Genomic DNA, 56055 nt, shown 5'->3' with positions numbered 1-56055 from the left:
CAATGGCGGCGAGCCGGTGGACTGTGAGGCGACGAGCCGGTTCGGCACCGAACTGGCCCGCTTCGGCTTCAACCCCGGGGCCCTGTCCCCGTCCTACGGCATGGCCGAATCATCCTGTGCCGTCACGGTTCCGGTTCCCGGGCGCGGAGTGGTGATCGACGAGATCACCGTCACCACCGATGCGGGTTCCAACCGGCAGCAGCTGGCGGTCCTCGGTGAGGCGATTGCCGGGATGGAGGTGCGTCTGCGCCCCAGTGACGACAACGCCGGCATCGTCGACCGCGAGGTGGGCGAGGTCGAGATCCGCGGCACCTCGATGATGTCGGGCTACCTCGGCCAGGAACCCCTGAATTCCGGCGACTGGTTCGCCACCGGCGATCTGGGCTACTTCGTCGACGGTGGGCTGGTGGTGTGCGGCCGCACCAAGGAACTGATCACCGTGGCCGGACGCAACATCTTCCCCACCGAGATCGAGCGGGTTGCCGCCCAGGTCAAAGGTGTCCGCGAGGGCGCGGTGGTAGCGGTGGGCGCCGGCGAAAAGGCAGTCCGGTCCGGCCTGGTGATCGCGGCGGAGTTCCGTGGCGCCGACGAGGCCGGAGCCCGCAGCCAGGTCATCCAACAGGTGGCCTCCGAATGCGGCATCGTGCCCGCTGACGTGGTGTTCCTGACACCGGGCTCACTCCCCCGCACTTCCTCGGGCAAGCTGCGCCGCCTGGAGGTCAAACGACAACTGGAGGAAGCGAAGTCATGACCGCTACTGTGCCCACGCCGGCGCCGGCCACCACCTCCCTCGACGAGTACCGCGATCTGCTGGATCGGGTGTTCGACGATCAGGTCAAGGCATGGACCGCCGAAGCCGAAGAAACCGAACGCTTTCCGCGCGCGCTCATCGAACACCTCGGTCGCAACGGGGTGTTCACCGAGAAGTGGGGTGACGGTCAGCAGCCCGACGTGGCCAAGCTGATCGAGTTGGCCTTCGCGCTGGGCCGCAACGGTTCCTCGGGCATCGGCGTGGGCGTCAGCCTGCACGATTCGGCCATCGCGTTGCTACGCCGGTTCGGCAAGTCCGATCACCTCCGCACCATCTGCGAACAAGCCGTCCGCGGCGAGGCCGTGCTGTGCATCGCCGCCTCGGAAGAATCCGGCGGTTCGGATCTGCAGATCGTGGAGACCGAAGTCCGCACGGCCCGAGACGGTTTCGAGATCAAGGGCATCAAGAAGTTCGTCTCGCTGTCCCCGGTCGCCGATCACATCATGGTGGTGGCCCGCAACGTCGACCACGACCCGACGAGCAGGCACGGCAACGTCGTCGTCATCGCCGTCCCGACTTCACAGGTCGAGGTGCAGACCCCCTACCGCAAGGTCGGCAACGGTCCCCTGGACACCGCCGCGGTGCACATCGACACCTGGGTGCCGGCCGACCATCTGGTGGCCCGCGCTGGGACCGGGCTCGCCGCGATCTCCTGGGGCCTGGCCCATGAACGGATGTCGATTTCCGGGCAGGTGGCCTCCGGGGCACAACGGATCCTCGGAATCACGTTGGCACGCATGATGAAACGTCGTCAGTTCGGTCACACGCTCTTTGAGCACCAGGCGCTGCGGATGCGGATGGCCGATCTGCAGGCGCGGGTCGACATGCTTCGGTACGCCCTGGCCGGGGTGGCCCTCCAGGGCAAGCTCGACCTCCGCGCCGCCGCGGCCTTCAAGGTGACCGCGGCACGACTGGGCGAGGAGGTCGCGTCGGAGTGCATGCACATCTTCGGCGGCTCCGGCTATCTCGTCGACGAGACCCCGCTGGGCAAGTGGTGGCGCGACATGAAGCTGGCCCGGGTCGGCGGCGGCACCGATGAGGTGCTGTGGGAGCTGGTGGCCGCGGCCATGAAGCCCGACTACGATGGCTACGCCGAATTCGCCGGAGCGTGAACGAATCCCGCTACCCGGCGGCGCCGAAGGCGTCGTCGGGTGTACGCGGCAGCGCATAGAGGGCCATGCGACGGTTCGACATCTCGTGCTCGCCCAGGAATTCACACCCCGCCCACTCACACAGCCGGCGAGCGCCGGTGTTGCGATGGTCCGGGTCGAACATGACCCGCCGGCAGTCCGGGTCCAGTTCGAACACACTGGCCACGATGCGCGGCAACAGGATCGGGCCCATGCCGCGGTTGACGAATCTGAGATCAGCGATCGCAGCGTGCATGCCGATGTCGTGCGGGTCGGCGGCATAGCGGGGCGCGATGGAATCCTTGGCCGCCCGATACAACTCGACGTAGCCGGCAGGCTTTCCGCGGAAGCTCGCGATCAACGGCCGCGAGTACTGCCCGTCCAGCTGGGCCTGCAGGTAGCGCCGCCACCGCTCGGGGGCCCAGTCGTACTCCCAGGCTTCGACCAGATGCGGACGGTTCATCCACTCCGAGATCAACTCGGCGTCAGCGTCGGCGTCGGCCGGCCGGATGTCATACGGCTCGGCCAGAACCGGGATGGGCGCCGCGTCGACGGCGCGTACCTCGTCGGTGATGTCGGTCAGCTCGCGTTTGAGCACGGGGGCCCCTGGCAAGTCGGCCACGTCGGTATCGATATCGCTCATTTGAGCGCCGAGCCTACCGTAGCGAGTGAGGGTAGGTTTACCTTCCTCCCGAGCGCCGGGTGGTCCGCCGGATCGGTGGGCCTGCTCAGGCGAGGAGCTTGGCCAGCACCGTCAGATGGCTGAGTTCGACCTCGCGGGTGGCGGTCACCAAGGTGACCGGGCCCTGGCCCACCAGCGTGCGCAGCTCGTGGAAGGCCGCGGACTCCTCACCGGACTGCAGCTCCTCGGTATAGCGGGCGGCGAAGTCGTCGTAACGCTCGGGCTTGTGGTCGTACCAGTGCCGCAGTTCTGTGGACGGGGCCACCGCGGGCAGCCAATGACCCACCCGCGGATCGGTTTTCTTCATGCCCCGGGGCCACAGCCGGTCGACCAGAACCCGCTTCCCCTCATCGGGTTCGGGCTCCTCATACACGCGGGCCAACCGCACACGGTTCTTCGCGGCCATGCCGTGCCATGGTAGTTGGCATGAGCCTCGATCGGGTCGAAGATCTACAGCGCTGGCAGGATTCCGGCGCCCACTGGCGCGTACTGACCCGCACTGCGGACAGCCTCACGATCTCCTTGCTGCGCTGTGACGGAGGTGAGGAAGTGGACCGGTTCACCTCATCCGACCCGCGACTCCTCGCATTCGTCGGCGCCCGCACCGCGAGCGACGACGAAACCTGAGACCGGCAGCGTCACACCGCCGGGCCGAAGCGCGCCAACCGGGCCAGATGATCGCGGTCCTCGACGCCGAGCTTGGCGAACATGCGGTACAGATGACCATCGACGGTGCGCACGGACAGGCACAGCCGGCCCGCGATCTGCCGGTTGCTCAGCCCCACCCCGACCAGGTCGGCGATCTCCCACTCCCGATGCGTGAGCGGCAGCGGGTCGCCGGCACAGCGCAGCGCCGGGGTGCGCGCCCCGGTCTGGCCCGCCAGCCACAGCGCCCTGGCCGCGGATTCCAGTTCACTGCCGCGGCAGCCTGCCTCGGCGTACATCCTGGCTGCGTCGGCGGCGGCGTCGGCGGTGAGCACCAACGCACCCAGCGCCTCGAACCGATCCGCCGCCGCGATGAGCAACGCGGGATCATGCCGTGTCAGACCGAGACTGTGCGCCCCGACGGCTTCCGCCACCCGGGTACCGCGCCGCCGCGCCAACTGCTGAATCCGCTCGTGCCCTGACGAGTCCCCGAATCTCAGTGCGGTGTGCAGGGCCGTCAGCTCGATGGCGTCCATCCCGCTCGCCGCGGCGATGTCTGCCGCCGCTACTGCGTGAGCGATGGCCGGGCCCGTCTCGCCCGTCGCGGCCGCAGCCCACGCGCGGCCCAGCTCCAACTCAGGCCGGAACACATCGCGTGGCCCGGCTGCGGCGGCCTCGGCACGCACCAGGGCTGCAGCCGCCGCAACACCGTCGCCACGCATTCCCTCAGCTTGGGCCAGGCAGGCGACGACAACCATCAGCCACCCCGGCGGCAGGCCCTGCGGGGTGGCCCACACCGCCGTCTGCAACGCATCACAGGCTGAAGCCAGGCGGCCGCGGGCCAGCTCCACCCGCCCCTGCAGTGCGGTGCCGATGGCCTCGGCCTGCGGCGAGCCGGCCGCCTTCTCGACGTAGGCATCGCAAACGCCGTGCGCCTTGTCCAGCTCGACATCGCCCAGGGCCGCCGACACCCGAGCGAAGACGAACCAGTAGCGCGGCGAGCCCGACACACAATGTTCGGCCGCGAGCTCACCCGCATGCGCCACCGCGACGGCCTCGTCCGACCGCCCGGACAAGGCCAACGCGCTCGACGTGGCCAGCGCGGCCCATACCGTCGCCGTCGGCGGCACCTTCTGGTCCAGTACTGCGGTGCCCAGCGCGATCGCCTTCTCCAGCTCACCGGTGTGGAAGGCGAAAACCGCCTCCATCGCGGCCACCAGGGTCACCGTCTGCGGGCAGTGCAGCTGTTCGCGGAGCGTCGAGAGCACCTCATGCGCCGCGTCCGGGCGGGCGCATCCGAAGAACAGATTCGATGCCCGCAGACAACCCCACCGGGCCAGCATCGCTTCGTCGTCGGGATCCGGCACCGACCGGGCCAACAGTTGCTCGGCCTGCTCGCCCCGGCCCTGCCAACTCATCGCGTCGGCCAGGACGATCACCGCGGGCATCCCGGCACCGTGATCTACCGCGTACCGCGCAAGCTCTTCTCCGAGAGTCAGATTGGACATGGTGACCGCGCTGGCCGCGGCATCGGCGATAACGTCCGGATCCGCCGGGACATCGCCTCCCACCATTAATCGAGCCAGCTGGATACGACCGCGCACGTCCGGCACCGCTCCGTTACCCGGTGATTGAAGGTGTGCCGCCAGCAGCGACGCCAACTGTGTGTTGATCTGCCGGGTTCGGGTTTTCGAGCATCGTTCGCGCGCAACCTCACCGATGAGCGGATGGCCGGGTTGCACCAGGGTGCAGGCGGCATCGTTGAGCACCTGGATCGCTCCGCGCCGTTCCACGCTGGCGATCGCGTCGAGGTCGCAGACTGCTGCCAGCACATCGAAGTCGAGGACCTCGGCGGTGGACACCATCTCGACCACATCCCGCTCGTTCGGTGTGAGCGTGTCGAATCGTGAATTGATCAGGGCGTGCAGGTCTGCGCTGGCCCGCAGCGGCCCGCACAGCCGCCACCGGCCCTCATCGCGTACGAACGCCTCGTCGCCGAGAGCCGCGTTGACGACGCCCCGCAGGTAGAGCGGGCTGCCGGAGGAGAACCGGTGTAGTTCACCGACCGCGCGCGGGTCGACATCACCGTGCAGCACCGCTGCCATCAACTCGGCGGTCTGCGCCCGGGTGAAGGGCTCCAGGTCCAACCGCAGCAGCAACTGTTCCTTCCACAACGCGGTCACCGCATCGGATGTGGGCACCCGGTTCTGGATGGTGACGATGAGTTTCGCCGCGCCGTGCACCGCCAGCTGCTGGACCAGCAGTGCCGACAGCTGATCGAGGTGCTGAGCATCGTCGACCACGATGACCAGGTCGGGTTGGGCGGCCAGCGCCTCGTGCGCCGCGGCGAGCATCACCGTTGGGTCATGCGCGTCCGTCAAGGTGAGTGCGTGCAGAAACGCCCCGAGCGGTACCGCCTGCCCGGTTTCGGTGCCCAGGACAAACCGCACCGGACGCCCGTCGGCCTCCATTTGCTCGGCAAGTACCCGGGCCAACGCCGACTTCCCCACGCCTGCCCCGCCCGCCAGCACCACACCACGGAAGTCGCCACGCAACGCCTGCGCGGCTTCACGCAGTTCAGCATCCCGTGCGACGAATGGCCAGTCGGACAAAAACGACCCCTAGGTACTCGCGCCGTACCCGGCTGACGGTACGCCGGTACCGGAATATGTAACGGTTATTCGCAGCGGGCGCAACACGAATCTTTGCCTCAGGAAACAGTTCTCGGGTTTCCCGGCAGCTCGGCCCGGTAAATTGCTACCCCGCCGGTTCAAGCTCCCATACACCCCGCCGCAAGACCCCGGTGATCGACAGATCCGGATCCAGCACCACGAGATCGGCTGCAGCCCCGGGAATCAGATCGCCGGCGGGCAGTCGCAGCGCCCGAGCCGGGTTCAGCGAGGCCTGACGGGCGACGAGCAACAACGCATCGTCGCGGTCCAAACCGCAATGGGCCATGGCGAATCGGACCACCCGATCCATGGTCGCGGTGCTGCCGGCGACCGTATCCGTCCCTCCGACACGGGCGACCCCGTCCGCCACGTCGACCGGCACGGGCCCCAGCTGGTAGCGACCGTCGGGCATGCCGGTGGCCGCCATCGCATCGGTGATCAACGAGGCGCGATCCGGCCCGACGGTGCGCGTGACGTGTCGGTAGATGGCCGGATCGAGATGGACGCCGTCGGTGATGAGTTCGACGGTGACAGCCGGATCCTCGATCAGCGCGATCACCGGGCCCGGCTCTCGCCGGTCGACCGGACGCATCGCGTTGAAAAGATGGGTGCCCACCGTGGCGCCGGCCGCAATCGCTGCGCGGGTCTGTTCGTAGGTGGCCTCGGTATGGCCGACAGCCACCACCACGCCGGCGTCGACGAACTGCCGGATCGCGGCCGGCGCACCGGGACGCTCTGGAGCGATGGTCACCATCCTGATCGTTCCCGCCGCGGCGGCCAGCAACCGGTCGATCTCGGCCGGGTCCGGGTCCCGCATGAGCGCGGGTTGATGAGCACCGCACCGCACGGTCGACAGCCACGGACCTTCGAGGTGTATGCCGTCGATCAGTCCGGCGCGGACATCCGCCGCCAGTGCGCCGACCTCGTGCAGCAGGTCGTCGGGGCTCGCGGTGACCAGCGAGGCGATCATGGTGGTGGTGCCGTGGCGACGGTGCAGCGCCACGGCGGCCGACGTATCGGCCGTCGAGGCGGCCGAGAAACTGCCCCCGCCACCGCCGTGGGAATGGGTGTCGACGAAACCCGGCATCACAGTCACCGCACCCAGTTCGCGATCGGCACTTCGGGGCGGGCGACCCGCTCCCACCGCCGTCACCTTCCCGCCCGACAGGTCGATCCACCCCGGCCGTAACAGTTCTGCGCCCGCAATGAGCGTGTCGGCAGTCAGCAGCACTCAGATGCCCTGCCAATCCGGTTTCGCGAGGTAGGTCTCGCGGTAGTAGTCGAAGAGCTGAAGCCGCTGCGCCGCCGCGTCGTCCAGCAGAACCGTGACGTGCGGATGGTGCTGCAGGATGGTGGCCGGCCACATGGCGGTCACGGCGCCCTCGACGAGGTGGTGCACCGCCTCGGCCTTCCTGCGACCGAGGGCCACCAGGATGACGTGCCGGGCCGCCATGATGGTGGCCAACCCCTGGGTGAGGCAGTGTGTCGGCACCGCATCGAGGTCGTCCCCGAAGAACCGGGCATTGTCGACGCGGGTCTGGCGGGTCAGCGTCTTGATCCGGGTGCGCGAGGCCAGCGAGGACCCGGGTTCGTTGAAGGCGATGTGCCCGTCGGTGCCGATACCGACGACCTGCAAATCGACGCCGCCGGCAGTGCGGATGGCCGCCTCGTATGCCGCGCACGCCGCCGGGATGTCGTCGGCCAGGCCGTCAGGGCCCTGCACCGCCCCGGGGGCGAAGTCGACGCGCGAGACGAACACGGTGTCGATGACATTGCGGTAGCGCTCAGGATGATCGACGGGCAGGCCCACGTATTCGTCGAGGGTGAATCCCCTGGCGTGCCGGAACGAGATCTGTCCCGCAGCGCACCGGGCGGCGAGTTCGTCGTAGACCGCCAGCGGCGACGACCCGGTGGCAAGGCCCAGGACGGCGTTCGGTTTACGGTCGAGCAGCCCGCCGAACGCGTCGGCGGCCACCCTGCCGATCTCGTCGGCATCGGCCAGGATGATGACTTCCATCTACTCGACCATCTACTTGGCCGCAGTAAAAAGTTCTGCGCCCGACGGGATATCGGCTCCGGCCGCGACCGGCCCGGCCACTGTCACATTGCCGGGTTCACGTTCGTCCATGACCACTACGGGGACAATGGGATTGAGACCCTTCGCCTCGACTGCGGGCACGTCGTAGGTGATCACCACCTGACCGGCGGCAACATCCTCTCCCTGGCTGACGTGGGCGGTGAAGCCCTCGCCGTTCAGAGCGACGGTATCCAGCCCGAGGTGCACCAGCACACCGACGCCCTCGGCCGTCATGATGACGTAGGCATGCGGCATCAGTTTCAGCAACTTGCCGCTGACCGGCGCGATTGCGTCGATCACGCCGCGCGGCGGATCGACCGCGGCACCGTAGCCGACCATGCCCGCCGAGAACACGGGATCCGGAACATCCTGGAGTGCTACCGCGCGCCCGGCGACGGGGGCGAGTACTCGCGTCAAGCTCACTGTGGTGACTCCTTCTGTGGTGTCCCAACAATACGAGGGCGGCCGGAAGACGGCCGCGAGTTCACGGGTTCTCGTCTAAGCTTCCGCACAGCTTTACGGCGGTTCGCGCCGGGTGGCCAGGAGGACGGTGGTGCGATGAGCGGTACGACGAAACCTGAAGGTGCACAGGAGAAGTCCGGTCTGCGCATACCTGCTTTCGCGCAACTGCAACGGCTCGGCAAGAGCCTCATGCTGCCGATCGCCGTGTTGCCCGCCGCGGGCATCCTGCTACGGCTCGGCCAACCCGATCTGCTGGGCCGGATCGACTCCCCCGTCATCGGCGCGTTCTTCAAGGCGATGAGCGCGGCCGGCGACGCCCTGTTCACCAATCTGCCCCTGCTCTTCGCCGTCGGTGTCGCGATCGGCTTCGCCCGAAAGGCCGACGGCTCGACGGCGCTGGCCGCGGTGGTCGGATACCTGGTGATGGCCGCGGTCTTCAAGACCATGTCCCCCATCGTGCTGGCCGGCGAGGTGGACAAGGCCGGTGACCAGGCTCAGATCAACTACAGCGTGTTCGCCGGGATCGTGGTGGGTCTGGTGACGGCCTGGCTGTTCGACCGGTACCACACCATCCAATTACCTTCCTATCTCGGCTTTTTCGGAGGGCGGCGGTTCGTACCGATCGTGGTGTCCCTGGCCAGTTTGTTCATCGCCTTCCTGATGAGCTACTTCTATCCGATCTTCGATGCGGGGCTGACCGGCCTCGGCCGGTTCATCGGCGGGAGCGGCGCGTTGGGCGCGTTCGTCTACGGATTCGCAAACCGCATGCTGATTCCCCTGGGTCTGCACCATATTCCGAACTCATACGTGTGGTTCCTCTACGGCGACTACCAGACTCCGGACGGCACCGTGGTCACCGGCGAACTCACCCGGTTCGCTGCCGGCGACCCGACCGCCGGCATTCTCACGTCCGGGTTCTACCCCGTCCTGATGTTCGGCCTCCCTGCGGCGGCATTGGCGATGATCCTCGCCGCGAACAAGAAGCAACGCAAGGTCGCGGTTGGCATCCTGTCGGCGGCGGCCCTCACCGCATTTCTGACCGGGGTGACCGAACCGCTCGAGTTCGCGTTCATGTTCGTGGCGTTCCCGCTCTACGTCATCCACGCGGTCCTGACCGGACTGTCCCTGGCGATCGCCTACCTGCTCGACATCCACCTGGGCTTCTCGTTCTCGGCCGGGCTACTCGACCTGCTGCTCTACGGCGGTGCTCCGGCTGCGAAGAACATCTGGCTGCTCATCGCCATGGGGGCGGTGTTCTCGGTCATCTATTTCGTGCTGTTCTACGTCGCGATCACGAAGTGGAACATGCGCACGCCGGGCCGTGAACCAGACGCCGAGTTCGAGGCCCAGGAACAGGCGAATCTCGGTGAGGGAGCCGATGCCGCCGCCGGCGGAGCCGGCGATCCCACTACTGCGGTCGCCGCCGGCGGTTCCGGCACCCTCACCGCACCCGCGCGGGCCGACACTCAGGCCGAGCAGATCATCGCCGCCTTCGGGGGCCGGGAGAACCTCGTCAATGTCGATGCCTGCATCACCCGGCTCCGCATGGAGGTCTCCGACAAGAGCAAGGTCGACCAGGACCGGTTGAAGGCCCTCGGCGCCGCAGGCGTCATCGAGGTGGGCAACAGCGTTCAGGCGGTCTTCGGCACCAGCTCCGAGACGCTGAAGAACGCCATCGTGGACAGTCTCTAGCTCTCAGTCTGTACCCCTCCGGCACCTCACACCGACAGCAACCGGTTGAAGAAATCGCGGTAACGCGTCAACGCGAGGCGGAGATCCTCGGTGGAGGCCTCCTCGCCGCGAGACCACTGCGCCTCGAGCCGGGACCGGGTGTCGGCGAAACTTGCGGTGAGCTCCTCGACGACTTCCGCCACAAGGTTGTCCGCTTTCTGGACAGACTCTTTCGGGTCGTCGACGAATGCCGCCTGAACGTCATTCCAGCGCGAGTGCAGTCCGGACCGATGCTCGTCGGCGAACAGCAGCGTGTTGTCGTCGTGCACCGGCTCGGCCTGGCCAGTGCCTGAATCTGCCGCGGGAGCGGGCCGTGCCCTGTCGGCGGCGCGGGTCTCGGATACCTCCGCGTCCTCTCGTACCCCCGCGCCTCCCGGCACCTCCGCTTCGCGCGGCGGGGCGGTTGCCGCTTGTTCGTCGTGAGTGGTCATGCTCGCGCCCCCTTCGTCGAATCCGTGCCGGTTTGGTTCGTGCCGGTTTCACCCTCGGCTGGGGCGCCGTGCTCGCTCTGGGCCACGTCTTCGGCAGTCCGCGTATCGCGCCCGGTCCGCGTTTCGGGCCCCGCATGCGATTCCGGTGCATTGCCGACCAACTGCTCGAAAAGCGCGCGATAGTGCACGAGGGCCTCACGCTGCGCCTCGGTGCCGATCTCCCCCTGATCCTGAGCAAGGTGCAGGATGTGCGCGGCACGGTAGTGCTCGACCACCTTGGGATGGTCGACCGAGATGTCAGCAGCACGCTGCTCGAAATCGTCTATCGGATAACCACGTTCCCGCATCACCTCGGTCACCAGGCGATCTGCCTCGCCGACCGATTTGGATGGGTTGTCGACGAACCCGGCCTGGGTCACCCCCCACGCCTCGACGTACCGGGTCCGGGATTCTGGCGACAACTCGTTGATCTTCAGCTTGTTGTGTTTGCGTTCGCGCGCAAGCAGTTCCCGCTCCGCTGCACGTTGGCCGCCCGCTCTTTCGACGGCGTGCTCATACTCCGGCCCGAACTGTTCCCTGAGCCGCTCACTGCGCTTCTGACGCATCATCGACGCGCCCACGACCACCGCGAGCAGCACGATGATCACGACGACTGCGGCGATGACGATCCAACTCCATGTAGGCATTTCCTGAACCTCCTGCGGCCAGGGATACCCGCCCACGGTCTACAGAAACGTCAATAGTGGGCTGTGCGCGGTAGTCAGCGGCAATAAGAGCTGGTGGCGTGGTCCAGCGCGCGCCGATACAACGGGTCGAAATTGCGCGCCGCGGCCACGCTCTCGACTGCGCTCGCCAGGTCTGCCCGGCAGGCCGGTGAATGCAGCACCTGCCACTGGTCGGCGATCTCGTCGACCATCGTGTGGTTGAGTCCGTCGATCGTCGTCCTCGACGCGGCCAGGTCGGGTGCGGTCACCGGCGCGGTCGCCGGATCCAGTTTCCATTGCGAGAACAGGCCGTACTCCACGGCGACGGTCGCATCGATCTGATCACGGAACACGTCACGCACGTAGGCCGGGTCGAGGTGACGGCTGTCGGCCTCGGCGGTCGTGGCCACGATGACCTGTTGTTCGCGTTTCGGGTCCTCGATCGGTCCACCGGTACGGAACTTGTTGGCGGCCACCGGATCTGCCGTCTGCAGTCGCTGCGCGGCGGCATCGACGAGCGGCTGCAGCGGGCTGGGTTCCTGCGCCCGGGCCGGCGGCGCGATGGACATGACCGCAAGTATCAGCGCGCCGGCCGCCGCGATTCGGAACATCAGAGCTTCGCAAAGCAGGCGTCGTCAGAACCGCCGTTGGGAATGGACGCGTTCTGGCTGGAGAACTTGCCGACCACTCCGGTGTCGGTCACCAAGACGCTGTCGGCGTGGATCCCTAGCGGGTAGGCGTCGTTGAGCTTCGTCATCAGGGCGTCGAGCGCCGTCTGCACGGTCTCCTTCTCGAACGGACCACTGACGTCGGTGATTTGCAGGTCCAGGTTTCCGTCGTTCACCACGGGCTTGGCGGTCACCTTGGTGTCCCCCACCGCCTCCATGGTGATGGTGCCCGCAGCGGGGTCCGTGCTCACATCGGTCACCAAAGAGCCGACGCCCGGCAGGTTCTCGGCCACCGTGTCCTTGATCCCGGCCGCCGTCCAGGTCAATGTGGCGCTCAACGATCCGATGGTGCCCTTGGAGTCCGAGGTGCCCTGCAACCTGATGTCGGACAGCGCCACATCCGCGGTCATCCCCTTGGCGGCCTGCACCTGTTTGCCGCCGGTCTCCACGGAGATGTTGGTGTAGTGCCCGGTGATGTGCTGCCACAGGAACGGCGGGTTCACCCCGAAGGAAACCGAGGCGTTGTCCTCCACCACACATTCGGCGACCGAGACGAGCAGGGAGCTCGCCTTGTGGCGGGCGAACAGTTCGCCGCCGGTCAGCCCGATCACCACTAGGGACACCGCGATGACGACGATGAGGATTATCGCCTGCGGACTACGCCATTGCGACGAGCGTTTCGCCGGTTGTGGCTCCTCCGGTGTAGCAGGCGGCTTGGTCGGCGGTGGTCCCGCGGGCCGGGCCGCCGCCGGTGGGCGGGGCTTTGTGATCTTCTCGGTCGCGGCTTCAGGGGGCTGACGGCGCGCCCGGATCTGCTCGGTCGCAGCCTCGGGCGGCTGAGGACGGGCCCGGAGCTGCTCCGTCGGCGCCTCGGGCCGGCCGGGACGAGGCAGCCGCCGGGTGGCCGGGTCGGGCGGCGGCACAGGGCCCCGGCCTCGCCGGCCGGGTTCGCCGGGGCGTTGCGGCGGTGTCGGCATCACCGCAATTCTGCCTCATCACCTACTGCGTCAGACGTGTGGCACGCCTGTGGGTTCCCTCCTCATTCCTGGTTCGCTGCCACCGCCGGCGCCACCGCGTCCGGCTGTTGTTGCAGGTCAGCAGGATTTGCAGTGGCCGCTGCCGCAATCGACAGACCCGCGGTCACCAGGCAGGCCACCGTGTACCAGAGGCTCCCGGTGGGGTCGCCCGCAGCGGTGAGGCCGTCGACAGCGCCGAAGTGGGCCGGCAGGGCCGTCAGCCACAGGACGGTCATGACGGCCAGGTACACCGCCGCGTAGCGCAGGATGAGCGGATTGGAGTACCGCACGGTCGCAGGATCGCGGTCCTTGCGCAGGCTCGACCATTGACCGAACAGCACCGGGATCGCCACCAGCACGAGCACCACGAGTTCGGCGGCGTAGATGAACCCACCGACCGTGGTACTCCCCGAGATCGACGTACCCACGGTGGCCGGCAGGGGCAGCACGGCGGTTCCGATCGAAGCCAGGACACCGACGACGATGGTGCGTCCAAGGATCTGCAGCCCGGTGAAGGTCTTGCCGTCCTGGACGTGCCGGCCGACGAACAGCTGCACACAGAACGCCAGCGACATCGGCCACAGCGCAGCGAACACCACGACGCTGGGCAGCGGTACCGAATCGAAGAACGGCTGGTTCATCGGATGATCCAGCGTCCACTCCCACCACCGGAGCTGCGGCCCGATGTGGTCGAAGATCTCGTAGAACGCGTGGTGGACGAACCCGACGCAGATCGCACCGATGAGCACACCGCGGCGGCGGAAGACCCCGAGGATCCGGACGATCTCGTAGGCGACCGTCGCCATCATCGGATAGATCGCGACGATGTAGAGCGGCAGCCGGCCCCACAGGAAGTCGACGGTGAACACGTTGTGCGCGAACATCGTGTCGACGTGCTCGGCGATCCCGAATGCGCCGGGGAAATACAGCGGCGGTTCGATGATCAGCAGGTACGCGATGGCGCCGAACCAGAGCACCAGGTTGGTCGGATCGTTGTGCCGGCGCAGCCGCACGATCGCGTACACCAGGGCCAGCACCGCCCCGACGATCACGGTGAGCTCGAGCACCGGCAGCGTCCAGTTCTCCAGCCCGAACGGGTTGCGCAACTCGACCAGACCGCCTGCGGTGTCACATGAAAAGCCCAGGCGCTGCGCCAAACCCGAGAAGGTCGGAGTACACAGATCAGACATCGGCGGTGCTCGCTTTCTGCGCCGTGGCATCACCTGCGGTGTACCACTGGGTGACCTCGTAGCCGTCCTCGTAGCGCTGGAACCACTCGTCGGCCAATGCCGGCAGTTTCTCGTGGGCCGGATTGTGGCCCGGCACCTGGCTGCGCACGACGCCGGTCAGGGCGGTCAGCATCTCGCGCACCGGCAGATGCGCGAACGCGTTCGCGACCGGCCCGTCATACGGGGTCTTGGTGAACGGAAGCTTTTGCAGCAGAGCCTTTCTCCGCGCCTGCATACCGAACATCGACACCGCGTCGATCTGACGCTCCTCCAGCGGAACGTGCTTGTTGAAGCCTTCGGTGGCGATCTTGAGCACCGCCCAGACGTGTTTGAAGATCGACGGCGCGACCCGCATCCGGTACCACGGATCGTCGGCCACCGCGTCATAGATGATCAACGCCGAGCTGCGGTGCTCGACCTCTTCGACGAAGTGCCACAGGAACAGTGAGGCCACCCGGTCGTCCCCCGGAGCGAACAGCGTGTCGTCATGGTCGAGCATCAGCTTGAACACCGGGGTGAACGTCGCCTCCAGGTCGGCGGTGTAGGCCAGCCGGTATTTCAGCGGCGTCTCGGCAGTCAGGTCGTCGAATGCCTTGACCACGTCGTCGAGGGTCTCCTTGAGACCTGGGTAGGTCTTGATCAGGCCCTTGGCGTGCTGGCGGTGGGCCATCGCGTGCTGGCCCTCCTGCCGGACGAAGGCCTGAGCCTCCTCGGCCACCTCCGGGTCGGTGATGAACGGCATGGCCTCGGTGATCATGTGGCCGATCATCTTCTCGAAGGCAATGGCGAGGAACGACACCGCATTGGCCATCGACGAGAACGCCGGGTTGGTCTCGTTCCACAGGAAGGGGACGCGGTGGTCCGCGAACGCGAACCTCATCTTCCGCACGATCAGATCCGTCATGGGTGCCACCTCAGCTCGTCCAAAGCAATCATACAAACAACGCCGTCTTTGTATGATTACTACACGCGGCTGCGGCCCGTCAACGGCGGGTGGCGATATCCTGCAGGAATGTGGCTGGCCAGGAATCCGGACCGTGGCGCGTAGGCGCGGGTGGGACGGGCGACCGCCCGGCAGCGACGAGGAAGCCTCCGAACGCATCGTGGCCGCCGCTGTGCAGCTGATCGCCGAGACGGGGACCGGGATCAGCATCGCCGACGTCGCGGCATCACTCGGCGTCATCCGCCAGACCGTGTACCGCTACTTCCCCACCGCCGAAGCACTGATGCACGCGGCCGCGATCGCCTCGGTGGAAGGCTTTCTCGACCGGCTCGCCGAAAGCGTGCGAGGGATTACCGATCCCGCCGAGGCGATGACCGAGGGCGTCATGTTCACCCTGGAGGAAGTCACCCGGATACCGCACCTGCGGATCATGCTGTCCGGACCGCAGGCCGCCGCCAGTTCGGTCAACGTCGCCTCCGGCGAAGGTCAGGCCTTCGGCATGCGGATGATCACCCGGTTCGACGTCGACTGGGCGAAGTACGGATACGACGAATCCGCGCTGCGCGAGCTCGTGGAATTCACCCTGCGCACGATGCTGTCGTTCTTCATCGCCCCCAACGAACCCGGCCGCAGCCGAGACGAACTGCGACGCTTCCTCAGACGCTGGCTGGGCGGCGCAATTCTGGCTCAGCCGACCGATGGCGCGCAATGACGTCGCCGAACACCGCCGGGATCAACCGGTTGAAGATATCGGCGCGCTCCCACTGCAGGAAGTGGCCGGCACCCGGAACCACCAGCGGCCCAATGCGATTGAGAAACGCCCGCTCGGTGCGGGGCACGAAATCCTCGCCGACCACGTGATCTTCGGGTCCGTACAGCACCAGGGTGGGCACCTCGACCGCAGCCATCAGCGGGATCTCGGCCATGGCGCGGCCGTAGGCGAGTTGATACGACGCCCACCCCGCCCGTAGCCGCGCTTCGTCGGCGAACGGCTCGGTCATGAAGTCCACCTCGGACTGGGTGAACGCGTAGGCCGAGCCCCACAGCCGGTTGGTATACATCGCCGCCACCCACTGCCTGCGAGCTTCCGGAGTGGGCAGCATCGCGGCGAGCTGGTCGGGGAAGGCGCCCTGCATCCAGCGGTAGTCACCGGTGGGATCGGCTGCGCCGCCGACGAACCCCGGATGTTGGGTGCCGATTCCCGAGTAGTCGACTCCCATGGGCGGCACGGTGTTGAAAACACAGAAGCGCGTGACGAATCCGGGATATCGGTGGATCAGGTCGGTGCTGACGACGGCACCGACATCGCTGGCCGCGATCAGGCAGGACTCGTGGCCCAGTTGGTCGTGGACCAACGCATACAGGTCGCGGGAGTACGTGACGATGTCGTGCTGATCGTCGGGCGGGATCGCACTGTCGCCCATGCCGCGCAGGTCCGGGACGATGACCTCGAAGCCGGCTGCGGCCAAGGCCTCGATGTTGCGCCACCAGATCCGCTTGGTCTCGGGGTACCCGTGCACCAGCAGCAGGGGCACACCGCCGATGCCCTCGCGGACGTACGCCAGCGAAACTTCTTCGGCGACAGCGGCAGTGTGGATTCTGAACGCGTCAGCGGCCGGCGCCGCAGGCTGGGCCGGACGCTGACGCGGGTCGTAACGGAAATCCGCCATGACGAAAGACCCTACTGATCAGCGGGTCCCACGCACCAGACGACCCGGACGGGCCCCGGTGTCCACCCCGTGCCTGCGGGTGACCGTCCCGCTGACGATTGTGGCGTCGTAACCGCTTGCCCCCTGCACCAACCGTTTTCCGCCGGCAGGCAGGTCATAGGCCATTCTCGGCGCATGCAAGGTCAGGCCATCCAGGTCGATCACGTTGACGTCGGCCTTCTTGCCCACACTGATCACGCCGCGGTCCGACATACCGTAGAGCTGCGCGGTGTCGTGCGACTGCTTGCGGATCACGTACTCCAGCGGCAGCTTCTCGCCACGATGACGGTCACGGGCCCAGTGCGTCAGCAGGAACGTCGGGTACGAGGCGTCGCAGATCATGCTGCAGTGCGCGCCGCCGTCGGACAGACCCAGCACGCCGGCAGGATGCGTCAGCATCTCGCGGATCGCATCGTGATTGCCGTCGGAGTAGTTGAACATGGGGTACATCAACATGGCACCGGCATCGGCCTCGAGCATCAGGTCGTACATCGCGGCCAGCGGGTCCATGCCGCGCTGCTTGGCGATCGCCGCGACGGTGCGCTCGTCGGTCGGCTCGTAATCCGGCGGTTCACCGATGTGGTACAGGCGGTTTGCCGCATTCTGCGCCAGCATGAACATGCCGTCGAAGAGCTTGTTGGGATCGATCGGCAGGTCTTCCTCGGCCAGGATCGCCGCGCGTACCTTGGGGTCGGCGAGCCGCTCGGCGAGTTCCTCGCGCGTGCATTCGGCCTGCAGTCGCCGGTAGGTCGGGCGGTGGGTGAAGGCATGGTGACCGGGGAAGCCCAGCAGCATGCCGAATGGCCGCGCCGCCACCTGAGGGAACAACCGGCTACCCGCTTTGTGCGCGGCCGCCGACAGGTCGAGCTGCTCGCGCCACAGGTTGGGGTCGGCGTCGACCTGGATCAGGGCGAAGCTCAGCGCACAGTCGATCTCCTCGCCGAGCCGACGCATCCAGTCGAGTTCCTTCTTGGGTGCGACGATGTCCTCACCGGCGGCACCTTGGGGAGCCAGCTCGAAGACCGCCGCGCCACCGGCCGCGGTGGCCCGGCCCAGCGCGAACAACTCGTCCTCAGCGGCGAAGGTTCCGGGCACCGGCTCGCCGTCCATGGCGGTGTGCGCGATGGTGCGCGACGATGAAAAGCCAAGCGCTCCAGCTTCGATGGCCTCCTGCACCAGTTTGGCCATGGCCTTGATGTCATCAGGTGTCGCCGCTTCGTTGCGGGCGCCGCGCTCCCCCATCGCGTACGCCCGGATGGCGCCGTGGGCGATCTGGGTGCCCATGTCGACGGCCAGCTCACGCTTGCCGATCACGTCCAGGTATTCGCCGAACGTCTCCCAACCCCAGGTGATGCCCTCGGTGAGCGCCGTGCCGGGGATGTCCTCGACGCCCTCCATCAGGGAGATCAGCCATTCCTCCTGGCCGGGACGCACCGGCGCGAAGCCGACACCGCAGTTGCCGGCCACCACGGTCGTGACGCCATGGTTGCTGGACGGTTCGAGCACGGCGTCCCAGGAGACCTGACCGTCATAGTGGGTGTGAATGTCGACGAAGCCGGGGGCGACGATCTTGCCTGTGGCGTCGATGGTTTCGGCGGCGTCGCCGGCCAGTGCCGGGTCTTCGGCGCCGCGCCGATGCACCTCGACGATCTTTCCGTCCTTGATCGCGACGTCGGCGGTGAACCGGTCCGCACCGGTCCCGTCGACGACCGTACCGCCCGTGATTTTGAGATCGAACACGTTTTTGCTCCCTTGAGGCGTGGAGGCCGCTACGGTCGCAATGTAACACCGTTACATTGCGACGTCCCGAGATTCTCCTTCTCAGTGGGAGGTGCCCCATGACCCACAGCTCAACTGACACACACCCGCGGGCTGATGCGATCGGCGAACCGCCGGCACGCCCCACCCGGGTGCCGGCCGAACGCTATACCTCGCCCGCGTTCGCGCGCCTCGAAGTGGAACAGATGTGGCCGCGGGTGTGGCAGCAGGCCTGCACGGTCGATCATGTGGCCCACCCCGGCGACTACTTCGAATACCGTTGCGGCCCCTACTCGGTGCTGATCGTCCGCGGGGACGACGGGGAGTTGCGCGCCTTCCAGAACGCGTGCCGCCACCGCGGCAACACCCTGTGCACCGGTGCCGGCTCCTCACTGCGGGAACTGAAATGTGGCTACCACGGCTGGACCTGGGATCTGGCCGGTGTGCTCAAACGGATTCCCAACCGCAAGGGGTTCGGGTCGGTGCACATGTCCGAGTTCCCGCTGGCGCCGGTGCAGGTCGACACCTGGGAACGGTTGGTCTTCGTCAACCTCGACCCTGCGGCGATGCCGCTGGCCGACTACCTGGAAGCGGTCCCGGGAGACATCGCGTGGTGCGGGCTCGGCGACTTCCGTTGCTACGCAACGATGACCATCGATGTCGAGGCCAACTGGAAGACCATCGCCGACGGGTACAGCGAGACCTACCACGTTCAGACCTTGCATCCCGAGCTGCACCGGTGCATGGACGACGTCTACGCACCCCAGACGATCTGGGGCCACACGGGCAAATCCGAATCGCTGTACGGAGTGCCGAGCCCACGGCTGTCCGGCGCGCTGAGCGACGAAGAGGTGTGGGACGCCTACGTGTACACCCAAGGTGCGCTGATGGGAGTCGCCGAGGGCACCCCGTTCCCGTCGGACCGGCAGTCCCCCGGCCAGTCGGTGGCCGACGTGATCGCCTCGCAGATCAGGGAATTCGCAGCCGGACGCGGCGTCGACATCAGCTGGGCCAGCACCGATCAGGTGATGTGCCTGCACCAATACAACATCTTCCCCAACCTGACCCTGCTCGCCAGTGCCGATCACCTGACGGTGATGACGTCGTTGCCGGGATCGGATCCAGACCGCGGGCAACTGGTGATGACGCTGATGGCCCGCATGCCGGCCCATGCTCCGCGGGTAAACCCGACCGACGTCCGGATGGGCGCCGAGGAGGCGCACCCCGGCGTGGTGATGAGCCAGGACATCGCCGTGCTCACCGGCCTGCAGCGCGGATTGCACCAGCCGGGCTTCACCCACCTCGTCCTGTCCGCCGAGGAGCGCAGAATCATCAACATGCACCGCAACCTTGAGCGCTACCTCGACCTGCCGGACGCCGAGCGCATCGCCGAGGCGGAAGCCGGCGAATGAGTCCGAAGCCGAAGCCGATCGACGCCGACATCATCCTCGATGCGGCGGCCGATCTCATCGAAAAAGATGGGGTGGAAGCGTTCTCGATGCGGGGGCTCGCCGAGCGCATCGGCGCGGCCGTCACGTCCATCTACTGGCACGTCGGGGGCCGCGACGCCCTGTTCGACAGCCTGGTCGACCGTCTGCTGACCGAGATGGCCGGCCTGCCCATGCACGGTGACAGCCCCGTGAATCGAATTGCCGCACTTGCCCGCAACCAGCGCAGCCTGCTGATCCGGCACCAGCATCTACTGGCGATCGCCCACGAGCGGGACCGCACCCCGACGTTGTTCCTGCCCGTACAACAACGGCTCGCCGCCGAACTGGCAGAGCTGGATGTCACCGGAACACGGGCCGCACTGGTGCTGCGCGCCGTGCAGGTGCACGTGATCTCGTCCGCGGTGATGCAGTTCTCAGCGGTCCGCGGCCCCCGGCATCAGGAGGAGGATCCGTCCCTGTGGACCGCCGACTGGCCCGATCAGGCGCTCGTCGCCGCCCTGCAGTCCCCCACCGACTACGACGCGGTGTTCGAGTACGGCCTCGACGCCCTGCTGGCACCGCTGAGGCCGGTCAACGGGCGGGTCAGGGCAACACGGTCTTCATCAGCATGACGTTGTAGGCCGACCACAGCGACAGGTTGTAGTACAACTCCTTGCCCGTCGACCACGGATGCAGATACGGCGCGTAGATGCCGCCAGGGATCTGCGACGACGGCGCGATCAACTGCTCAGGCCCCCACGGGCCCTGCGGCGCCGGCGCGGTCCGCATCACCACATCGTTCATCCCGTTGCCGTACAGCACCAGGTACTGCTTGAGATACGTGTTGTACTGGGCCGACATCTCGCTCACGGGACCCGGGATCACCGGCGTCGCCGCGGCTGGATTGCCCGGTACCCAGGCGTTGTTGTCCGCGTTCCAGTACTCGTACTTGGTGAGGTCCGGGATGAGTCCCGGAGCCACCCGCGCGATATAGGCCGAGCCGCCGCGTCCGTTCGGCGTGCCGAACGTGTAGATGTACGGATCACCGGGACCCGGTTTGAGGAACGCACCCATCTGGAAGTTCTCGTTACCCCCGCCGGGCGGCCGGATCGTCCCGGGGTACACACCCCAGTTCTCACCGTTGTCCGGCGACATCGCGATCGCCGAGAAGTTGGTCGACCACGCGCCCGGACTGTCCCAGTTCCGGATCGACATGAAGTTCAGATATTGATTGCGCCCGACCGAGATTCCCGCCGTCGGGATGATGCCCGTCTCCTCTGGCGCCCGGCCGATGCTGTTGATGATCTGCTTGGAGATGCCCTGGCGCCACACCGGAGAACCGGAGTACTTGTTGGCCACCACACCATCGGGCACGGCGACGGTATTGGACAGCGATCCGTCCTGACTGCGGAACAACGCGTTGTACCGCCACTGTTTGCCGGGAATGCCGCAGTAGCCGTTGGTGTCGCCGAAGGCCATCAGCACCTGCCGGTTCACCGGATCCCCGTTGTCCCACATGATTCCGAGGTCAGTTCCGGTGATGGCGAAGCGTTTGATCGTCTGGTTGGGGCTGTCGGGACCGGTCACCCAACCCACGATCGACGTGCCAGGAGGCGCACCCGGGGCTGGTTGGGCCGCCGGCGCCGGAACCGGCTGAGGCGCCGCGGGGACCGGGGCCGGCTGAGCCGCATTCGGGACCGGCTGAGCGCCACCAGGATTGGGTGCCGGCACCACGGCCGCTTTCTGCCTGACCTGTCCGGAGTTCGGCATCAGCGCCTTCAGAAGGGCCAATGGCAACTGCCCGAGCTTGGGCAGCGGAGCCCGGTCGTTGGCCCCGGCGGGCATATGCCCGATCGGGCGGTTGAGCGGGGCGAGCCGGGACGGCTTGGGAATCTGGAAGGCCTGGTTCGGGAGAGGTTGCGCGGCCGCAGCGGCGCCTTCGCAGGGTTCGGCCGATGCCGATGGCGCCACCCCGACGGCGACGACGAGTCCTATTGCGGCCGCCGCTGCCATCGTCGAAGCACCTCGAGGACGTCGCGACATGTCACACCTTCCCAATGCAGGGACGTCGACATGACGTCACAGTTGGCTGATGTGACGTTAGTGATCAATGGTGTCGATGTGACCAGTGATGCACCGATAGGTATCGTCCCGTGACCGTGTCGCAACCGACGCGGCGTGTTGCTTTCGACCGGGAAATTCGATGTCAACCGCGCGGTACCGCCCGGCGCACCCACGAACACTCCCCACGGGCGAGCGTTCCGCACTACGGTGGGAAGTGGTGGAACTATCGAAACGAGCGAGAGGGATCACCATGGCAGGAACATTCGATCCGAAAAAGGGCGGCAAGTTCGAGCCCACCACGAAGGCCAAGCCGCCGCCACCTCCACGGCCCGGCGGCAACAAGAAGTAATTAGGCGAAACTGCCCACGTGCGAGCGCTTTCAGCTCACACGTGGGCAGTTCCGTTTGCAGGTCAGCTACAGACTTGAACCAACCGGAAAGGCCCGGTGGCACATACCGACGGCGGACCGTATCCGCCATAACCCCAACCAACCCCGTAGGCGGGAGGCGGGGGCGGCGGCGGAAGTGTTCGGTTTCGACTTCCACCAATTACGTTAGATCCGCTTATTAAGTCTGGGCTGTGTAGGCGCTTTGTGTGTTTCCGTCCTGCTGCAGAGACGCCAGGCGTCGCTTCGACGCTGCCGACTGGATGACCTGAGGCCACCAGAACCAACGGCCCAGCAGCGCGGCGATGGCAGGGGTCATGAACGACCGCACGATCAGCGTGTCGAACAGCAGGCCGAGCGCGATCGTGGTGCCCACCTGCGCCATGACCTTGAGATCACTGAACGCGAATGACGCCATGGTGAAAGCGAACACCAGACCCGCCGAGGTCACCACCGAACCGGTGCCCGCCATCGCCCGGATGATGCCGGTCTTCAGGCCACCGGACAGCTCTTCCTTGAAGCGGGACACCAGCAACAGGTTGTAGTCGGACCCGACTGCCAGCAGCAGGATGACCGACATCGCCAACACCATCCAGTGCAATTCCAGGCCGAGGAGGTGTTGCCAGACGAGAACGGACAGCCCGAATGAAGCGCCGAGCGACAGCAGCACCGTGCCGACGATCACCGCTGCCGCCACCACGCTGCGCGTGATCAGCAGCATGATGATGAAAATCAGTGACACCGCGGCGATTCCGGCGATCATCAGATCGTAGAACGACCCGTCCTTCATGTCCTTGTAGGTGGCCGCGGTACCCGCCAGATAGATCTTGGAACCCTCCAGCGGCGTGCCCTTGAGTGCTTCCTTGGCCGCCAGCTTGATCGGCTCCACATGGCTGACGCCCTCCGGCGTCGCGGGATCGCCCTCGTGACTGATGATGAACCGCACCGACTTTCCGTCGGGTGAGATGAAGTTCTTCATGCCGCGCTTGAAGTCCTTGTTGTCGAAGGCTTCCGGCGGAAGATAAAACGTATCGTCGTTGCGCGCCTCGTCGAAGGCCTTCCCCATCGCCGTCGAATTCTCTTGCATGGCAGCCATCTGATCCTGCTGGCCGGCCTGGGTGGCCCGCTGCGTCAGCATCATGGTCTTCATGGACTTCATCGACTCGATCTGCTCGGGCATCAACGCGGCCAGCTGCGGCATCAACGTGTCGAGGTGCTCGAGGTCGGGCACCAGTTCCTGCACGTCGTCGGTCAGGGGGTCGATCCCGTCGAGGGTGTCGAACATCGCTCGGACCGACCAGCACAGCGGAACGCTGGAGCAGTGCGGTTCCCAGTAGAGGTAGTTCCGCAGCGGACGCAGGAAATCGTCGAAATCGCCTAGGTGATCCCGCAATTCGGCAATGTCGAGAGTCATCGTCTTGGTCTTGGCGACCATCGAATGCGTGATGTCGGCCATCTGCAGGGTCAGCTGCGACATCCGTTCCATCGTATCGATGGTCTTCTGCATCTCGTCGGCCTGAACCAGCATGTCAGCCATCCGGTCCTGGTTGTACTTCCGGTTCATCGTGTTGGTAGTGCCCTGCCGGCTGAGCAGGAACGGGATGGACGTGTGTTCGATCGGGCGGCCGTTGGGCCGGGTGATCGCCTGCACCCGGGAGACTCCGGGGACCCGGACGATCCCCTTGGCGATCTTGTCGATGACGAGGAAGTCTGCGGGGTTTCGCAGGTCGCGGTCGGTCTCGATCATCAGCAGTTCCGGATTCATCCGCGCTGCGCTGAAATGCCGTTCGGCAGCCTGATATCCGACATTGGCGGCCAGATCTGACGGCAGGTACTTGCGGGCGTCGTAATTGGTCTTGTAACCCGGCAGCGTGAGCAGGCCGATGAGGGCCAGGCCCAGCGTCGCGGCCAGAATCGGGCCGGGCCACCGGACCACCGCGATGCCGACCCGGCGCCAGCCGCGCGACCGGATACTGCGTTTGGGTTCGAAACGCCCGAACCGGCTGCCGATCACGATGACTGCCGGGCCCATCGTCAGCGCGGCGATCACCGCGACGAATGTGCCCACCGCACATGGCACTCCCATGGTCTGGAAGTACGGCAGGCGGGTGAAGCTCAGACACAGCATCGCGCCGGCGATCGTCATGCCGGACCCGAGCACCACATGGGAGGTACCGCGGAACATCGTGTAGTACGCGGTTTCCCGGTCTTCACCGGCGCCACGCGCCTCTTGATAGCGACCGATCGCGAAGATCGCATAGTCGGTTCCCGCCGCGATAACCATCAACGTCAGGAGATTGACCGCGAAAGTGGACAAACCGATGATGTCGGTGTGCGCCAGGAACGCCACGATGCCGCGGGCCGCACCGAGCTCCATGAAGACCATCAGCAGCACCAGGATCATGGTGGCGATAGAGCGGTAGACGATCAGCAACATCACCGCGATCACCACGAGCGTGATGGCGGTGACCCGCGCGACGCTCTTGTCGCCCGCGTGGTGCTGATCGGAAACCAGCGGCGCTCCGCCGGTCACGTACACCTTGATCCCGGCCGGCGGTGACGACTGGTTGACGATGTCGCGCACCGCGGCCACCGAATCGTTGGCCAGCGTCTCGCCCTGGTTGCCGCGAAGATAGACCTGGACGTAGGCGGACTTGCCGTCGTTGCTCTGTGCACCCGAGGCCGTCAGCGGATCGCCCCAAAAGTCGGCCACATGCTGCACGTGGGCGGTGTCGGCCTCGAGCTTGTCGACGATGCCGTCGTAGTAGTGGTGTGCGTCGTCGCCCAGGGGTTGCTCGCCTTCCAGCACCACCATGGCGTTGCTGTCGGAATCGAACTCCTGGAAGTCACTGCCGATCTTGCGCATGGCGATCATCGCCGGAGCGTCTTTGGCACTCAGACCGACGGTGTGCTCCTCGCCGACCTTCTCCAGCGGCGGGACGAGAGCATTCGTCAGGACCGTCAGGGCCACCCAGCCGAGCAGGATCGGCACGGCCAGCACGCGGATGAAGCGGGCGATGCCCGACCTGTCCGGTCCCGTGCTCGTTTCCGTTGCCTTGGTCTGCACAACCCGCCCCTTCGATCAGGCCACTGTCGCCCGGTGGGACAGGTCGCAAGCGATACACATTCGCAGTCGCGCGTAATATACCTAGCCTGTCAAAGTGTCAGTGTCAATAATCACTTCGCGGGTCCACTGACAGCTACCTCACAGCTACGCCGCACCCGCTCCCACGGCCACGTCATCAACGCCCACACGATCAGCACGATGACGACCTCGGCCAGCAGATACACCGGCCACGGGCCCAGCACGTCCAGCAGTGACGCGGTGGGCGGCTTCCTGTTGAGGTAGCCGTAATTCGCCCCGGTGATCGCGTTGAAGGCGAAGGTGACGGCTCCCCACGCGAGCGTCGCGATGACCGCGAAGCGGTAGTCACGCCACCGTGGTCGCATCCCTCGCCCCCAGGTGAGATAGATGGCCGCCCACACGACGAGCACGTGGAGCGCGAAGAACGTGAGGAACAGGTGATGGGGGAAGTCCGGAGCACCGTCTTTTGCCGTGCCGATGTCCGGCGTGATCAAAGCCTGTGAACTCAGGACCAGGCCCCAGAAATAGGTGAGGACGAAGGCCCAATGCCGTTGCGACCACAGGGCATACGCGGCTGCCAGTTCGGCCAGGTCGCACAACTGGAGCGGCACCGAGTTGTCGATGGTGGGGTCGGCCAGCTTGTAGGCCAACGCCACGAGAAAAGCCGCGATGAGCGCAACCGCCAGGACACGGCTAAGGATTCGGGCCTGCGCTTGCGTCTGCCGCCGGCCGATCACGACCAGCAGCACCGCGCCGAGGACGAACACCGCCAGCACCACCAGGTGCGACGGGCCGTACGCCGAGAACTCGCGTTGTGCACTGGACAATTCGATCAACTCCCCCGTTTCATCGCAGGGAACGATTACCCATGATCGCAGGTGGGGACGCGTCTCTGCGCTGAAAACGAAGAAGGGCCGCATCTCTGCGGCCCTTGCCCCGTGGACTACCTAGACCCACCCGATTCCGGCAGGCGGTGCGGACGGCGCGGGTGTCGACGAATCGGACCCGGGTGGCTGCGTTCCGTATCCGGGTGTCTCCGGGCTGTACCCCGGCGCTGGGGCGTACCCCGGTTGCGGACCGTGCAGCGACGTGTCGGGGCCGGAGCCCGGCAGTGGGCCATACACCGGCGTCGGACCGGACCCCGGCAACTGGCCGAACTCAGGCAGCTGACCGTAATCCGGCAGCGCGGGACCGTACCCGGGCAGCGACTGTCCCGAGCCGGCGAGCAGCTTCGACGCGATGAATGATGCCGCCTGGGTGGTGTACACGGGGACGTAGCCCTCGGTGTGCCCGCTCCATTCGTTGCCCTGGCCCTCGTGACAGATCGGATCCATGGGGTTGCACAGGTCGATCGCCTTGGACCCGTACAGTGCGCTCTGGGTTGCTATCGATTGCTTGGTTCGGGTGCCCACGTCACCGAAGGTGGTGATCGCCACGACGTTGTCGGCGTATTCACGCGGCAGCGAATCGCCCCACGTGATGTTGCCCAGCGGGTTGCCGGCCACGATGTTGATCACACTCGCGCCCTGCGAATAACCGCCCAGCACGATCTTGGTGTCGGGACAGGAGGACAGCGTGGACTTGATGTGGGAAATCGCGTCTTTGGCGCCGTCGCCGCCGTGCAACTGCAGCTTGCTGGCCTTGTAGTTGACCCCGTAGGAGTCGATCTTCATGCCGGCGGTCTGCTTGCGCAGCGCATCGACGAGAGCATCGCCGACCCGGCCCATACCGGCCGGCTCATCGGTGCCCCGCGCGAAGACGACTTCCGCATCGGCGCAGTCGGCGGCCGACGCTACCGGCGGCGCGGTGAGCCCCACGAGTGGGATTCCGGAAGTGAGAAGTGCAGCAGCGCCAAGCCCGACCCAGCGACCACCTGACCGCGCACTGCCCTGCTGAGGGCGACGTTTGCGGTGAGAAAACATGCCTCAATCTAACCCGTAACCAGGACGAGTGGACTCATGTGTGGGGCCGGCCGGCCCGGACTGGGTGGTGACAAGGTGATGAAAGAAAAAGAAACAGGTCAGGGATTAGATCCCTGACCTGCATCTTCTCGGTGGAGCTGCCGGGAATTGAACCCGGGTCCTACGGCATGTCCTCGAGGCTTCTCCGTGCGCAGTTCGCTGTGCCTCTACTCGGATCTCTCAGTCACGCGAACAAGCCGAGATGACGATCCCAGTCGCTGTTTGATGTCCCCACGGGTTCCGCGACCGAACCCGTGGGTGGGTCCCTCTAGCTGATGCCAGGGTCCGGGCCGAGGGCGCTCCCGGTCTGACAGACACGCAGTCGCTTAGGCAGCGAGTGCGTAGTCGCGCTGATTGGAATCGGCGCTTAATTGGTTGCAACGACGCTTACGGTGGTCTCTTGCCTGCACCGGCACGCTTCCCTTGATTCGATGCGCGAAGTCGAAACCGATCAGCCCCTCGCATCCCTGCCGGATCTCGGCAGGACAGTCAATGGTACGCCAAACCCAACGGCCAACGCCAAGTGATTATTCCGCGGCAGTTTCGTGTCGTGCGCGCCCGCCGAGCGCGCGCAAACGGCCCGCCAAATATGGCGTGTCGGGCAGCAGACACGCACGCTGGCGGTGCAACGAACTACGACATGCCCTTGGCGCGGCGGCCCAACTCGCGGGTGATCTCGCGGTCGGCGTCACGCTTGGCCAGATCGTGGCGTTTGTCGTGGGCCTGCTTGCCGCGGGCCAACGCCAGCTCGACCTTGACCTTGCCGTCGGAGAAGTACATCGACAACGGGACGAGCGTCAGGTTGCCGTCGCGGATCTTGCCGATCAGGTTGTCGATCTCCTTGCGGTGCAACAGCAGTTTGCGGTTGCGCCGCGGCGCGTGGTTGGTCCAGGTGCCGTGGTGGTACTCGGCGATGTGCACGTTGCGCAGCCAGATCTCACCGTCGTCGACGGTGGCGAACGCGTCGGCCAGTGAGGCCTGTCCTTCACGCAGACTCTTGACCTCGGTACCCATGAGCGCGATGCCCGCCTCATAGGTATCGAGGATCATGTAGTTGTGCCGCGCCTTGCGATTGCTGGCCACAATCTGCTTATTGCCGGCGGGGCTGGACTTCTTGGTCGCCACTAGTTCACGACTACCTTCGTATGTAGAGCCGCAGCGTCACGTACGCGGTAATCCCGGACATCGCCAAGCCGAGGAACAGCATCCATGGTGCGCTGAAGTAGAGCACGTCAGCGTAGTCGACCCTGGCAATCAAATTCGACTGATAAAACTGGTCGAGCGCCTTCTCGAGGAACACCGCGCGCACGACTATCAGGCCCACGATGGCGATCACCACACCGATCAAGGCCGCGATCATCGCCTCCACGAGGAACGGCAACTGGGTGTACCAGCGGGTCGCACCGACCAGGCGCATGATGCCGATCTCGGTGCGCCGCGTATACGCGGCCACCTGGACCATGTTGGCGATCAGCAGCACCGCACCGACCGCCTGCACCAGCGCCACCGCGAACGCGACGCTACTGAGCCCGTCGAGCACGGCGAACAGCCGGTCGATCAGGTCCTTCTGGTTGAGCACGTTGAGCACACCGGGCTGACCCTGCATCGCCTTGTCGAATGCCTCGTGCTGCTCAGGGTCGTTGAGCTTGACGATGAACGACGCCGGGAACGCGTCCTTGCCCGCGACATCCTTGTACTGCGGGAACTTCTTGATCGCATCGTCGTAGGCCTGCTCGCGATTGAGGAAGCTCAACGAGCGCACGTCGTCGCGGTCGTCGATCATGCGGTACAGCGCCTTGCACGCTTCTTCGTCGCAGTTCGGGTCGTTGGCCGAGATGTCGTCGGTCAGGAACACCTGGCTCTCGACGCGGTCCAGGTAGATGTCGCGGGACTGATCGGCCAACCGCACCACCAGCAGACCGCCACCGAACAGGCCGATGGAGATGGCGGTGGTCAGGATCATCGCCACCGTCATCGTGACGTTGCGACGAAGTCCGGTCAGAACTTCATTGACAAGAAAGCCGAAGCGCACTTAGCGATCCATTCCGTAGACGCCGCGCTGCTCATCACGGATCAGCCGGCCGAGTTCGAGTTCGACGACCCGTTGGCGCATGGAGTCGACGATGTGATGGTCGTGGGTGGCCATCAGCACCGTGGTGCCGGTCCGGTTGATCCGTTCCAGCAGGTCCATGATGTCCTTGCTGGTCTCCGGATCCAAGTTTCCGGTGGGCTCGTCGGCGATCAGGACCAGTGGGCGGTTGACGAAGGCCCGCGCGATGGCGACGCGCTGCTGCTCGCCACCGGACAGTTCGCTCGGCAACCGATTGGCCTTGCCGGACAGGCCGACCATCTCCAGCACATCCGGGACCACCCGGTTGATCACCTCGCCACGCTTGCCGATCACCTCGAGCGCGAACGCCACGTTCTCGAACACCGTCTTCTGCTGCAACAGGCGGAAGTCCTGGAACACGCAGCCGATGACCTGACGCAGGCTCGGCACGTGCCGGCCGGCGAGCTTGTTGACGTGAAACTTCGACACCCGGATGTCACCGGAGGTGGGCGTCTCGGCTGCCAGCAGCAGTCGCATGAACGTCGACTTGCCCGAACCCGACGGGCCGATCAGGAAGACGAACTCACCCTTGTCGATTTTCAACGAGACGTCATCGAGCGCTGGGCGCGCCGAAGACTTGTAGTGCTTCGTCACGCGGTCGAGGGTGATCATCACGGCACGCCAGTGTAGCGGGGCGGAACTATCCGGCAGGTCAGGCTATCGCGGCAATGTCGGGGCCACCGACTCCTGGCCGGGTAGCGGCTGCTCGGCAGGCGGGGCCGGCGCAGGCGCAGGCCCCAATGGCAACGTGATGGGCGGGAGCAGTCCCGGACCGTCCGGATCGAACACCGTCGTCCGCGGAGCACCCGGTGAGGGCGTGGTGGTGGTACTGGTCGACTCTCCGGGCACCGGCTCGGTCGGAGTGGTGGTCTCCGTCGTCGTCGGTGTGGTCGTCTCGGTCGTCTCCGGCGTCTCCGTCGGCGTCGTCTGCGTCGTCGAACGAGGGGTCTGCAGCTTGGTGCGCGGCACCCAGGTGTAGTCGGGATCGGGCACGAACCCGGGCGGGACCACCTGGGTATCAGGCGACTGCGGCGCGGTCTGCTTGGGCCGGTACTCCTGCTGCAGCCACGACAGCGCGATGAACGCCACGATCAGCACCACCGTCGAGGTGCGAACCCGACCCAGCCTGCTGCGCCAGAGCCTGTTGGCCGCGTCGGTCAGCTTGGTGAAGTCGGGTTTCACTTCTTCGACTCCTGAGCCGATGCCGGAGGCGCGGCGACCGTCTCGGCGACGGCTGCCGGATGGATGACGTCCCCGGCAGCGGCGACCGACGCGCCTGACGAGGCCACACCGGCCCGGCGCAGCGCGCGCACGACCCGTATTCGCAACCGCCTGCCCACCTCGAACTGTTTGCCCGGCAGGGTACGGGCGACCATCCGCAAGTTCACGGTGTCGACTCCGAGGCTCTCGATGCCCATCAATTGCGGCTTGTCGAGCAGCAGCTTGGACAGCTCGCCGTCTTCGGCGGCCTTCTCGGCGACATCGTTGAGCACGTCGTTGACCATGTTGAGATCGACCGTGGACGGTATCGGTATGTCGACGACCGACCGTGCCCAGTCCTTGGACAGGTTCAGCGCCTTGACGATCTGCCCGTTGGGCACGGTGTACATCTCGCCTTCGGAGGACCGCAGCTTGGTGACCCTCAGCGTGACGTCCTCGACCGTGCCCTCGGCCTCGTTGGCCGCGGCGATGGTGAGTCGGACCAGATCACCGAACCCGTACTGCTTCTCGGTGATGATGAAGAAGCCGGCGAGCAGATCCTGCACGATCCGTTGGGCACCGAAACCGAGGGCGGCACCGAGCACCGCGGCCGGGGCGACCAGGGAGGCGATCGGTACCGCGAGCGCATCGGTGACCTCGACGAGCACGATGATGAACAGGACCGCCACCGACACCCAGGAGATCACCGAGGCGACGGCCTGCCGGTGCTTGGCGCTCTCCGAGCGCACCAGCTGGTCGCTCTCCTGATATTCGGCGTCGATCCGGCGCACCACCCGCTGCGCGGCCCAGTTGATGAACCGCGCGGCGAGCAGGCCGCCGATCAACAACAAGGCGATGTGCAGTCCGGTGGTCAGGATCCACACGCCGATCTCGCCGACCCAGAAATCGTGCCAGCGGTCGGCGAGAGGAAGGGCGAGCACGGTATCAGTCATCGTCGATCAGTCGTCTTCATCTTTTCTGTTGCGCCATCTGATCCCTGCTTCCAGGAATCCGTCGATGTCTCCATCCAGCACGGTGGCCGGGTTTCCGACCTCGTACTCGGTGCGCAGATCTTTCACCATCTGATAGGGGTGCAGAACATAGGACCGCATCTGGTTGCCCCACGAGCTGCCGCCGTCGCCCTTGAGGGCATCCATCTCGGCGCGCTCCTCCAAACGCTTGCGTTCCAGCAGCCGGGCCTGCAGCACGCGCATCGCCGCGACCTTGTTCTGCAGCTGCGACTTCTCGTTCTGACAGGTCACCACGATGCCGGTGGGGATGTGGGTGAGCCGGACGGCGGAGTCGGTGGTGTTGACCGACTGCCCGCCGGGACCGCTGGAGCGGTACACGTCGACGCGTAGGTCGCCTTCGGGGATCTCGATGTGGTCGGTGGTTTCCACCACCGGGAGCACCTCGACGTCGGCGAACGACGTCTGGCGGCGGCTCTGGTTGTCGAAGGGGCTGATCCGCACCAGCCGGTGGGTGCCCTGCTCCACCGAGAGGGTGCCGTAGGCGAACGGGGCGTGCACGGCGAAGGTCGCGCTCTTGATCCCGGCTTCCTCCGCGTAGGACGTGTCGAACACCTCGACCGGGTAGTCGTGCTTCTCGGCCCAGCGGATGTACATCCGCATCAGCATCTCGGCCCAGTCCGCGGCGTCGACGCCACCGGCGCCGGAGCGGATGGTGACGACGGCCTCGCGCTCGTCGTATTCACCGGAGAGCAGGGTGCGGACCTCGAGGGTCTCGATCTCCTCGCGAAGCTTGGCGAGTTCGGCGTCGGCCTCGGCGACTTCTTCTTCACCGCCCTCTTCGGCGGCGAGCTCGAACAGCACCGGCAGGTCGTCGACACGCTGACGCAGGTCCTGCACGCGGCGCAATTCACTCTGCGCGTGCGAGAGCTCACTGGTGACCTTCTGGGCGCGCGACTGGTCGTCCCAGAGGTTCGGATCGGAGGCCTGCTGCTCGAGCATGTCGATCCGCTGGCGCAGGCCATCGATGTCGAGCACCCGCTCCACGGTCGTCAGGGTGGTGTCGAGTGCGGCTACGGCGGCTTGGCGGTCTGGATCCACGAATGTTCAGGGTACCCGGCGGCATTTCGGCGGCAGTTCTCTCCGACTGGCGGCAGCGCAGACGATCTGTGTTTAAAGTCGGTTGGTACCCGGCCCGGCACGCCATCGGCTGGGTCTGTGACGGTTTTTCCGCTCGTAAGAAGGCAGGGTATGCGCCCATATCACGTAGCGATCGTCGGCTCCGGCCCTTCGGGATTCTTTGCTGCCGCATCGTTGCTGAAGTTCGCCGATCTACCCGACTCCGATCGCGACGTGCGAGTCGACATGCTCGAGATGCTGCCGACTCCGTGGGGGCTGGTGCGCTCGGGAGTGGCGCCCGACCATCCGAAGATCAAGTCGATCAGCGCCCAGTTCGACAAGACCGCAGCCGATGCACGCTTCCGGTTCTTCGGAAATATCAAGGTCGGTGAGCACGTCACCCCGGCCGAGTTGGCGCAACGCTACGACGCGGTCGTCTACGCCATCGGAGCACAATCCGACCGGGCCCTGCACATCCCCGGCGAAGAGCTGCCCGGCAGCGTGGCCGCAGTCGATTTTGTCGGTTGGTACAACGCCCATCCCCATTTCGACGGCATGGCGCCCAACCTGGCGGGCGGGCGGGCCGTGGTCGTCGGCAATGGCAACGTCGCGCTGGACGTGGCGCGCATTCTGGTCAGCGACCCGCAGGCCCTGGCCAACACCGACATCGCCGACCATGCGCTGGCCTCGCTGGACACCCGCGGGGTGGAAGAAGTCGTCGTAATCGGACGCCGGGGCCCGCTGCAGGCGACCTTCACCACGCTGGAACTGCGCGAGCTGGGCGACATGGAAGGTCTGGGCGACGTCGACGTCATTCTCGACCCGGCCGATTTCGCCGACATCACCGACGAAGACCTCGAAGCGGCGGGCAAGACCGTCAAACAGAACATCAGGGTGCTGCGGAAGTACGTCGACGAGCCGCCTCAAGAATCCAAGCGGCGCATCGTATTCCGCTTCTGCACCTCCCCCATCGAGTTGCACGGCGAGGACCGGGTCGAGTCGATTGTGCTGGGCCGCAACGAACTTGTCCGCGACCCGAACGGACGCGTGGTGGCCAAGGACACCGGAGAGCGCGAGGAACTGCCGGTCCAGTTGGTGGTGCGGGCGGTCGGCTACCGCGGCGTGCCAACCCCGGGGCTGCCGTTCGACGAACGCTCCGGCACGATCCCGCACACCGACGGCCGAATCGACGGCAGCCGTAACGAATACGTGGTGGGCTGGATCAAGCGGGGACCGTCCGGTGTGATCGGCAGCAACAAGAAGGACTCGCAGGAGACAGTCGACACCCTGCTCGACGACCTTGCGACGGCCGGCGTCGACGAGCGCGGTTCAGAGTACGACGTCGAACTGGCCGAATGGCTGTTGGAACATCAACCGAAGCTGGTCACCGGTGAACACTGGCAGCTGATCGACGCGCACGAGCGTGCCTCCGGCGAGACGGTGGGCCGGCCCCGGGTGAAGCTGGCGAGTGTGGCCGAGCTGCTCCGGATCGCCCACGCCTGATCAGGTCGGGGGCGGCTCCGCGGGCGCAAAGGCCCACTTGTCCGGGTTGCCCGGCGAATAGACGACGGGTAACAGCGCCCCCATGGTCGGCCACTCGTTGACGTCGACGGCCATGCGCTGATACACGACGTGCTCGTTGACCGTCGGGCCGGTGATGACACCGGTGATGGTGACGAACTGCTCCCCCGTCTCATCAGGACGCGGGCTCACCCCGGTCACCAGCAACGTGCCGTGCGCCAGTTCACCGCGAATTCCCCGACGCGCCATGATCCGTGGCGCCAACAGCAGCACCAGCGCGCCGACGAGCAAGAGGAGTATGCCGATTTCCCACACCAGGCCATGGTAGGACTTTCGGCATGAGTTCCACCTCAGATGACTTGGCACTGGCCCTCGAGTTGGCCGATCAGGCCGACACACTGACCATGGACCGCTTCGGCGCCCTGGACCTGCGCATCGAGACGAAACCCGACCTGACCCCGGTCACCGACGCCGACCGCGGCGCCGAGGAAGCTTTGCGCGCATCGCTGGCCACGGCTCGCCCCGACGACACGGTGTTCGGTGAAGAGTTCGGTGGGACAACGACATTGACCGGACGCCAGTGGGTGATCGATCCGATCGACGGGACCAAGAACTTCGTCCGCGGCGTCCCGGTCTGGTGCACACTGATCGCCCTTCTCGAAGACGGCGTCCCGACCGTCGGCGTGGTGAGTGCACCGGCCCTGGCCCGGCGCTGGTGGGCGGGCCTGGGTCAGGGCGCGTTCGGTTCGTTCGCCGGGACGACCCGCAAACTGTCGGTGTCAGGCGTCGCCGATCTCGCCTCGGCAAGCCTGTCGTACTCGGACCTCACCACCGGCTGGGAAGACCGCCGGGACAACTTCGTCGCACTGACCGACGCGGTGTGGCGGGTCCGCGCCTACGGCGACTTCTGGTCGTACTGCATGGTGGCCGAGGGCGCGGTGGACATCGCCTGCGAACCCGAGGTGAAGCTGTGGGACATCGCCCCGCTCGACATCCTCATCCGCGAGGCCGGCGGCACTTTCACCAGCGTCGACGGCGCCCCCGGTCCGCACGGCGGCAGTGCGTTGGCCACGAACGGCCTGGTGCACGCCGCAGTGCTGGACCGGCTCGCCGGCAACTGAGCTCACGGCTGGAGCACGTACTTCCCACGCACTCCGCCCTTGGCGACGGCGCGGTGCGCGTCGGCGGCCTGATCCAATGGCAGCACCGCATGCACGCGGGTCCGCAACCGCCCGGACGCCGCATCGCCGAGGAGTTCGGCGAGCCGGGTGCCGTCGGGGTGAGCGACGACAGCGGCAATTGTGACGCCGCGCTCCGCCGATAGTTGCGCACTCGGCTGCACCCCGACGAACTGCCCGCCGTCGCGGACCAGCGCGAGAGCCGCCTGCTGCAGTGCACCAGCGTCGGCGACCGCATCCCAGCCTGGCTCCGCGTCGGCGGTGAAGCCGGCTCCCAGGCCGCGGACGAACTGCTCGTCGCGCTCGCGGGCCAGCCCGGTCACTTTCCAACCGCGCTCCTGGGCAAGCACGACGAGGTATCCCCCGACCGCACCCGCGGCCCCGGTGACCAACAGCCGAGCCCCGCGGGCCGGTGCATCGCCGAGCAGATCGAGGATCTGCGCCGCGGCTAATCCGTTGAGCGGCACCGTAGATGCCGCGATCAAGTCCAATTCGTCCGGCACGACAGCAACGTCGGCCGCCGGCACCACCAGTTGCTCGGCGTAGGTGCCGTAGTCCCGGTCGAATCCGGCCACCACCCCGGCGACCCGCGTTCCCACAGCCAGATCTACACCTGCCCCGACAGCCTCGACAATGCCTGCGAAATCCCAGCCGAGTCCGGTCCAGTTCGGTTGATCGACCAGGCCTAGGTCGTGGAACACCCCGGCTGCCACGCCGAGGTCGACGGGGTTGACCGCCGCGGCGGCGACCTTCACCCGGACCTGGTCGGGACCCGGTTCGGTCAGCGGCACATCGACGATTTCGATCGAGTCCGGGCCGGCCGGGGTACGGACGACTGCGATGCGAAATGTGGGAACGGACATGTTCATTCACTCCTGGGTCTTGTGGTGAGGTGTTGACTACTCCACGATGGATGGGTAACTCTCCAATGGGAAGTACGCACTTCCAGGTGCGTAACTCACCGGGACCGATGGGAGCCGACGTGCCGACGACAACCGCGGCCCAGAAACGGGCCCGAGCAAAGATGGAATACGACGCGTTCCTGGCGAACTGCCCCAGCCGCCAGCTGCTCGACCGCATCAGCGACAAGTGGGTAGCGCTGATCCTGGCGGCGCTCGGGGGCGACGGCCCACGACCGGAAGCTGGCGAATCCGGCGAACCACGTCCGATGCGCTACTCCGAACTCTCCCGGCGCCTGGCCGGGGTCAGCCAGAAGATGCTCACCCAGACGCTGCGATCCCTCGAACGCGACGGCCTGCTCACCCGGACCGTGACCGCAAGCGTGCCGGTCACAGTCACCTACGAGCTCACCGACCTGGGCTTTTCCTTGCAGCGATTGATGATCGGAGTCAAGTCGTGGGCCGAGGCGCACATGGACGAGGTGCGCACAAACCGCGAGCAGTACGACCAGCTCTCGGCCGCCGAACCCTGATCTGTGGCGCTGTGAAGTTGGTAACAGATGCCGTACCTTACTCCGGAGTAAGATACGGTCAGATGCGTCGCTACGACCAGCAGAGGCAGCTGACATGACCAACACCCTGCCGTCCAAGAACGGCACCCCATCCCGTCCCTCCAGCTCCGGCCGGCAAAGCGCGGTCGGACTGCACAAGCACAAGCGGACAGCGACCGACATCGGGTTGGCGCTGATCACGCCCATCGTCGGCCAGGAATTCCTGGACCGTTACGGCCTGCGCGATCCGCTGAACCGCGGCCTGAAATACGGTGTCAAGCAGGTGTTTTCGACCGCGGGCGCGGCCACCCGCCAATTCCAGCGGATCCAGGGGCTCGGAAAGGCACCCACCAGGCTGAAGGCCAGCGGGGCAGACTACTTCGACCTGACCCCCGACGAAGACCAGCAGATGATCGTCGAGACGGTCCGGGAGTTCGCCGGGGAGATCCTGCGACCCGCCGCGCACGACGCCGACGAGGCCGCGGCCTACCCCGCGGACCTCATCGCCAAGGCCGCTGAGCTGGGCATCACTGCCGTCAACGTGCCCGAGGACTTCGACGGCATCGCCGAGCACCGCAGCACCGTCACCAACGCGCTCGTCGCCGAGGCCCTGGCCTACGGCGACATGGGCCTGGCACTGCCGATCCTGGCGCCGGGCGGCGTCGCCTCGGCCCTGACCCACTGGGGTAGCGCCGACCAGCAGGCCACCTACCTCAAGGAATTCGCCGGCGAGAACGTGCCGCAGGCGTGTGTGGCGATCGCCGAACCGCACCCCCTGTTCGATCCCACCGCACTCAAGACCACTGCGGTTCGTACCCCCAGCGGCTATCGCCTGTCCGGCGTCAAGTCGCTGGTTCCGGCAGCTGCCAACGCCGAATTGTTCATCGTGGCAGCGCAATTGGACGGTAAGCCGGCGTTGTTCATCATCGAGGCCTCGTCGCCGGGGCTCACGGTCAAGGCCGATCCGAGCATGGGCATCCGTGCGGCTGCCCTCGGTCAGGTCGAGCTCGACAACGTGGCGGTGCCGCTGAGCAACCGCCTTGGTGAGGACGAGGCCACCGACCAGGACTACTCAGAGGCGATTGCCCTGTCCCGCCTGGGCTGGGCCGCCCTGGCCGTCGGCACCTCGCACGCGGTGCTCGACTACGTCATCCCCTACATCAAGGAACGCACGGCCTTCGGTGAGCCGATCGCGCACCGCCAGTCGGTGGCCTTCATGACCGCCAACATCGCCATCGAACTCGACGGCCTGCGGCTGATCACCTGGCGTGGCGCCGCCCGTGCCGAGCAGGGACTGCCGTTCGCCCGCGAGGCGGCACTGGCCCGCAAGCTCGGCACCGACAAGGGCATGCAGATCGGCCTGGACGGCGTCCAGCTGCTCGGCGGTCACGGTTACACCAAGGAACACCCGGTCGAGCGCTGGTACCGCGATCTGCGGGCCATCGGCGTCGCCGAGGGTGTCGTAGTTATCTAGCCATCGATCCGAGCTGAAAGACTAATCATGGCAATCAATCTGGAAATGCCCCGCAAGCTCCAGGCGGTCATCGAGAAGGGCCACCAGGGCGCTGCGGAGATGCTTCGCCCGATCTCGCGCAAGTACGACCTCGCCGAGCACGCCTATCCCGTCGAGCTGGACACCCTGGCCACCCTGTTCGAAGGCATCTCGGAAGCCAAGACCATCTCGTTCGCCGGTGCCGAGGCGTTCCGCGACGACGCCAACACCAAGGGCGAGAAGGTCACGGTCAACGGTGCCAACATGTCCGCACTGCTCAACGCGCTGGAGATCAGCTGGGGCGACGTCGCCCTGCTGCTCTCGGTGCCGCGTCAGGGCCTCGGCAACGCCGCCATCTCCTCGGTGGCCACCCCCGAGCAGCTCGAGCGCCTCGGCAAGGACGTCTGGGCCGCCATGGCCATCACCGAGCCGTCCTTCGGATCGGATTCGGCGGCAGTCACCACCACCGCGGTGCTCGACGGCGACGAGTATGTGATCAACGGCGAGAAGATCTTCGTCACCGCGGGTTCGCGGGCCAGTCACATCGTGGTGTGGGCGACGCTGGACAAATCGTTGGGCCGGGCGGCGATCAAGTCGTTCATCGTGCCGCGCGAACATCCCGGGGTCACTGTCGAGCGCCTTGAACACAAGCTGGGCATCAAGGCATCCGACACCGCGGTGATCCGCTTCGAGAACGCGCGCATCCCCAAGGACAACCTCCTGGGCGATCCGGAAGTCCACGTGGAGAAGGGTTTTGCCGGGGTCATGGAGACCTTCGACAACACCCGGCCGATCGTGGCGGCCATGGCCGTCGGTATTGCCCGCGCCGCGCTGGAGGACCTGCGGGCGATCCTCACCGACGCCGGTATCGAGATCTCCTACGACAAGCCCGCCCACGCGCAGAGCGCCGCGGCCGCGGAGTTCCTGCGCATGGAGGCCGACTGGGAGGCCGGCTACCTGTTGACAGTGCGCTCGGCATGGCAGGCGGACAACAGCATCCCGAACTCCAAGGAAGCCTCGATGGGTAAGGCCAAGGCCGCCCGCGTGGCCAGCGACATCACCCTCAAGGCTGTCGAAATGGCGGGTACCACCGGCTATTCCGAGCAGACCCTGCTGGAAAAGTGGGCCCGGGACTCGAAGATCCTGGACATCTTCGAAGGCACTCAGCAGATTCAGCAGCTGGTGGTCGCCCGCCGTCTGCTGGGCCTGTCCTCGGCCGAACTGAAGTAGTTCGTCCCCCTGCCGGTTTTCTCCCGGCGAGCAGTCCCCCGCAAGCGGGAGGGGCCCCCAGCGAAAGTGCCCGGTTTCCATGGAAACCGGGCACTTTTGCGTCTGCTCGGCCATCGGTTGCGGTCATCGGTAGCGGCAGCTGTTGGATCGGGCACGGAACCCGCACATAACGAAATCGCCCAGAACACTTGGTGTTCTGGGCGATCTCGTTATCGCGTGTTGTCCGGCTTAGCCGAGCACCCGCTGCAGGTCCGGAACCATGGCCTGCAACTGCTGGCCCCAGTAGGCCCAGTTGTGGGTACCGGAATCCGGGAAGTTGAACACACCGTTGGTGCCACCAGCAGCGATGTAGTTGTCCTGGAAGGTGCGGTTGGTCTTGATGGTCAGACCTTCGAGGAAGGTGGCAGGCAGGTCGCCGCCGCCCAGCTCGTTGGGCTGGCCGTTACCGCAGTAGATCCAGAGCCGGGTGTTGTTGGCAACCAGCGTGGGGATCTGCACCATCGGGTCGTTGCGCTTCCAGGCGCTGTTCGGGTCCTCGGTCGGACCCCACATGTCGTTGGCCTTGTAGCCGCCGGCATCACCCATGGAGATGTTGATCAGGAACGGCCACCAGCCCTCGGAGGGGTTCAGGAAGCCCGACATCGAACCGGCGTAGATGAACTTGTCCGGGTGGTAGGTCGCCAGGATGAGTGCGGCGGAGCCGGCCATGGACAGGCCGATCGCGGCGTTACCGTTCGCCGCGACGTCGCGGTTCGCGGCCAGCCACTGCGGCAGCTCGCTGGTCAGGAAGGTCTCCCACTTGTACGTGGTGCAACCGGCCTTACCGCAGGCCTGGTTGTACCAGTCGCTGTAGAAGCTGGACTGACCACCGACCGGCATGACCACCGACAGGCCGCTGTTGAGGAACATCTCGAACGCGTTGGTGTTGATGTCCCAGCCGTTGAAGTCGTCCTGAGCACGCAGGCCGTCGAGCAGGTACACCGCGTGCGAACCCGGCCCACCACTCTGGAACTGAATCTTGATGTCGCGGCCCATCGACGGCGACGGGACCATCAGGTACTCCACCGGCAGACCCGGCCGGGAGAATGCTCCCGCGGTCGCCGACCCGCCCGTCACTCCGATCAAGCCAGGCAGCAACAGCGCTGCCACAGCCGCCACCGTCATGCGGCGTGCCCAATGGCCACGAATCTTGTCAATGAAGGTCATACTGCGAATCCATCCGTTTCCGGTCAACTACGCCATTTGCGCGATCAGCGATAAGCATCGCCAAGCGACACCGCAGCGACCGAGTCACTGCACTGTCACGCCCGCTCGTCTGAGCCGGTGCCTCTGATGAGCGGACCGAAGAATTCAGTTGTTGCGCCATGAGTAAATCACGGGCCCATGACGGGGGAAAACCCGCGGCGCGCCGCCGAACTGCACGTCTGGGGATTTCAAAAAGTGATTCTGACTTTATCTATTACGCGCCGGCAGTCGATCTACCTGGGAAAACGGTTCGACACTCGCGACCGCGCGGACGGCGGTCGATGAACACCGATACGCATCTGTTCACAACTGGTGTCCGGAGGGTTATCCGATCGTCGCCAACCAGTTTTCGAAATGCCCGGCCGGGGCCTCAGGGACAGCCCCCAAAGGGGCCATACAAAAAAGTATGGTAACTTTCGGCCATGACCTCGCCCCCCACCACGGACCGCGTCATCACCGCCGAATTCGTCGCTCGACTGGCCGATCGCGCCGGTGAAGCCGAGGAGTTGCGCCGGCTTCCCGACGCGACGGTGACCGACCTCGTCGACTCCGGCTTCACGGAACTCCTGGTGCCCGCCCGCTATGGCGGTCAGCAGGCTGATTTCCCGGCCATCCTGGATCCGGTACGCCGGATGGCCCACGGATGCACGTCGAGCGCCTGGACCATCGGCTTCCTGGCCCTGCACAACTGGATGCTGGCGCTGTTCGGCGAGCAGGCCCAGGACGAGGCCTTCGCGAGCCGCCCGTTCCTGGCGCCCGCCCCGCTCGCGCCGACCGGGCGCGGACTGCCGGCCGACGGCGGCATCCGCCTCACCGGCCGGTGGTCCTGGGCCACCGGCGTCATGCACGGCAACTGGATCATCGTCGCGGCACTGTGCGGACCCGACGACGCGCTGTATCCGGCACTCGCACTGCTGCCGATCAGCGATGTGGCCGTGGCCGACGTGTGGCACACCGACGGCATGCGGGCCACCGGTTCCAACGACGCCATCGCCACCGACGTGTTCGTCCCGGAGCACCGACTGGTGAAGGTGCTCGACATCTATTCCGGTACCGCACCCGGCGCCGGTCTGCACGACAGCAGCGCCTACCGCTGGCCGATGGTGCCCGCACTGGCACTTCTGGCGGCGATGCCTGCATTGGGCAGCGCCGAGCGGGTCACCGAGATCTATGCGCAACGCCTCGGCGAACGTGTGCTGCCCTACGAGGGCGTCATGCAGAAGGACAAGCCGATCGCGCAGGCCCACTTGGCCGGGGCGCAGGTCCGGGTGCGCGCTCTGCGCGCCCTGCTCGCCGACACGGTCGGCGAGATAGAGGCCATCGTGGCGACCGGCGACGCCGTGGACAAGCCGGTTCGCGCGCAGGCCCGTCTGGCGGCTGCACACATCGTCTCCGAATCCAAGGCGGTGATCGGCGATCTGATGGGCGCGGGCGGAGCCAGCATCCATTTTCTTTCGAGCCCGTTGCAGCGGTTCAAACGCGACGTCGACGTGCTGTCCGGCCACGTGGTGTTCGACTACGACACCAGCCGCGAGTTGGCCGGTGCGCTGGCGCTGGGGATGAAGATCCCCCGTACATCCATGATCTGAGCGAGCTGATCTGACGGAAGAGATTGATGAAGACCCTGTGGATCGAGGCCAGCCCGAAGGGGGACGACGCGTTGTCCTCCCAGTTGGCGCTGGCCTATCTGGATGCCGCCGACGCGGTCGGCGAGGTGGAGCGCCTCTCGGTGTGGGACGACGATGTGCTGCGGTTCGGCCGGGATGCGGCGATCGCCAAGTTCGCTCAGCTGTTCGGCGACCCGATCACCGAGGATCAGCACGCGGTGTGGCAGCAGGTGCTCGCCGAGATCGAACGGGTGCGTGGCTTCGACCGGCTGGTGGTGTCCTCCCCCATGTGGAACTGGCATGTGCCGCACGCCCTCAAGGCGTGGATCGACGTCATCGTGCAGCCGGTGGCCAGCTTCACCCTCAACGAGCGTGGTGAACACGTGGGCACCCTCGGTGAGGGAAAACCGTTGCAGCTCATCCTGACCCGCAGCAGCGCCTACGATGGGCGCCACCCCGAACTGCAGGATTTCCAGAAGCCGTATCTGGAGTATGTGTTCGGGATGCTGGGCTACCGCGTCGACACCCTGGTGGTGGAACCCACCACCAGGTGGACGCCTGCCGAACGGGAACAGATGCGTGGCGAGGCCGTCGCCCGGGCACGTGCCGCAGCGCACATCGCCGGGGCTTGACCCGCGCTCAGGTCTGGGCGGGGCTACTCGCCAAGACCTCGGTGATCGCCTCACAGAACGCGGGCAGGTCACCGGGGGCGCGGCTGGTGATCAGGTTGCCGTCGACGCAGACCTGCCGATCCACCACGGTGGCGCCGGCGTTGCTGAGATCCGTGCGGATACTCGGGTAGCTGGTCAGTGTGCGGCCGCGCACCACATCCGCCTCCACAAGGGTCCACGGACCATGGCAGATGGCTGCGACGGGCTTGCCCGACTGCACGAAATCGCGGACGAACGCCACGGCGTTCTTGTCGAGCCTCAACTTGTCCGGATTCACGGTGCCGCCGGGCAGGATCAGCGCGTCGAACTGGTCGACCTTCGCCTCGGCGACCGTGCGGTCCACCGGGAACGTGCCAGCGGGTTCGAGGTCGTGATCACGGGCCTGGATTTCGCCGGCTTTCAGCGACAACAGTTCGACGTGACCGCCCTCGTTCTCGACCGCGTCGCGGGGTTGTTCGAGTTCGATGCGCTCCACACCGTCGGCGGCAAGGATTCCCACCCTGCGGCCTTCCAATTCCTTTCGCATGCGAGTCCTTTCGTTGACACCGACGTGCAGCAGCGGGCGTGGGCGCCCATCAAGGGCTTACCCCGGGGAGTCGGACCCAAAACGCGACAGATCGTTGCCTTGTCACCCCTTGTCAGCCGCTGTAATGAAAAGTAAAGTCACTTTCAGTTTTCGCCCCGCACCTTCAGGAGTCGAGCATGGAATCATTCGTCCACCTGCGTAAAGGCAAGACCCCGAAGCGGGTGCATGCCGACCTCGACGGCCTCAAGGACGACGAACTCGGCCGCGGCGGCTTCGTCGGCCGCACCGCCAACATGTACCGGCGCAACGACCCCACCGCCTACCGCACCGTCGGCCCCCTGCGCCCCACCGATGTCTTGTCCAGTGAGCTCAAGCCCAGCGACGCCACCGACGCGCACGGCGGTCCGCTGCTGATGTTCTCCAACGCGGACTGCCAGGTGCTGCTGAGCCGCCGTAGCGAGGAGATGCCGTTCTTCGTCCGCTACGTCGACGGCGACCTGCTGTTGTTCGTGCACAAGGGCGCGGGCCTGCTGGAAACCGAATTCGGCCCACTGCGCTACCGCGAAGGCGACTGGGTGTACATCCCGAAGGCCTGCACGTTCCGTCAGGTGCCGGACAGTGGAGAGGACGGAGCGAGTACTTTCCTCATGATCCAGGCCACCGACGACTTCCGGGTCCCGCCGGCGGGCACCCTGGGCCGCCACTTCCCCTTCGACCCGGCGCAGGTCACCATCCCCGAACCGCAACCCATCGACGATGACGGGCGGGACGAGTACGAGGTGCGCCTCATTCATGACGGCGGTCCGACTTCGCTGTTCTACCAACACAATCCCCTTGACGTGGAAGGCTGGCGGGGCGACAACTTCCCGTTCACCTTCAACATCGAGGACTACACCGTCATCACCTCCGAGAGCGTGCACCTGCCACCGACGGTGCACCTCTTCATGCAGGCCACCGGTGTGTACGTGATGAACTTCCTACCCAAACCCGCCGAGAGCGTGCCGGGCACCGAACGCACTCCCTGGTACCACCGCAACGTCGACTACGACGAGATCGCGTTCTTCCACGGCGGAACCCTCTACGGCATCCCGATGCCGCCCGGTCTGGTTTCCCATGCACCGCAAGGCGTTCACCATGGGGCGCCCGAGAAGGCGCGCGAACGCGCGCGCCGCAAGTTCGACGACTACGACCGGGTCGACTGGTCGGTGATCGCCATCGACACCCGCCGTCGTCTCATCCCGTCCGCTGAAATCCTCGCCAACGACCTGGGGCAACACTAGACATGACTGCAACCACCGAAGCACCTGTGAAGCACGAGTACGACCGCATCCCGTACCTGGTTGCCTACCAGAACAACTCGTCGGTGCGCGACGTGTACGGCGGCGTCGCCGAGCTGGTCGTACTCGAGAGCTACCTGCTGCGCCCCAAGAAGCCGTCCGACACCGTGTTGGTGTTCATGCACCCGATCGGCGGCGGCGCCTACCTACCGATGATCAACGCGCTGGCCCGCGCCGGCCACCACGTCATCTACTGCAACAGCCGGTTCCGTGGCACCGACTCGGCCCTGCTGATGGAGAAGGTGGTCGAGGATCTCGGCGAGTGCATCAAGGACGCGAAGAATCGACTCGGATACGACAAGGTGGTGCTGGCCGGCTGGAGCGGCGGCGGATCCCTTTCGGTGTTCTACCAACAGCAGGCGCAGAACCCGACGGTGACGGCAAGCCCCTCTGGCGACGGGCCCGATCTGACCAAACTGGGCTTGATCCCGGCCGATGGAATCATGCTGCTCGCGGCCCATATCAGCCGGCACGGCACCATGACCGAATGGATGGACGCGTCCATCCTCGATGAGAACGATCCCTCCAAGCGCGACCCGGAACTGGATCTCTACAACCCGGAAAACCCCAATCAGCCGCCTTACACAGCGGAGTTCCTGGAGCGTTACCACCAGGCCCAGATCGCCCGCAACCGGCGGATCACCAAGTGGGTCAAAGAAAAACTCGCCGAGCTCAAGGCCGCCGGACGTCCCGATGACGAATTCGCATTCGTCGTGCACGGCACCATGGCCGACCCGCGCTGGCTGGACCCGACCGTCGATCCCAACGATCGTCAGCCCGGCACGTGTTATCTGGGTAATCCGCAGGTGGTCAACATGAGTCCGGTCGGACTGGCGCGATTCTGCACTCTGCGCAGCTGGCTGTCGCAGTGGAGCTATGACGATGCCAACGGTGACGCCGTCAAGGCCGGGCCGGACATCGCGGTCCCCGCGCTGGTGATCGGCAACCTGGCCGACGACGCGTGCACGCCTAGCCACACCCGTCGGCTGTTCGAGGCGATCGGGCATTCCGACAAGGAGATGCACGAGATCCCCGGCGCCAACCATTACTACTCGGGTCCGGATCAGCGCGGCACCCTACGCCAGGCCGTCGCAATCAGCACGGATTGGCTGCACCGGCACGGATTCGGCGGGCAGGAGCGAAGCGACGGGGCATCGGAGCAGTCACTATGACGACCGGACCTCTCGACGGCATCAGGGTGATCGAACTCGGCACTCTGATCTCCGGTCCGTTCGCCGGCAGGCTGCTGGGCGACATGGGCGCCGAGGTCATCAAGATCGAACTGCCGGCCACCCCGGATCCGCTGCGCACCTGGGGACAGGCCGAGCTCGACGGGCACCACTTCTTCTGGACCGTGCACGCCCGCAACAAGAAGGCCGTCACCCTGGACCTTCGCACCGCCAAGGGCCGCGAGCTTTTTCTGGACCTGGTCGAGCGGTCCGACATCATCGTGGAGAACTTCCGGCCCGGCACCCTGGAGAAGTGGAATCTGGGCTATGACGTTCTGCGAGAACGCAACAAGGGCATCATCCTGGTGCGGGTGTCAGGGTATGGGCAGACCGGGCCCGACGCAGGCAAGGCCGGTTACGCCTCGGTGGCCGAGGCCTCGAGCGGACTGCGCCACATGAACGGGTTCCCCGGTGGTCCCCCACCGCGGCTGGCCCTGTCGCTGGGCGACAGCCTGGCCGGCATGTTCGCCGCACAGGGCGCGCTGGCTGCCCTGTACCGGCGGACCGTCACCGGAGAGGGTCAGGTCGTCGACACCGCGCTGACCGAAAGTTGCCTGGCAGTGCAGGAATCCACCATCCCCGACTACGACGTCGGCGGTGTGGTCCGCGGACCGTCGGGCACCCGGCTGGAAGGCATCGCGCCGTCGAACATCTACCAGAGTGCCAACGGCAGCTGGGTGGTGATCGCGGCGAACCAGGACACCGTGTTCCGCCGATTGTGCGCCGCGATGGGTAGCCCCGAGCTGGCAACCGACGACAGGTTCTCCAATCATGTTGCCCGGGGCCGCAATCAGGATGAGCTGGACAAGATCATCGGTGATTGGGCAGCCAAACGCGAGCCAGACGACATCATCGAGACCCTGTCACAAGCCGGGGTGATCAGCGGGCCGATCAACACCGTCGCCGAGGTCATGCAGGACCCGCAACTGCAGGTCCGCGGCATGCTGGCCGACCATTGGGACGAGCGCGTGCAGCGCAACGTCAAGGGCCCCGGCGTCGTCCCGGTGCTCTCCGAGTCACCTGGCACGATCCGCAACGCCGGCTCGGCCCGGCCAGGCCAGCACAACGACGAGGTGTACGGCGACCTGCTCGGGCGCAGCGCACAAGACCTGGAAACCCTGCGTGCAGAGGGGGTGCTGTGAGATGAACCTGCCCGAGAAGGTCGACATCCGCGAGGTGTGTCTACGCGACGGCCTGCAGATCGAGGCGCCGATTCCGTTGTCCGCCAAGGTTGCAATCCTTGAGGCCATCGTGGCCACCGGGGTACGTGAGGTGGAGGCGACGGCATTTGTCTCACCCTCGAAAGTGCCCGCATTGGCCGATGCGGCCGAACTCGCCGAGGAACTGCACAAGTTCCCCGACGTCGAGTTCTCTGCCCTGGTGGCCAGCCCCAACGGCGCCAAACGCGCCATTGCCGCGGGGCTGGGCTCGATCGAGTACGTGGTGTCCGCCTCCGACGCCCACTCCCAGGCCAACGTCGGGCGCACCTCGGCCGAGGCCACGGCTCAGATCGCCGAGATCATGGCCATCGCGGCAGACACCAACACCTCGGTGGAGGTCATCATCGCCACCGCGTGGGACTGCCCGTTCGACGGCCCGACCGATCCGCAGCGGGTGCACGACATCGTTTCGTCCGCAGTCGGTTTCGGCGTCAACCGGATCGCCATCGCCGACACCATCGGCACGACCACCCCGCGTCGGGTGAGCTCCCTGATCGCTCAGGTCCGGCCGCTGACCGGGGGCCTGCCACTGGGTGCGCACTTCCACAACACCCGCGGCGCGGGACTGGCCAGTGCCTACGCGGCGGTGCAATCCGGGGTCACCCGCTTGGACGCATCGGTCGGCGGGCTGGGCGGCTGCCCGTTCGCCCCGGGAGCCAGCGGCAACATCGCCACCGAAGATCTGGTCTACCTGTTGCGCGACAGCGACATCGCCGTCGACGTCGACCTGTCGGCCGCGATCGACGCCGCACGTGTCGCACAGGAAGCCGTGGGCCACGAGCTTCCCAGTGCCCTGCTGCGCGCAGGCGACCGGATCTTGAACTGAGGCGTCGATGACCGCTGCCGAGCTGGGCACCAAAGGCCGCCAGACCCGATCGGCGATCGAGCTCGCCGCGCGGAAACTTTTTGCCGAACGCGGTTTTCACGGCACCACGCTCTCGGATATCACCTCCGCCGCGGGCAAGAGTCCAGCAGTGTTCTACCGGTATTTCACCGACAAGGAGGATCTGCTGGCGGCGCTGGCCGAATCCTTCCTGCACGACGTCGTCGAGCCGTCGGGGCTGAACCTGCACCTGCCGGACTCTCCGGAGGACACCGAGTTCTTCACCACGGTCGTCACCGGCTACTGGAACATCTTCAAACAGAACATCGGCATCATGATCGCGGTTGCCCAGTTGGCTGCGACGCAGCAGCGATTTGCCGATGTGCAGAACAAGTTCCGACGGTTCGGTGTCGACATCGTCATCGCCTCGGTGCACCACGCGCAGGACCAGGGCCACGCCCAGGGCCTACAACCGGAACACGTGGCGGCAGCCATCGCCTTGCTGTTCGAGAACTTCACCACGGTATTCGTCGGTCATTCCGGTCTCGGCATCGAGATCAGCGACGCTGAGGCCATCACGACCCTGTCCACCATCTGGAAGAGAACCCTGTACGGCTTCTGACCCGAGAAAGAGAGATCACCGTGGATTTCGCTTTGCCCGAACATCTTTCAACCGTGCTCACCGAGATGGACGAGTTCATCGAGGCCGAGATCAAGCCGCTTGAGCGTGAGCACATGCAGTACTTCGACCAGCGCCGCGAATATGCCCGCACCGACTGGGAGAACGGCGGAGTGCCCGCCCGGGCCTGGGAGGACCTGCTCGACGAGATGCGGCGACGGGCCGACGCCGCAGGGTGGCTGCGGTACGGCCTGCCCGCCCGGTTCGGTGGGCGCGATGGCAGCAACCTGGACATGGCAGTGATCCGGGAACACCTGGCGCACAAGGGGCTGGGGCTGCACAACGACCTGCAAGACGAGTCCTCGATCGTGGGGAACTTCCCTCAGGTGATCATGATGGACCGCTTCGGCACCGAGGCCCAGAAGGCGGACTGGGTCGAGGCGATGCTCACCGGCAAGCGTTCCATGGCGTTCGGATTGACCGAACCCGACCACGGTTCGGATGCCACCTGGCTGGAGACGACGGCAGTAGCCGATGGGGACGGCTGGATCATCAACGGGCGCAAGCGGTGGAACACCGGAGTGCACCGGGCCACCCATGATCTGATCTTCGCCCGGACGTCGGGCAGTGCCGGATCAGCTCAGGGAATCACCGCATTCCTCGTGCCCACCGACGCGCCGGGATTCACCGTCCCGTTCTACTGGTGGACGTTCAACATGCCCACCGATCACGGTGAGGTCGAACTGAAGGATGTACGCGTGCCGGCCGACGCGGTGCTCGGCGAGATCGGCCGCGGTCTGGAGGTCGGGCAGACCTTCCTGCACGAGAACCGCATTCGTCAGGCGGCCAGCAGCCTGGGCGCCGCCCAGTTCTGTATCGACCGTGCCGTGGACTACGCCAACCGGCGGATGGTGTTCGGCAAGCCGCTGGCAGTGAACCAGGCCGTGCAGTGGCCACTGGTGGAATTGCAGACCGAGGCGCAGATGGTCAGGCTGCTCGTCCGTTATGCCGCAACGCAACTGGACCAGAACCACCATATGGAGGTGTCCGACAAGGTCTCGATGGCCAACTACCGCGCCAATCGGCTGGTGTGTGAGGCCGCCGACCGTGCCATGCAGGTACACGGCGGCATCGGATACAGCCGTCACGAACCGTTCGAGCACATCTACCGCCACCACCGGCGGTACCGGATCACCGAGGGTGCCGAGGAGATCCAGATGCGTCGGGTGGCGCAGCGGTTGTTCGGGTTCGGCAAGGCAAAGCGGTGACCAGCCCCGCCTTGCTCACTCCCCGACTGGTCGACGTCCTCACCCCGGTGCTCGGCGCCGAGGTCGCCGTCGAGAATCTGCGCGAGCTGACCGGCGGCGCCAGCCGCACCACGTGGTCGTTCGATGCGGTCACGGACTCGGCCCGGCGTGCCCTGATCCTGCGGACCGGCGCACCTGACGAGGTGCACGCCGGCATGGAGCTTGAGGCCGGCGCCCAACAGGCTGCGGCCCGGGCCGGGGCGCCGGTCCCCCACGTGATCGTCGCCGACAATTCCGTTGCCGCCCTGGGCGATCCGTTCCTGATCTGCGACTTCATCGGTGGCGAGACCATCGTGCGGCGTATTCAGCGCATGCTCGACGACGCCGGCCGGTCCCGGCTGCTCACGCAGTGCGCGCAGGCGCTGGCCGCCATCCACCGGGCCGAACCGCCGGCGCTGGCCGGCCTCGTGGAGCTCGACCAGATTTCCCAGTGGCGCGGGCAGCTCGACGAGATGTGCGATACCACCGCCACTTTCGAATGGGCCTTTCGCTGGCTGGAAACCAACCGGCCGTCCGCCTCACCGCTGCGGCTGGTGCACGGCGACTTCCGGATGGGCAACCTGATCGTGGACGACTCGGGTCTGGCCGCGGTACTGGACTGGGAGTTGGTGCACCTCGGCGAGGTGTACGAGGACCTGGCCTGGTTCTGCATCCGGGCCTGGCGGTTCGGCGCGCCGGGCGACCTCGGAGCCGGTGGGCTGGGCAGCATCGAGTCCTTTCTGAGCGCCTACGAGCAAGCCGGCGGGCAGCCGCTGGACCGATCGGCGATCCGCTGGTGGCTCGTGCTCGCCACCCTGCGCTGGGGCGTGATCTGCCGCTACCAGGCCGAGCGCCATCTGAGCGGGCAGACCCGGTCGGTGGAGCTGGCGACCATCGGCCGTCGGGTCTGCGAGACGGAGTGGGATCTGTTGGGTCTGCTGGACGGGAGCAGCTGGTGATCAACCTGTACGGACGGCCGACCGCAGCCGAGCTGGTGGCTGCGGTCGCGGAGTTCCTCGACACCGAGGTGCGCGACAGTGAGTCGGTTGCCGCTCCGGTCAAGTTTCAGGCCCGGGTTGCGGCCAATGCGCTGCGCATGGTCGAACGCGAACTGCTGGCCGCCGAAGCCGTCCCGGTCGCCGAAGCCGCACTGAGCGGCGTCGGCTTCACCGACGAGGCCTCACTCGCGGCGGCGATCCGGTCCGGGCAGCTCGACGACCGAGCCGACGACGTCACCGCCTGCCTGCGCGTCCTGGTGCGTCAACGGCTCGCCGCCGCACATCCGGGCTACGACGAGCCGTGAACCCGTCAGAGCCTGCGGACCCGGGCCAGCCACGCCGGCTCGTCGACCCGGGCCCCGACCGGCTCGCCGATCGCCTCGGCATGCGCGGCACCCACCACGCCGCGGTATGTCGTGGTCTCCAGAGATTCCAGGTCCCAGCCTTCGGAGAAGGCCTGTCGGATGATCTCCTCGCTGACCTGGGGTCCGAAACCGCGGCCCGCGTCGGACAGAGCCAATACGTGCACCGTCGCACCCGGCCGGCACACCCGGTGCAGAGCGGCCACATAGCGGGGCCGGTCGGCATCGTCGAAGACGTGGAACAGCGCGCTGTCGACGATGGTGTCGTACCGCGGGCCCTCCGCCTCACCGAGCCGGGTCGCATCGGCGACGGCGAAGTGCGCGTCGATACCCTGCTGCGTCGCGTTCTCCCGGGCCTGGGCCACGGCATGTTCGGAGAAGTCGATGCCGAGTACGTCGTACCCGAGCCGGGTCAGCAGCATGGTGTGTTCACCGGCGCCGCAGCCGACATCGAGCACCTTGCCGCCCAGAAGGCCGGTGCGTTCCAACTCGACGATGGCCGGTTGCGGCTCGCCGATGACCCATGGCGCGGTACGGGACTCGTAGGCTTCGTCGAACAGCGAATGTGCGGGCGTGGAGTTCATGATTCGAGTCTGAAACCTGAATGACTGTTGAGGTCAAGCCCTACCCGAGGAGCCGATGATGTCCCCTACCGAAGTCGAAGTCGTCGACGGCGTCGCGCACCGATTGTTCGACGCGATCGAGCGCGGAGACAAGGCCGCGGTGGCCCAGCTGTGGGCCGACGATGTGTCGGTCTGGCACGCCGGCGACGCCAAGGACAACGACCGCACCCGTGCTTTGAAGGTCATCGACTGGTTCATCAACGCGACCACCGGGCGCCACTACGAGGTGCTCGATCGACAGTTCTTCGACGGCGGATTCGTCCAACAGCACGTCTTACACGCCGGCACCCCCGACGGCACGTTGATCGCACTGCGGGTGTGCATCGTGATCAGAGTGGGTACCGACGGTCTTATCCACCGCATCGACGAATACTTCGATCCGAAGGACATCGCGCCGTTGTTCGCCTGAACCGAGCTGCTCACCCGATCCGAGCGAAAATTGGAGGTTTCATGGCCACGACCAGCGACATCCTGACCGTCAGCGCCGGGAACTGGATCCTGGTTCCAGACCGATCCAAGGTGACGTTCAGGAACAAGACGATGTGGGGCCTGACCACCGTCACCGGGCAGTTCACCGAATTTCGCGGTGAAGGGTCCGCCGGCGCCGGAGTGAGCGGCCAGGTGGTGATCGAAGCGGCATCTGTTCGCACCGGCATCGGGAAGCGGGACAACCATCTGCGGTCTGCCGATTTCTTCGATGTCGAGGGCCATCCGAACATCACGGTGCAGGTGACAGGTTTGGAGCCATCCGACGACCGGGTGCGGCTGACGGCGGTCCTGACCGTCCGCGGAGTGTCGAAGCCCGTCGAATTGCCCGTCGATGTGGAGGCACTCGACGACGGCGCGCTGCAGTTGTCAGGTCAGTGCGAGGTCCAACGAGACGACTTCGGCGTGTCGGGCGACATGCTCGGGATGGTCGGTCCGACGACGATCCTGTCCGGTGAACTCGTGTTCACCCGAGTCTGATGCCCTGCAACAGAATTCGCTGAGTTGACCGGCCTACGGCACCGCGCGCAGTAGCATCGGCAGCATGGCCGGCCCCGCGCCGCTGCGCCTCCTGGTGTACAGCGACAACCCGCGCACCCGCGAACAGGTACGACTCGCACTGGGCAAACGCGTGCACCCGGAACTGCCCGAACTCGAATACGTCGAGATCGCCACCGCACCGATAGTGGTCGCACAGATGGACGCCGGCGGTATCGACCTGGCCATTCTCGACGGGGAGGCCACCCCGGCCGGGGGCATGGGAGTGGCCAAACAGCTCAAGGACGAAGTCGCGAACTGCCCTCCGATCCTGGTGCTGACCGGGCGACCCGACGACGCATGGCTGGCTAGCTGGTCACAGGCCGAAGCGGCGGTCCCGCACCCGATCGATCCGATCCGGTTGGGTGACGCGGTGGTGTCGTTGCTGCGCGCTCCGGTCCGATAACTTTTCCGCGAATTACCCTGTTGCCGTTGACTTTCGCGGCATGGCTACGGCCGCAGCGACACGCTGCCCCGATATGAAACGATACTAACCAAAATGTGTGGCACAGGCCGCAAACCTCGCTAGGCTGTGGGTTAGCTCACATCGACAGCCCACCCGAGGGAGCGATAAGTGGCATGAATTTATATACGCCCATCCTGGTTCTCGGAGCGATCGCGGCCGCGTTCGCCGTGGTTTCCGTGGGAATCGCGCTCGTGATCGGCCCGCGGCGCTACAACAGGTCCAAACTTGAGGCCTACGAATGCGGTATCGAACCGATGCAACCCGGGGCTGCAGGGGTGACCGGCCAGCGTATGCCGATCCGGTACTACCTCACGGCGATGTTGTTCATCGTGTTCGACATCGAGATCGTCTTCCTCTACCCGTGGGCCGTGGCCTTCGACAACCTCGGGCTGTTCGCGCTGGTGGAGATGTTGCTGTTCATGCTCACGGTGTTCGTGGCTTACGCCTATGTCTGGCGGCGAGGGGGCTTGAATTGGGATTAGAGGAACGTCTGCCCGGCGGGATCCTGCTGTCGACGGTGGAGGCCGTCGCGGGTTACGTGCGTAAGGGGTCGTTGTGGCCGGCCACCTTCGGTCTGGCCTGCTGCGCAATCGAGATGATGTCCACAGCCGGGCCGCGTTTCGACATTGCCCGGTTCGGGATGGAGCGGTTCTCGGCGACACCGCGGCAGGCCGACCTGATGATCGTGGCGGGCCGGGTCAGCCAGAAGATGGCACCCGTACTGCGCCAGATCTACGACCAGATGGCCGAGCCCAAATGGGTGCTGGCCATGGGGGTTTGTGCTTCCTCCGGCGGCATGTTCAACAACTACGCAGTGGTACAGGGCGTCGATCATGTGGTGCCGGTGGATATCTACCTGCCCGGCTGCCCACCGCGGCCGGAAATGCTCCTGCACGCAATCCTCAAGTTGCACGACAAGATTCAGCAGATGCCGCTCGGCGTCAACCGCGAGGAGGCGATCCGAGAGGCCGAGCAGGCAGCGTTGGCCGTCACACCGACCATCGAGCTCAAGGGGCTGCTGCGGTGAGTACAGCCAACGGAAACAGCGAGGGCGCCGAGGTGATCGGGACGCGTCGCGGCATGTTCGGCGCCTCGGGCACCGGCGACACGTCGGGTTACGGCCGCCTGGTCCGCTCGGTCGCACTGCCCGGCAGTTCCCCTCGCCCCTACGGCCAGTATTTCGACGAGATCGTGGACCGGCTCGCCGAGATCCTCGGTGAGGAACGCTATGCGGTGTCGATCGAACGCGTGGTGGTGCATCGTGATGAGCTCACCCTGGAGGTCAGCCGGGTCCAGCTGCCCGCGGTGGCCAGTGTGCTGCGCGACGATCCGCAATTGCGGTTCGAGCTGTGCTTGGGCGTGAGCGGGGTGCACTATCCCGACGACACCGACCGTGAACTGCACGCGGTGTACCCGCTGATGTCGATCACCCACAACCGCCGGATTCGGTTGGAAGTCGCAGCGCCCGATGCCGATCCGCACGTGCCGTCGCTGTTCACCATCTATCCGACCACCGACTGGCACGAACGCGAGACCTACGACTTCTTCGGCATCGTGTTCGACGGTCACCCGGCGCTGACCCGGATCGAGATGCCCGACGACTGGGTCGGCCACCCTCAGCGCAAGGACTATCCGCTGGGCGGAATCCCGGTCGAATACCACGGCGCGCAGATCCCGCCGCCCGATCAGCGGAGGTCCTACAACTGATGAGCACCGAATCCCCCGTCGTGGTGGTCGGCGGACAGGACTGGGACGACGTGGTGGCCGCGGCCCGTGAGCATGCCGGCGAACGCATCGTGGTGAACATGGGTCCCCAGCATCCGTCGACGCACGGTGTGCTGCGGCTGATCCTGGAGATCGAGGGCGAGATCATCACCGAAGCCCGTTGTGGCATCGGCTATCTGCATACCGGGATCGAGAAGAACCTGGAATACCGCAACTGGACGCAGGGCGTCACCTTCGTCACCCGGATGGACTACCTCTCGCCGTTCTTCAACGAGACCGCGTACTGCCTGGGCGTGGAGAAGCTGCTCGGCGTCACCGACGATATTCCCGAGCGCGCCAGCGTGATCCGGGTGATGCTGATGGAACTCAACCGGATCACATCGCATCTGGTGGCACTGGCCACCGGTGGGATGGAGCTGGGCGCGATGAGCGCG

The 56055-nt window shown here is 66.1% G+C and carries 57 protein-coding genes, 1 other RNA gene and 1 pseudogene (2 of these 59 running past the window's edge); 29 read left to right on the top strand and 30 right to left on the bottom strand.

The genetic code is table 11. The features are described 5' to 3' along the window. Together mbtM and mbtN are read left to right on the top strand one after the other, a co-directional pair. Positions 1-751: the 3' portion of a long-chain-fatty acid--ACP ligase MbtM gene (gene mbtM / locus AC4ELS_RS01705; protein WP_448442991.1), read on the top strand. 815 nt of this gene lie to the left of the window's left edge; only the last 751 of its 1566 coding nucleotides appear in the window; its start codon lies off the left edge, out of view; its stop codon occupies positions 749-751. Next, positions 748-1923, top strand: coding sequence for a mycobactin biosynthesis acyl-ACP dehydrogenase MbtN (gene mbtN / locus AC4ELS_RS01700; protein WP_064879053.1), 1176 nt, complete (start codon positions 748-750; stop codon positions 1921-1923). Before mbtM ends, mbtN begins: the two co-directional genes overlap by 4 nt. A gap of 10 nt (positions 1924-1933) precedes the next feature. Here the strand turns inward: mbtN and AC4ELS_RS01695 are convergent, their stop codons facing one another. Together AC4ELS_RS01695 and AC4ELS_RS01690 are read right to left on the bottom strand one after the other, a co-directional pair. Further along, the gene (locus AC4ELS_RS01695; protein WP_064879050.1) at positions 1934-2584 is read right to left on the bottom strand and encodes a GNAT family N-acetyltransferase; all 651 of its coding nucleotides are present in this window, start codon (positions 2582-2584) and stop codon (positions 1934-1936) included. 85 nt (positions 2585-2669) lie between these two features. Continuing rightward, entirely contained in the window at positions 2670-3029 is a 360-nt protein-coding gene (locus AC4ELS_RS01690; protein ID WP_448442816.1) for a DUF488 domain-containing protein, read from the bottom strand. A gap of 20 nt (positions 3030-3049) precedes the next feature. Here AC4ELS_RS01690 and AC4ELS_RS01685 point away from each other — a divergent pair, with 20 nt between their 5' ends. Further along, a complete protein-coding gene (locus tag AC4ELS_RS01685; RefSeq protein ID WP_064959415.1) occupies positions 3050-3250 on the top strand; it encodes a hypothetical protein in 201 nt (66 codons plus the stop codon). Between the two features lie 11 nt (positions 3251-3261). Here AC4ELS_RS01685 and AC4ELS_RS01680 read toward each other — a convergent pair whose 3' ends face one another. The 4 genes from AC4ELS_RS01680 to AC4ELS_RS01665 form a co-directional block, all read right to left on the bottom strand. Continuing rightward, complete coding sequence (locus tag AC4ELS_RS01680; RefSeq protein WP_499045452.1) at positions 3262-5880, bottom strand: helix-turn-helix transcriptional regulator; 2619 nt, start codon at positions 5878-5880, stop codon at positions 3262-3264. Between the two features lie 145 nt (positions 5881-6025). Then, positions 6026-7171, bottom strand: coding sequence for an N-acetylglucosamine-6-phosphate deacetylase (nagA, locus tag AC4ELS_RS01675; RefSeq protein ID WP_498883478.1), 1146 nt, complete (start codon positions 7169-7171; stop codon positions 6026-6028). Next, a complete protein-coding gene (nagB, locus tag AC4ELS_RS01670) occupies positions 7172-7957 on the bottom strand; it encodes a glucosamine-6-phosphate deaminase (RefSeq protein ID WP_448442810.1) in 786 nt (261 codons plus the stop codon). Between the two features lie 12 nt (positions 7958-7969). Beyond that, entirely contained in the window at positions 7970-8440 is a 471-nt protein-coding gene (locus tag AC4ELS_RS01665) for a PTS sugar transporter subunit IIA (protein ID WP_448442808.1), read from the bottom strand. Between the two features lie 135 nt (positions 8441-8575). On the opposite strand from AC4ELS_RS01665, the gene AC4ELS_RS01660 reads away from it, so the two are divergent. Next, positions 8576-10171, top strand: coding sequence for a PTS transporter subunit EIIC (locus AC4ELS_RS01660; RefSeq protein ID WP_499045449.1), 1596 nt, complete (start codon positions 8576-8578; stop codon positions 10169-10171). A 26-nt stretch (positions 10172-10197) separates the two neighbouring features. On the opposite strand, the gene AC4ELS_RS01655 is transcribed toward AC4ELS_RS01660, so the two are convergent. The 6 genes and pseudogenes from AC4ELS_RS01655 to AC4ELS_RS01630 all read right to left on the bottom strand — a co-directional run bounded on the left by AC4ELS_RS01655 (position 10198) and on the right by AC4ELS_RS01630 (position 15162). Beyond that, positions 10198-10641, bottom strand: coding sequence for a hypothetical protein (locus AC4ELS_RS01655; RefSeq protein WP_499045447.1), 444 nt, complete (start codon positions 10639-10641; stop codon positions 10198-10200). 116 nt (positions 10642-10757) lie between these two features. Continuing rightward, positions 10758-11327 (bottom strand): annotated as a pseudogene (locus tag AC4ELS_RS01650) (hypothetical protein); the annotation flags it as partial. 74 nt (positions 11328-11401) lie between these two features. Further along, positions 11402-11956 carry a chorismate mutase gene (locus AC4ELS_RS01645; protein ID WP_499045444.1) on the bottom strand — a complete coding sequence of 185 codons (555 nt, stop codon included), beginning with the start codon at positions 11954-11956 and terminating at the stop codon, positions 11402-11404. Next, entirely contained in the window at positions 11956-12990 is a 1035-nt protein-coding gene (locus AC4ELS_RS01640; protein ID WP_499045441.1) for an LmeA family phospholipid-binding protein, read from the bottom strand. The genes AC4ELS_RS01645 and AC4ELS_RS01640 overlap by 1 nt, the downstream gene beginning before the upstream one ends. 62 nt (positions 12991-13052) lie before the next feature. Continuing rightward, entirely contained in the window at positions 13053-14219 is a 1167-nt protein-coding gene (locus tag AC4ELS_RS01635; RefSeq protein WP_499045439.1) for a hypothetical protein, read from the bottom strand. Beyond that, positions 14212-15162 (bottom strand): metal-dependent hydrolase, encoded by a 951-nt coding sequence (locus AC4ELS_RS01630; RefSeq protein ID WP_064879147.1) that lies wholly within the window; start codon positions 15160-15162, stop codon positions 14212-14214. Before AC4ELS_RS01630 ends, AC4ELS_RS01635 begins: the two co-directional genes overlap by 8 nt. Before the next feature lie 133 nt (positions 15163-15295). On the opposite strand from AC4ELS_RS01630, the gene AC4ELS_RS01625 reads away from it, so the two are divergent. Beyond that, positions 15296-15913, top strand: a complete 618-nt coding sequence (locus AC4ELS_RS01625; protein WP_499045436.1) for a TetR/AcrR family transcriptional regulator — start codon at positions 15296-15298, stop codon at positions 15911-15913. Here the strand turns inward: AC4ELS_RS01625 and AC4ELS_RS01620 are convergent. Together AC4ELS_RS01620 and AC4ELS_RS01615 are read right to left on the bottom strand one after the other, a co-directional pair. After that, entirely contained in the window at positions 15858-16871 is a 1014-nt protein-coding gene (locus AC4ELS_RS01620) for an alpha/beta fold hydrolase (protein WP_499045434.1), read from the bottom strand. The genes AC4ELS_RS01625 and AC4ELS_RS01620 overlap by 56 nt on opposite strands. An 18-nt stretch (positions 16872-16889) precedes the next feature. Next, on the bottom strand, positions 16890-18650 hold the full coding sequence (locus AC4ELS_RS01615) for an N-acyl-D-amino-acid deacylase family protein (protein ID WP_499045431.1): 1761 nt from the start codon (positions 18648-18650) through the stop codon (positions 16890-16892). A 98-nt stretch (positions 18651-18748) separates the two neighbouring features. Between AC4ELS_RS01615 and AC4ELS_RS01610 the strand changes: the two genes are divergently transcribed. After that, entirely contained in the window at positions 18749-20080 is a 1332-nt protein-coding gene (locus tag AC4ELS_RS01610) for an aromatic ring-hydroxylating oxygenase subunit alpha (RefSeq protein ID WP_499045429.1), read from the top strand. Next, positions 20077-20730, top strand: a complete 654-nt coding sequence (locus AC4ELS_RS01605) for a TetR/AcrR family transcriptional regulator (protein WP_499045426.1) — start codon at positions 20077-20079, stop codon at positions 20728-20730. Before AC4ELS_RS01610 ends, AC4ELS_RS01605 begins: the two co-directional genes overlap by 4 nt. On the opposite strand, the gene AC4ELS_RS01600 is transcribed toward AC4ELS_RS01605, so the two are convergent. The 11 genes from AC4ELS_RS01600 to prfB form a co-directional block, all read right to left on the bottom strand. Beyond that, positions 20702-22111 carry a glycoside hydrolase family 183 protein gene (locus tag AC4ELS_RS01600; protein ID WP_499045423.1) on the bottom strand — a complete coding sequence of 470 codons (1410 nt, stop codon included), beginning with the start codon at positions 22109-22111 and terminating at the stop codon, positions 20702-20704. The two genes, AC4ELS_RS01605 and AC4ELS_RS01600, sit on opposite strands and share 29 nt — an antisense overlap. 617 nt (positions 22112-22728) lie before the next feature. Further along, a complete protein-coding gene (locus AC4ELS_RS01595; RefSeq protein ID WP_498883469.1) occupies positions 22729-25614 on the bottom strand; it encodes an MMPL/RND family transporter in 2886 nt (961 codons plus the stop codon). A 110-nt stretch (positions 25615-25724) separates the two neighbouring features. Next, complete coding sequence (locus AC4ELS_RS01590; protein WP_498883468.1) at positions 25725-26459, bottom strand: YwaF family protein; 735 nt, start codon at positions 26457-26459, stop codon at positions 25725-25727. A 120-nt stretch (positions 26460-26579) separates the two neighbouring features. Continuing rightward, complete coding sequence (locus AC4ELS_RS01585) at positions 26580-27554, bottom strand: cutinase family protein (RefSeq protein ID WP_498883467.1); 975 nt, start codon at positions 27552-27554, stop codon at positions 26580-26582. Between the two features lie 129 nt (positions 27555-27683). Then, positions 27684-28052: a transfer-messenger RNA gene (gene ssrA, locus AC4ELS_RS01580) on the bottom strand. A 174-nt stretch (positions 28053-28226) separates the two neighbouring features. Further along, positions 28227-28718: an SsrA-binding protein SmpB gene (gene smpB, locus AC4ELS_RS01575; protein ID WP_064878994.1), complete on the bottom strand. Its 492-nt coding sequence runs from the start codon at positions 28716-28718 to the stop codon at positions 28227-28229. A 10-nt stretch (positions 28719-28728) separates the two neighbouring features. Further along, positions 28729-29625: a permease-like cell division protein FtsX gene (ftsX, locus tag AC4ELS_RS01570; RefSeq protein WP_064878993.1), complete on the bottom strand. Its 897-nt coding sequence runs from the start codon at positions 29623-29625 to the stop codon at positions 28729-28731. Then, on the bottom strand, positions 29626-30315 hold the full coding sequence (gene ftsE, locus AC4ELS_RS01565; RefSeq protein ID WP_055112280.1) for a cell division ATP-binding protein FtsE: 690 nt from the start codon (positions 30313-30315) through the stop codon (positions 29626-29628). It lies immediately after the preceding gene. A gap of 45 nt (positions 30316-30360) precedes the next feature. Further along, positions 30361-30885: an Rv3103c family proline-rich protein gene (locus AC4ELS_RS01560; protein WP_463805825.1), complete on the bottom strand. Its 525-nt coding sequence runs from the start codon at positions 30883-30885 to the stop codon at positions 30361-30363. Continuing rightward, on the bottom strand, positions 30882-31856 hold the full coding sequence (locus AC4ELS_RS01555; RefSeq protein ID WP_064878987.1) for a mechanosensitive ion channel family protein: 975 nt from the start codon (positions 31854-31856) through the stop codon (positions 30882-30884). Before AC4ELS_RS01555 ends, AC4ELS_RS01560 begins: the two co-directional genes overlap by 4 nt. Positions 31857-31862: 6 nt before the next feature. Continuing rightward, positions 31863-32972 carry a peptide chain release factor 2 gene (prfB, locus tag AC4ELS_RS01550; RefSeq protein WP_064878984.1) on the bottom strand — a complete coding sequence of 370 codons (1110 nt, stop codon included), beginning with the start codon at positions 32970-32972 and terminating at the stop codon, positions 31863-31865. A 150-nt stretch (positions 32973-33122) separates the two neighbouring features. Here prfB and AC4ELS_RS01545 point away from each other — a divergent pair, with 150 nt between their 5' ends. Beyond that, positions 33123-34493 (top strand): FAD-dependent oxidoreductase, encoded by a 1371-nt coding sequence (locus AC4ELS_RS01545; RefSeq protein WP_064878981.1) that lies wholly within the window; start codon positions 33123-33125, stop codon positions 34491-34493. Here the strand turns inward: AC4ELS_RS01545 and AC4ELS_RS01540 are convergent, their stop codons facing one another. Next, complete coding sequence (locus tag AC4ELS_RS01540; protein WP_448442778.1) at positions 34494-34826, bottom strand: hypothetical protein; 333 nt, start codon at positions 34824-34826, stop codon at positions 34494-34496. A gap of 23 nt (positions 34827-34849) precedes the next feature. Here AC4ELS_RS01540 and hisN point away from each other — a divergent pair, with 23 nt between their 5' ends. Continuing rightward, complete coding sequence (hisN, locus tag AC4ELS_RS01535) at positions 34850-35632, top strand: histidinol-phosphatase (RefSeq protein WP_499045420.1); 783 nt, start codon at positions 34850-34852, stop codon at positions 35630-35632. A gap of 2 nt (positions 35633-35634) precedes the next feature. Here the strand turns inward: hisN and AC4ELS_RS01530 are convergent, their stop codons facing one another. After that, the gene (locus AC4ELS_RS01530; protein WP_499045418.1) at positions 35635-36552 is read right to left on the bottom strand and encodes an NADP-dependent oxidoreductase; all 918 of its coding nucleotides are present in this window, start codon (positions 36550-36552) and stop codon (positions 35635-35637) included. 119 nt (positions 36553-36671) lie between these two features. On the opposite strand from AC4ELS_RS01530, the gene AC4ELS_RS01525 reads away from it, so the two are divergent. From AC4ELS_RS01525 to AC4ELS_RS01515, 3 genes are all read left to right on the top strand, one after another. Continuing rightward, positions 36672-37121 (top strand): winged helix-turn-helix transcriptional regulator, encoded by a 450-nt coding sequence (locus AC4ELS_RS01525; protein WP_064879145.1) that lies wholly within the window; start codon positions 36672-36674, stop codon positions 37119-37121. Between the two features lie 94 nt (positions 37122-37215). After that, positions 37216-38613, top strand: a complete 1398-nt coding sequence (locus tag AC4ELS_RS01520; RefSeq protein ID WP_499045416.1) for an acyl-CoA dehydrogenase family protein — start codon at positions 37216-37218, stop codon at positions 38611-38613. A gap of 27 nt (positions 38614-38640) precedes the next feature. Next, positions 38641-39861, top strand: coding sequence for an acyl-CoA dehydrogenase family protein (locus AC4ELS_RS01515; protein ID WP_055112260.1), 1221 nt, complete (start codon positions 38641-38643; stop codon positions 39859-39861). A 228-nt stretch (positions 39862-40089) separates the two neighbouring features. Here AC4ELS_RS01515 and AC4ELS_RS01510 read toward each other — a convergent pair whose 3' ends face one another. Continuing rightward, positions 40090-41067: an esterase family protein gene (locus tag AC4ELS_RS01510; RefSeq protein WP_064878964.1), complete on the bottom strand. Its 978-nt coding sequence runs from the start codon at positions 41065-41067 to the stop codon at positions 40090-40092. A gap of 461 nt (positions 41068-41528) precedes the next feature. Here AC4ELS_RS01510 and AC4ELS_RS01505 point away from each other — a divergent pair, with 461 nt between their 5' ends. After that, positions 41529-42695, top strand: a complete 1167-nt coding sequence (locus AC4ELS_RS01505) for an acyl-CoA dehydrogenase family protein (protein ID WP_448442769.1) — start codon at positions 41529-41531, stop codon at positions 42693-42695. Between the two features lie 26 nt (positions 42696-42721). Then, positions 42722-43345, top strand: a complete 624-nt coding sequence (locus tag AC4ELS_RS01500; protein WP_448442767.1) for an NAD(P)H-dependent oxidoreductase — start codon at positions 42722-42724, stop codon at positions 43343-43345. A gap of 7 nt (positions 43346-43352) precedes the next feature. Here the strand turns inward: AC4ELS_RS01500 and AC4ELS_RS01495 are convergent, their stop codons facing one another. After that, entirely contained in the window at positions 43353-43910 is a 558-nt protein-coding gene (locus AC4ELS_RS01495) for a type 1 glutamine amidotransferase domain-containing protein (RefSeq protein ID WP_064959435.1), read from the bottom strand. Positions 43911-44086: 176 nt separating this feature from the next. On the opposite strand from AC4ELS_RS01495, the gene AC4ELS_RS01490 reads away from it, so the two are divergent. The 8 genes from AC4ELS_RS01490 to AC4ELS_RS01455 are packed head-to-tail and all read left to right on the top strand — an operon-like array spanning position 44087 to position 51727. Further along, positions 44087-45190: a homogentisate 1,2-dioxygenase gene (locus AC4ELS_RS01490; RefSeq protein ID WP_064959436.1), complete on the top strand. Its 1104-nt coding sequence runs from the start codon at positions 44087-44089 to the stop codon at positions 45188-45190. 2 nt (positions 45191-45192) lie between these two features. Then, positions 45193-46419, top strand: coding sequence for an alpha/beta hydrolase family protein (locus tag AC4ELS_RS01485; protein ID WP_448442765.1), 1227 nt, complete (start codon positions 45193-45195; stop codon positions 46417-46419). Continuing rightward, positions 46416-47618: a CaiB/BaiF CoA transferase family protein gene (locus AC4ELS_RS01480; protein WP_448442763.1), complete on the top strand. Its 1203-nt coding sequence runs from the start codon at positions 46416-46418 to the stop codon at positions 47616-47618. The genes AC4ELS_RS01485 and AC4ELS_RS01480 overlap by 4 nt, the downstream gene beginning before the upstream one ends. 1 nt (position 47619) lies before the next feature. Continuing rightward, positions 47620-48522, top strand: a complete 903-nt coding sequence (locus AC4ELS_RS01475; protein WP_448442761.1) for a hydroxymethylglutaryl-CoA lyase — start codon at positions 47620-47622, stop codon at positions 48520-48522. A 7-nt stretch (positions 48523-48529) separates the two neighbouring features. Next, complete coding sequence (locus tag AC4ELS_RS01470; protein ID WP_055112240.1) at positions 48530-49141, top strand: TetR/AcrR family transcriptional regulator; 612 nt, start codon at positions 48530-48532, stop codon at positions 49139-49141. A 20-nt stretch (positions 49142-49161) separates the two neighbouring features. Then, positions 49162-50406, top strand: coding sequence for an acyl-CoA dehydrogenase family protein (locus tag AC4ELS_RS01465; RefSeq protein WP_064878943.1), 1245 nt, complete (start codon positions 49162-49164; stop codon positions 50404-50406). After that, entirely contained in the window at positions 50403-51383 is a 981-nt protein-coding gene (locus AC4ELS_RS01460; RefSeq protein ID WP_448442757.1) for a phosphotransferase family protein, read from the top strand. Before AC4ELS_RS01465 ends, AC4ELS_RS01460 begins: the two co-directional genes overlap by 4 nt. After that, positions 51380-51727 (top strand): DUF6285 domain-containing protein, encoded by a 348-nt coding sequence (locus tag AC4ELS_RS01455; RefSeq protein ID WP_064878940.1) that lies wholly within the window; start codon positions 51380-51382, stop codon positions 51725-51727. The genes AC4ELS_RS01460 and AC4ELS_RS01455 overlap by 4 nt, the downstream gene beginning before the upstream one ends. A 5-nt stretch (positions 51728-51732) precedes the next feature. Here AC4ELS_RS01455 and AC4ELS_RS01450 read toward each other — a convergent pair whose 3' ends face one another. Beyond that, positions 51733-52368, bottom strand: a complete 636-nt coding sequence (locus tag AC4ELS_RS01450; protein WP_064878938.1) for a class I SAM-dependent methyltransferase — start codon at positions 52366-52368, stop codon at positions 51733-51735. Between the two features lie 58 nt (positions 52369-52426). Between AC4ELS_RS01450 and AC4ELS_RS01445 the strand changes: the two genes are divergently transcribed. From AC4ELS_RS01445 to nuoD, 7 genes are all read left to right on the top strand, one after another. Then, positions 52427-52816, top strand: a complete 390-nt coding sequence (locus AC4ELS_RS01445) for a nuclear transport factor 2 family protein (protein WP_448442754.1) — start codon at positions 52427-52429, stop codon at positions 52814-52816. Positions 52817-52857: 41 nt separating this feature from the next. Further along, a complete protein-coding gene (locus tag AC4ELS_RS01440; RefSeq protein ID WP_064959443.1) occupies positions 52858-53373 on the top strand; it encodes a YceI family protein in 516 nt (171 codons plus the stop codon). Between the two features lie 64 nt (positions 53374-53437). Continuing rightward, the gene (locus AC4ELS_RS01435; protein WP_448442752.1) at positions 53438-53836 is read left to right on the top strand and encodes an Rv3143 family two-component system response regulator; all 399 of its coding nucleotides are present in this window, start codon (positions 53438-53440) and stop codon (positions 53834-53836) included. Positions 53837-54009: 173 nt separating this feature from the next. Then, positions 54010-54378, top strand: coding sequence for an NADH-quinone oxidoreductase subunit A (locus AC4ELS_RS01430; RefSeq protein ID WP_055112226.1), 369 nt, complete (start codon positions 54010-54012; stop codon positions 54376-54378). Beyond that, the gene (locus tag AC4ELS_RS01425; RefSeq protein ID WP_036388633.1) at positions 54369-54923 is read left to right on the top strand and encodes a NuoB/complex I 20 kDa subunit family protein; all 555 of its coding nucleotides are present in this window, start codon (positions 54369-54371) and stop codon (positions 54921-54923) included. Before AC4ELS_RS01430 ends, AC4ELS_RS01425 begins: the two co-directional genes overlap by 10 nt. Next, positions 54920-55603 (top strand): NADH-quinone oxidoreductase subunit C, encoded by a 684-nt coding sequence (locus AC4ELS_RS01420; RefSeq protein ID WP_064959444.1) that lies wholly within the window; start codon positions 54920-54922, stop codon positions 55601-55603. The genes AC4ELS_RS01425 and AC4ELS_RS01420 overlap by 4 nt, the downstream gene beginning before the upstream one ends. Next, positions 55603-56055, top strand: the 5' portion of a protein-coding gene (gene nuoD / locus AC4ELS_RS01415) for an NADH dehydrogenase (quinone) subunit D (RefSeq protein WP_064878924.1). It continues 852 nt past the right edge of the window; the window shows 453 of its 1305 coding nt (coding positions 1-453); the start codon lies at positions 55603-55605; its stop codon lies off the right edge, out of view. The genes AC4ELS_RS01420 and nuoD overlap by 1 nt, the downstream gene beginning before the upstream one ends.

It is taken from the genome of Mycobacterium shunyiense, assembly GCF_058270035.1.
This window is presented reverse-complemented; position numbering and strand designations above follow the sequence as displayed.

Excerpts from the sequence above, each read along its gene's own strand:
- mbtN (WP_064879053.1), top strand. The coding sequence starts at position 748 with ATGACCGCTACTGTGCCCACGCCGGCGCCGGCCACCACCTCCCTCGAC.
- AC4ELS_RS01695 (WP_064879050.1), bottom strand. The coding sequence starts at position 2,584 with ATGAGCGATATCGATACCGACGTGGCCGACTTGCCAGGGGCCCCCGTG.
- AC4ELS_RS01690 (WP_448442816.1), bottom strand. The coding sequence starts at position 3,029 with ATGGCCGCGAAGAACCGTGTGCGGTTGGCCCGCGTGTATGAGGAGCCC.
- AC4ELS_RS01685 (WP_064959415.1), top strand. The coding sequence starts at position 3,050 with ATGAGCCTCGATCGGGTCGAAGATCTACAGCGCTGGCAGGATTCCGGC.
- nagB (WP_448442810.1), bottom strand. The coding sequence starts at position 7,957 with ATGGAAGTCATCATCCTGGCCGATGCCGACGAGATCGGCAGGGTGGCC.
- AC4ELS_RS01660 (WP_499045449.1), top strand. The coding sequence starts at position 8,576 with ATGAGCGGTACGACGAAACCTGAAGGTGCACAGGAGAAGTCCGGTCTG.
- AC4ELS_RS01655 (WP_499045447.1), bottom strand. The coding sequence starts at position 10,641 with ATGACCACTCACGACGAACAAGCGGCAACCGCCCCGCCGCGCGAAGCG.
- AC4ELS_RS01645 (WP_499045444.1), bottom strand. The coding sequence starts at position 11,956 with ATGTTCCGAATCGCGGCGGCCGGCGCGCTGATACTTGCGGTCATGTCC.
- AC4ELS_RS01640 (WP_499045441.1), bottom strand. The coding sequence starts at position 12,990 with ATGCCGACACCGCCGCAACGCCCCGGCGAACCCGGCCGGCGAGGCCGG.
- AC4ELS_RS01635 (WP_499045439.1), bottom strand. The coding sequence starts at position 14,219 with ATGTCTGATCTGTGTACTCCGACCTTCTCGGGTTTGGCGCAGCGCCTG.
- AC4ELS_RS01630 (WP_064879147.1), bottom strand. The coding sequence starts at position 15,162 with ATGACGGATCTGATCGTGCGGAAGATGAGGTTCGCGTTCGCGGACCAC.
- AC4ELS_RS01620 (WP_499045434.1), bottom strand. The coding sequence starts at position 16,871 with ATGGCGGATTTCCGTTACGACCCGCGTCAGCGTCCGGCCCAGCCTGCG.
- AC4ELS_RS01610 (WP_499045429.1), top strand. The coding sequence starts at position 18,749 with ATGACCCACAGCTCAACTGACACACACCCGCGGGCTGATGCGATCGGC.
- AC4ELS_RS01605 (WP_499045426.1), top strand. The coding sequence starts at position 20,077 with ATGAGTCCGAAGCCGAAGCCGATCGACGCCGACATCATCCTCGATGCG.
- AC4ELS_RS01600 (WP_499045423.1), bottom strand. The coding sequence starts at position 22,111 with ATGGCAGCGGCGGCCGCAATAGGACTCGTCGTCGCCGTCGGGGTGGCG.
- AC4ELS_RS01585 (WP_498883467.1), bottom strand. The coding sequence starts at position 27,554 with ATGTTTTCTCACCGCAAACGTCGCCCTCAGCAGGGCAGTGCGCGGTCA.
- ftsE (WP_055112280.1), bottom strand. The coding sequence starts at position 30,315 with ATGATCACCCTCGACCGCGTGACGAAGCACTACAAGTCTTCGGCGCGC.
- AC4ELS_RS01555 (WP_064878987.1), bottom strand. The coding sequence starts at position 31,856 with ATGACTGATACCGTGCTCGCCCTTCCTCTCGCCGACCGCTGGCACGAT.
- AC4ELS_RS01545 (WP_064878981.1), top strand. The coding sequence starts at position 33,123 with ATGCGCCCATATCACGTAGCGATCGTCGGCTCCGGCCCTTCGGGATTC.
- hisN (WP_499045420.1), top strand. The coding sequence starts at position 34,850 with ATGAGTTCCACCTCAGATGACTTGGCACTGGCCCTCGAGTTGGCCGAT.
- AC4ELS_RS01530 (WP_499045418.1), bottom strand. The coding sequence starts at position 36,552 with ATGTCCGTTCCCACATTTCGCATCGCAGTCGTCCGTACCCCGGCCGGC.
- AC4ELS_RS01520 (WP_499045416.1), top strand. The coding sequence starts at position 37,216 with ATGACCAACACCCTGCCGTCCAAGAACGGCACCCCATCCCGTCCCTCC.
- AC4ELS_RS01515 (WP_055112260.1), top strand. The coding sequence starts at position 38,641 with ATGGCAATCAATCTGGAAATGCCCCGCAAGCTCCAGGCGGTCATCGAG.
- AC4ELS_RS01510 (WP_064878964.1), bottom strand. The coding sequence starts at position 41,067 with ATGACCTTCATTGACAAGATTCGTGGCCATTGGGCACGCCGCATGACG.
- AC4ELS_RS01505 (WP_448442769.1), top strand. The coding sequence starts at position 41,529 with ATGACCTCGCCCCCCACCACGGACCGCGTCATCACCGCCGAATTCGTC.
- AC4ELS_RS01500 (WP_448442767.1), top strand. The coding sequence starts at position 42,722 with ATGAAGACCCTGTGGATCGAGGCCAGCCCGAAGGGGGACGACGCGTTG.
- AC4ELS_RS01495 (WP_064959435.1), bottom strand. The coding sequence starts at position 43,910 with ATGCGAAAGGAATTGGAAGGCCGCAGGGTGGGAATCCTTGCCGCCGAC.
- AC4ELS_RS01490 (WP_064959436.1), top strand. The coding sequence starts at position 44,087 with ATGGAATCATTCGTCCACCTGCGTAAAGGCAAGACCCCGAAGCGGGTG.
- AC4ELS_RS01485 (WP_448442765.1), top strand. The coding sequence starts at position 45,193 with ATGACTGCAACCACCGAAGCACCTGTGAAGCACGAGTACGACCGCATC.
- AC4ELS_RS01480 (WP_448442763.1), top strand. The coding sequence starts at position 46,416 with ATGACGACCGGACCTCTCGACGGCATCAGGGTGATCGAACTCGGCACT.
- AC4ELS_RS01475 (WP_448442761.1), top strand. The coding sequence starts at position 47,620 with ATGAACCTGCCCGAGAAGGTCGACATCCGCGAGGTGTGTCTACGCGAC.
- AC4ELS_RS01470 (WP_055112240.1), top strand. The coding sequence starts at position 48,530 with ATGACCGCTGCCGAGCTGGGCACCAAAGGCCGCCAGACCCGATCGGCG.
- AC4ELS_RS01450 (WP_064878938.1), bottom strand. The coding sequence starts at position 52,368 with ATGAACTCCACGCCCGCACATTCGCTGTTCGACGAAGCCTACGAGTCC.
- AC4ELS_RS01445 (WP_448442754.1), top strand. The coding sequence starts at position 52,427 with ATGTCCCCTACCGAAGTCGAAGTCGTCGACGGCGTCGCGCACCGATTG.
- AC4ELS_RS01440 (WP_064959443.1), top strand. The coding sequence starts at position 52,858 with ATGGCCACGACCAGCGACATCCTGACCGTCAGCGCCGGGAACTGGATC.
- AC4ELS_RS01435 (WP_448442752.1), top strand. The coding sequence starts at position 53,438 with ATGGCCGGCCCCGCGCCGCTGCGCCTCCTGGTGTACAGCGACAACCCG.
- AC4ELS_RS01430 (WP_055112226.1), top strand. The coding sequence starts at position 54,010 with ATGAATTTATATACGCCCATCCTGGTTCTCGGAGCGATCGCGGCCGCG.